Annotated in this window: 62 protein-coding genes and 1 other RNA gene (2 of these 63 cut by a window edge); 48 read left to right on the top strand and 15 right to left on the bottom strand. The window is 67.8% G+C overall.

Annotated elements, in window-relative coordinates:
• Both IBJ06_RS11515 and IBJ06_RS11510 read left to right on the top strand, forming a co-directional pair.
• Positions 1–396 carry the 3' portion of a YqgE/AlgH family protein gene (locus tag IBJ06_RS11515; RefSeq protein ID WP_292160447.1) on the top strand. It extends 174 nt beyond the left edge of the window, so 396 of the gene's 570 nt are visible here — the last part of the coding sequence; its start codon lies off the left edge, out of view; the stop codon is at positions 394–396.
• Positions 397–423: 27 nt separating this feature from the next.
• The gene (locus IBJ06_RS11510) at positions 424–1431 is read left to right on the top strand and encodes a D-cysteine desulfhydrase (RefSeq protein WP_292160444.1); all 1008 of its coding nucleotides are present in this window, start codon (positions 424–426) and stop codon (positions 1429–1431) included.
• 6 nt (positions 1432–1437) lie between these two features.
• On the opposite strand, the gene IBJ06_RS11505 is transcribed toward IBJ06_RS11510, so the two are convergent.
• Positions 1438–1812, bottom strand: a complete 375-nt coding sequence (locus tag IBJ06_RS11505; RefSeq protein ID WP_292160441.1) for a DUF2200 domain-containing protein — start codon at positions 1810–1812, stop codon at positions 1438–1440.
• 73 nt (positions 1813–1885) lie between these two features.
• Here IBJ06_RS11505 and IBJ06_RS11500 point away from each other — a divergent pair, with 73 nt between their 5' ends.
• The 6 genes from IBJ06_RS11500 to IBJ06_RS11475 are packed head-to-tail and all read left to right on the top strand — an operon-like array spanning position 1886 to position 6216.
• A complete protein-coding gene (locus IBJ06_RS11500) occupies positions 1886–2581 on the top strand; it encodes an amino acid racemase (protein WP_292160439.1) in 696 nt (231 codons plus the stop codon).
• 4 nt (positions 2582–2585) lie between these two features.
• A complete protein-coding gene (locus tag IBJ06_RS11495) occupies positions 2586–3518 on the top strand; it encodes a nucleoside hydrolase (RefSeq protein ID WP_292160438.1) in 933 nt (310 codons plus the stop codon).
• Positions 3515–4372: a ribokinase gene (locus IBJ06_RS11490; RefSeq protein WP_292160437.1), complete on the top strand. Its 858-nt coding sequence runs from the start codon at positions 3515–3517 to the stop codon at positions 4370–4372. Before IBJ06_RS11495 ends, IBJ06_RS11490 begins: the two co-directional genes overlap by 4 nt.
• Before the next feature lie 55 nt (positions 4373–4427).
• Positions 4428–4625 carry a hypothetical protein gene (locus tag IBJ06_RS11485; RefSeq protein ID WP_292160436.1) on the top strand — a complete coding sequence of 66 codons (198 nt, stop codon included), beginning with the start codon at positions 4428–4430 and terminating at the stop codon, positions 4623–4625.
• Between the two features lie 42 nt (positions 4626–4667).
• Positions 4668–4982, top strand: coding sequence for a hypothetical protein (locus IBJ06_RS11480; protein WP_292160435.1), 315 nt, complete (start codon positions 4668–4670; stop codon positions 4980–4982).
• A 58-nt stretch (positions 4983–5040) separates the two neighbouring features.
• Positions 5041–6216 (top strand): aspartyl/asparaginyl beta-hydroxylase domain-containing protein, encoded by a 1176-nt coding sequence (locus IBJ06_RS11475; RefSeq protein ID WP_292160434.1) that lies wholly within the window; start codon positions 5041–5043, stop codon positions 6214–6216.
• 3 nt (positions 6217–6219) lie between these two features.
• Here IBJ06_RS11475 and IBJ06_RS11470 read toward each other — a convergent pair whose 3' ends face one another.
• Positions 6220–7401, bottom strand: coding sequence for a zinc-dependent alcohol dehydrogenase family protein (locus tag IBJ06_RS11470; protein WP_292160432.1), 1182 nt, complete (start codon positions 7399–7401; stop codon positions 6220–6222).
• Positions 7402–7583: 182 nt separating this feature from the next.
• Here IBJ06_RS11470 and IBJ06_RS11465 point away from each other — a divergent pair, with 182 nt between their 5' ends.
• The 3 genes from IBJ06_RS11465 (at position 7584) to IBJ06_RS11455 (ending at position 9016) form a co-directional block, all read left to right on the top strand.
• The gene (locus tag IBJ06_RS11465) at positions 7584–8021 is read left to right on the top strand and encodes a thioesterase family protein (protein WP_292160429.1); all 438 of its coding nucleotides are present in this window, start codon (positions 7584–7586) and stop codon (positions 8019–8021) included.
• Positions 8022–8134: 113 nt separating this feature from the next.
• Entirely contained in the window at positions 8135–8569 is a 435-nt protein-coding gene (locus tag IBJ06_RS11460; protein ID WP_292160427.1) for a hypothetical protein, read from the top strand.
• Between the two features lie 27 nt (positions 8570–8596).
• The gene (locus IBJ06_RS11455; RefSeq protein WP_292160425.1) at positions 8597–9016 is read left to right on the top strand and encodes a hypothetical protein; all 420 of its coding nucleotides are present in this window, start codon (positions 8597–8599) and stop codon (positions 9014–9016) included.
• Positions 9017–9573: 557 nt separating this feature from the next.
• On the opposite strand, the gene IBJ06_RS11450 is transcribed toward IBJ06_RS11455, so the two are convergent.
• Complete coding sequence (locus IBJ06_RS11450) at positions 9574–10047, bottom strand: hypothetical protein (RefSeq protein ID WP_292160423.1); 474 nt, start codon at positions 10045–10047, stop codon at positions 9574–9576.
• 322 nt (positions 10048–10369) lie between these two features.
• Here IBJ06_RS11450 and IBJ06_RS11445 point away from each other — a divergent pair, with 322 nt between their 5' ends.
• The 19 genes from IBJ06_RS11445 to IBJ06_RS11355 all read left to right on the top strand — a co-directional run bounded on the left by IBJ06_RS11445 (position 10370) and on the right by IBJ06_RS11355 (position 25882).
• A complete protein-coding gene (locus tag IBJ06_RS11445) occupies positions 10370–11143 on the top strand; it encodes a YebC/PmpR family DNA-binding transcriptional regulator (RefSeq protein ID WP_292160421.1) in 774 nt (257 codons plus the stop codon).
• 38 nt (positions 11144–11181) lie between these two features.
• Positions 11182–11433, top strand: a complete 252-nt coding sequence (locus tag IBJ06_RS11440) for a hypothetical protein (protein ID WP_292160419.1) — start codon at positions 11182–11184, stop codon at positions 11431–11433.
• Entirely contained in the window at positions 11430–11726 is a 297-nt protein-coding gene (locus tag IBJ06_RS11435; RefSeq protein ID WP_292160417.1) for a type II toxin-antitoxin system RelE/ParE family toxin, read from the top strand. The genes IBJ06_RS11440 and IBJ06_RS11435 overlap by 4 nt, the downstream gene beginning before the upstream one ends.
• Positions 11727–11832: 106 nt before the next feature.
• Entirely contained in the window at positions 11833–12351 is a 519-nt protein-coding gene (locus IBJ06_RS11430; protein WP_292160414.1) for a hemerythrin domain-containing protein, read from the top strand.
• Positions 12352–12366: 15 nt separating this feature from the next.
• Positions 12367–13059: an MgtC/SapB family protein gene (locus IBJ06_RS11425; protein WP_292160412.1), complete on the top strand. Its 693-nt coding sequence runs from the start codon at positions 12367–12369 to the stop codon at positions 13057–13059.
• A gap of 42 nt (positions 13060–13101) precedes the next feature.
• Complete coding sequence (ruvC, locus tag IBJ06_RS11420) at positions 13102–13608, top strand: crossover junction endodeoxyribonuclease RuvC (RefSeq protein ID WP_292160410.1); 507 nt, start codon at positions 13102–13104, stop codon at positions 13606–13608.
• On the top strand, positions 13605–14222 hold the full coding sequence (gene ruvA / locus IBJ06_RS11415) for a Holliday junction branch migration protein RuvA (protein ID WP_292160408.1): 618 nt from the start codon (positions 13605–13607) through the stop codon (positions 14220–14222). The genes ruvC and ruvA overlap by 4 nt, the downstream gene beginning before the upstream one ends.
• The gene (locus tag IBJ06_RS11410; protein ID WP_292160406.1) at positions 14219–14764 is read left to right on the top strand and encodes a hypothetical protein; all 546 of its coding nucleotides are present in this window, start codon (positions 14219–14221) and stop codon (positions 14762–14764) included. The genes ruvA and IBJ06_RS11410 overlap by 4 nt, the downstream gene beginning before the upstream one ends.
• Entirely contained in the window at positions 14761–15798 is a 1038-nt protein-coding gene (gene ruvB, locus IBJ06_RS11405; protein ID WP_292160404.1) for a Holliday junction branch migration DNA helicase RuvB, read from the top strand. Before IBJ06_RS11410 ends, ruvB begins: the two co-directional genes overlap by 4 nt.
• On the top strand, positions 15795–16256 hold the full coding sequence (locus tag IBJ06_RS11400) for a YbgC/FadM family acyl-CoA thioesterase (protein WP_292160402.1): 462 nt from the start codon (positions 15795–15797) through the stop codon (positions 16254–16256). Before ruvB ends, IBJ06_RS11400 begins: the two co-directional genes overlap by 4 nt.
• Before the next feature lie 86 nt (positions 16257–16342).
• Positions 16343–17074, top strand: a complete 732-nt coding sequence (gene tolQ, locus IBJ06_RS11395) for a protein TolQ (protein WP_292160400.1) — start codon at positions 16343–16345, stop codon at positions 17072–17074.
• A 3-nt stretch (positions 17075–17077) separates the two neighbouring features.
• The gene (locus IBJ06_RS11390; protein ID WP_292160398.1) at positions 17078–17557 is read left to right on the top strand and encodes a biopolymer transporter ExbD; all 480 of its coding nucleotides are present in this window, start codon (positions 17078–17080) and stop codon (positions 17555–17557) included.
• Between the two features lie 3 nt (positions 17558–17560).
• Complete coding sequence (locus tag IBJ06_RS11385; RefSeq protein WP_292160396.1) at positions 17561–18343, top strand: hypothetical protein; 783 nt, start codon at positions 17561–17563, stop codon at positions 18341–18343.
• A 179-nt stretch (positions 18344–18522) separates the two neighbouring features.
• Positions 18523–19911 carry a Tol-Pal system beta propeller repeat protein TolB gene (tolB, locus tag IBJ06_RS11380; RefSeq protein ID WP_292160393.1) on the top strand — a complete coding sequence of 463 codons (1389 nt, stop codon included), beginning with the start codon at positions 18523–18525 and terminating at the stop codon, positions 19909–19911.
• A 145-nt stretch (positions 19912–20056) separates the two neighbouring features.
• On the top strand, positions 20057–20608 hold the full coding sequence (gene pal, locus IBJ06_RS11375) for a peptidoglycan-associated lipoprotein Pal (RefSeq protein WP_292160389.1): 552 nt from the start codon (positions 20057–20059) through the stop codon (positions 20606–20608).
• 146 nt (positions 20609–20754) lie between these two features.
• Positions 20755–21633: a tol-pal system protein gene (locus tag IBJ06_RS11370; RefSeq protein ID WP_292160387.1), complete on the top strand. Its 879-nt coding sequence runs from the start codon at positions 20755–20757 to the stop codon at positions 21631–21633.
• 23 nt (positions 21634–21656) lie between these two features.
• Positions 21657–22904: a tRNA lysidine(34) synthetase TilS gene (gene tilS / locus IBJ06_RS11365; protein ID WP_292160385.1), complete on the top strand. Its 1248-nt coding sequence runs from the start codon at positions 21657–21659 to the stop codon at positions 22902–22904.
• Between the two features lie 67 nt (positions 22905–22971).
• Complete coding sequence (gene ftsH / locus IBJ06_RS11360) at positions 22972–24918, top strand: ATP-dependent zinc metalloprotease FtsH (RefSeq protein WP_365812612.1); 1947 nt, start codon at positions 22972–22974, stop codon at positions 24916–24918.
• Positions 24919–24922: 4 nt separating this feature from the next.
• Positions 24923–25882, top strand: coding sequence for an alpha/beta hydrolase (locus IBJ06_RS11355; protein WP_292160382.1), 960 nt, complete (start codon positions 24923–24925; stop codon positions 25880–25882).
• On the opposite strand, the gene IBJ06_RS11350 is transcribed toward IBJ06_RS11355, so the two are convergent.
• Complete coding sequence (locus tag IBJ06_RS11350; protein ID WP_292160380.1) at positions 25879–26859, bottom strand: LLM class flavin-dependent oxidoreductase; 981 nt, start codon at positions 26857–26859, stop codon at positions 25879–25881. The two genes, IBJ06_RS11355 and IBJ06_RS11350, sit on opposite strands and share 4 nt — an antisense overlap.
• A gap of 168 nt (positions 26860–27027) precedes the next feature.
• On the opposite strand from IBJ06_RS11350, the gene IBJ06_RS11345 reads away from it, so the two are divergent.
• Entirely contained in the window at positions 27028–28230 is a 1203-nt protein-coding gene (locus IBJ06_RS11345) for a hypothetical protein (RefSeq protein ID WP_292160378.1), read from the top strand.
• Here the strand turns inward: IBJ06_RS11345 and IBJ06_RS11340 are convergent.
• From IBJ06_RS11340 to IBJ06_RS11330, 3 genes are read right to left on the bottom strand one after another with little or no spacing between them, the layout of a single operon-like run.
• The gene (locus IBJ06_RS11340) at positions 28202–29137 is read right to left on the bottom strand and encodes a pirin family protein (RefSeq protein ID WP_292160376.1); all 936 of its coding nucleotides are present in this window, start codon (positions 29135–29137) and stop codon (positions 28202–28204) included. The genes IBJ06_RS11345 and IBJ06_RS11340 overlap by 29 nt on opposite strands.
• A complete protein-coding gene (locus IBJ06_RS11335; RefSeq protein WP_292160375.1) occupies positions 29134–30426 on the bottom strand; it encodes a hypothetical protein in 1293 nt (430 codons plus the stop codon). The genes IBJ06_RS11340 and IBJ06_RS11335 overlap by 4 nt, the downstream gene beginning before the upstream one ends.
• 47 nt (positions 30427–30473) lie before the next feature.
• Positions 30474–30962 carry an Lrp/AsnC family transcriptional regulator gene (locus IBJ06_RS11330; RefSeq protein ID WP_292160373.1) on the bottom strand — a complete coding sequence of 163 codons (489 nt, stop codon included), beginning with the start codon at positions 30960–30962 and terminating at the stop codon, positions 30474–30476.
• Between the two features lie 140 nt (positions 30963–31102).
• Here IBJ06_RS11330 and IBJ06_RS11325 point away from each other — a divergent pair, with 140 nt between their 5' ends.
• The 6 genes from IBJ06_RS11325 (at position 31103) to IBJ06_RS11300 (ending at position 37544) form a co-directional block, all read left to right on the top strand.
• The gene (locus tag IBJ06_RS11325; RefSeq protein ID WP_292160371.1) at positions 31103–32338 is read left to right on the top strand and encodes a thiamine pyrophosphate-dependent enzyme; all 1236 of its coding nucleotides are present in this window, start codon (positions 31103–31105) and stop codon (positions 32336–32338) included.
• 113 nt (positions 32339–32451) lie between these two features.
• Positions 32452–33462, top strand: a complete 1011-nt coding sequence (locus tag IBJ06_RS11320; RefSeq protein WP_365812685.1) for an alpha-ketoacid dehydrogenase subunit beta — start codon at positions 32452–32454, stop codon at positions 33460–33462.
• A gap of 2 nt (positions 33463–33464) precedes the next feature.
• The gene (locus tag IBJ06_RS11315; RefSeq protein WP_292160366.1) at positions 33465–35138 is read left to right on the top strand and encodes a 2-oxo acid dehydrogenase subunit E2; all 1674 of its coding nucleotides are present in this window, start codon (positions 33465–33467) and stop codon (positions 35136–35138) included.
• Positions 35139–35141: 3 nt separating this feature from the next.
• Positions 35142–35609: a hypothetical protein gene (locus IBJ06_RS11310; RefSeq protein ID WP_292160364.1), complete on the top strand. Its 468-nt coding sequence runs from the start codon at positions 35142–35144 to the stop codon at positions 35607–35609.
• Positions 35606–37003, top strand: a complete 1398-nt coding sequence (gene lpdA, locus IBJ06_RS11305; RefSeq protein ID WP_292160362.1) for a dihydrolipoyl dehydrogenase — start codon at positions 35606–35608, stop codon at positions 37001–37003. Before IBJ06_RS11310 ends, lpdA begins: the two co-directional genes overlap by 4 nt.
• Positions 37004–37145: 142 nt before the next feature.
• Positions 37146–37544, top strand: coding sequence for a hypothetical protein (locus IBJ06_RS11300; RefSeq protein WP_292160359.1), 399 nt, complete (start codon positions 37146–37148; stop codon positions 37542–37544).
• 63 nt (positions 37545–37607) lie between these two features.
• Here IBJ06_RS11300 and IBJ06_RS11295 read toward each other — a convergent pair whose 3' ends face one another.
• Positions 37608–38108 (bottom strand): ferritin-like domain-containing protein, encoded by a 501-nt coding sequence (locus tag IBJ06_RS11295; RefSeq protein WP_292160357.1) that lies wholly within the window; start codon positions 38106–38108, stop codon positions 37608–37610.
• 71 nt (positions 38109–38179) lie between these two features.
• Complete coding sequence (locus IBJ06_RS11290) at positions 38180–38902, bottom strand: Crp/Fnr family transcriptional regulator (protein WP_292160355.1); 723 nt, start codon at positions 38900–38902, stop codon at positions 38180–38182.
• Between the two features lie 130 nt (positions 38903–39032).
• Here IBJ06_RS11290 and IBJ06_RS11285 point away from each other — a divergent pair, with 130 nt between their 5' ends.
• Complete coding sequence (locus IBJ06_RS11285) at positions 39033–39257, top strand: hypothetical protein (RefSeq protein ID WP_292160353.1); 225 nt, start codon at positions 39033–39035, stop codon at positions 39255–39257.
• On the opposite strand, the gene thrS is transcribed toward IBJ06_RS11285, so the two are convergent.
• The 4 genes from thrS to IBJ06_RS11265 all read right to left on the bottom strand — a co-directional run bounded on the left by thrS (position 39244) and on the right by IBJ06_RS11265 (position 42809).
• A complete protein-coding gene (thrS, locus tag IBJ06_RS11280) occupies positions 39244–41169 on the bottom strand; it encodes a threonine--tRNA ligase (protein WP_292160351.1) in 1926 nt (641 codons plus the stop codon). The genes IBJ06_RS11285 and thrS overlap by 14 nt on opposite strands.
• Complete coding sequence (gene yidD, locus IBJ06_RS11275) at positions 41166–41444, bottom strand: membrane protein insertion efficiency factor YidD (protein ID WP_292160349.1); 279 nt, start codon at positions 41442–41444, stop codon at positions 41166–41168. Before yidD ends, thrS begins: the two co-directional genes overlap by 4 nt.
• A gap of 72 nt (positions 41445–41516) precedes the next feature.
• Positions 41517–42005, bottom strand: coding sequence for an iron-sulfur cluster assembly scaffold protein (locus IBJ06_RS11270; RefSeq protein ID WP_292160347.1), 489 nt, complete (start codon positions 42003–42005; stop codon positions 41517–41519).
• A 39-nt stretch (positions 42006–42044) separates the two neighbouring features.
• Positions 42045–42809, bottom strand: coding sequence for a tetratricopeptide repeat protein (locus IBJ06_RS11265; RefSeq protein ID WP_292160345.1), 765 nt, complete (start codon positions 42807–42809; stop codon positions 42045–42047).
• Positions 42810–42900: 91 nt separating this feature from the next.
• On the opposite strand from IBJ06_RS11265, the gene IBJ06_RS11260 reads away from it, so the two are divergent.
• Positions 42901–44301 (top strand): leucyl aminopeptidase family protein, encoded by a 1401-nt coding sequence (locus tag IBJ06_RS11260; protein ID WP_292160343.1) that lies wholly within the window; start codon positions 42901–42903, stop codon positions 44299–44301.
• Positions 44302–44377: 76 nt separating this feature from the next.
• A complete protein-coding gene (locus tag IBJ06_RS11255) occupies positions 44378–45154 on the top strand; it encodes an NlpC/P60 family protein (RefSeq protein ID WP_292160342.1) in 777 nt (258 codons plus the stop codon).
• 10 nt (positions 45155–45164) lie between these two features.
• On the opposite strand, the gene IBJ06_RS11250 is transcribed toward IBJ06_RS11255, so the two are convergent.
• Positions 45165–45878 carry a cytochrome c family protein gene (locus IBJ06_RS11250; protein ID WP_292160340.1) on the bottom strand — a complete coding sequence of 238 codons (714 nt, stop codon included), beginning with the start codon at positions 45876–45878 and terminating at the stop codon, positions 45165–45167.
• Positions 45879–46041: 163 nt separating this feature from the next.
• On the opposite strand from IBJ06_RS11250, the gene IBJ06_RS11245 reads away from it, so the two are divergent.
• Positions 46042–46767 carry a 3-deoxy-manno-octulosonate cytidylyltransferase gene (locus IBJ06_RS11245; RefSeq protein WP_292160338.1) on the top strand — a complete coding sequence of 242 codons (726 nt, stop codon included), beginning with the start codon at positions 46042–46044 and terminating at the stop codon, positions 46765–46767.
• 91 nt (positions 46768–46858) lie between these two features.
• Positions 46859–47284 carry a hypothetical protein gene (locus tag IBJ06_RS11240; protein ID WP_292160336.1) on the top strand — a complete coding sequence of 142 codons (426 nt, stop codon included), beginning with the start codon at positions 46859–46861 and terminating at the stop codon, positions 47282–47284.
• On the opposite strand, the gene nudC is transcribed toward IBJ06_RS11240, so the two are convergent.
• Positions 47275–48225, bottom strand: a complete 951-nt coding sequence (gene nudC / locus IBJ06_RS11235; RefSeq protein ID WP_292160334.1) for an NAD(+) diphosphatase — start codon at positions 48223–48225, stop codon at positions 47275–47277. The genes IBJ06_RS11240 and nudC overlap by 10 nt on opposite strands.
• A gap of 72 nt (positions 48226–48297) precedes the next feature.
• Between nudC and ffs the strand changes: the two genes are divergently transcribed.
• The 6 genes from ffs to IBJ06_RS11205 form a co-directional block, all read left to right on the top strand.
• Positions 48298–48393, top strand: an RNA gene (gene ffs / locus IBJ06_RS11230) — signal recognition particle sRNA small type.
• 62 nt (positions 48394–48455) lie between these two features.
• On the top strand, positions 48456–50303 hold the full coding sequence (locus IBJ06_RS11225; RefSeq protein ID WP_292160331.1) for a DNA polymerase III subunit gamma/tau: 1848 nt from the start codon (positions 48456–48458) through the stop codon (positions 50301–50303).
• Between the two features lie 85 nt (positions 50304–50388).
• Positions 50389–51684 carry a hypothetical protein gene (locus tag IBJ06_RS11220; RefSeq protein ID WP_292160329.1) on the top strand — a complete coding sequence of 432 codons (1296 nt, stop codon included), beginning with the start codon at positions 50389–50391 and terminating at the stop codon, positions 51682–51684.
• 48 nt (positions 51685–51732) lie between these two features.
• On the top strand, positions 51733–52062 hold the full coding sequence (locus tag IBJ06_RS11215) for a YbaB/EbfC family nucleoid-associated protein (protein ID WP_292160327.1): 330 nt from the start codon (positions 51733–51735) through the stop codon (positions 52060–52062).
• A gap of 7 nt (positions 52063–52069) precedes the next feature.
• On the top strand, positions 52070–52672 hold the full coding sequence (gene recR / locus IBJ06_RS11210; protein WP_292160324.1) for a recombination mediator RecR: 603 nt from the start codon (positions 52070–52072) through the stop codon (positions 52670–52672).
• Positions 52673–53007: 335 nt separating this feature from the next.
• A protein-coding gene (locus IBJ06_RS11205) for a DNA recombination protein RmuC (protein WP_292160321.1) crosses the window boundary here: on the top strand, positions 53008–54079 show its 5' portion. Its footprint extends 191 nt past the window's final position; only the first 1072 of its 1263 coding nucleotides appear in the window; the start codon lies at positions 53008–53010; its stop codon lies beyond the right edge, outside the window.

Genomic DNA, 54079 nt, shown 5'->3' with positions numbered 1-54079 from the left:
CTGGACCTGCCGCCCCCGGCCGAAGGCTATGAAGCCCCCGTGCTGGCCGGCGGGCCGGTCGAGCGGGAGCGCGGCTTCGTGCTTCATACGGATGACTGGATTTCGGACGGCACCAGTCTGGCATTCGGCGACGGCCTGGCCCTGACCGGGACGCGCGATGTGCTGCTGGCCATGTCGGACCCGGTCTCGGGCCCGCGTCGCTCGCGCCTGATGCTGGGCTACGCCGGCTGGGACGAGGGTCAGTTGGAGGCCGAGCTGACGGAAAACATCTGGCTGACCGCCGAGGCCGATACCGAAATGGTGTTCGACGACGACCACGAGACCAAATGGACGCGCGCCCTGGCCGGTCTGGGCGTCGATGCCGCCCGTCTGTCCGGCACGGGTGGTCGCGCCTGAGCCCTGACCCTCTGCGGAGTTTCCTGCATGCATCTGGCCCGCTTTCCCCGTGTGCGCCTGGCGCATCTGCCGACGCCACTGGAGCCTCTGCCACGCCTGTCAGAGGAACTGGGTATCGACCTGTGGATCAAGCGGGATGACTGCACCGGGCTGGCGGGCGGCGGCAACAAGACCCGCAAGCTGGAGTTCCTGCTGGGCGACGCCATGGCGCAGGGGGCCGACACCCTGGTGACCCAGGGCGCGGTCCAGTCGAACCATGTGCGCCAGACGGCCGCCGCCGCTGCTGCCCACGGCATGGGATGTCGCATCATCCTTGAAGAGCGCACCGGCTCGAAGGCCCACGACTATCTGGCCAACGGCAATGTGCTGCTGGACCGTCTGCTGGGCGCCGAGGTGCGTTTCGTGCCGGGCGGCACCCTCATGCCGGCCGAGCTGGAGATCGAGGCCCAGCGGGCCAGGGCCGCCGGCGGTCGCCCCTATGTGATCCCGGGTGGGGGCTCCAATCCGATCGGCGCGCTCGGCTATGTCGACTGCGCCCGCGAGATCGTCGTCCAGGCCGATGAGCTGGATCTCAAGCTCGATGCCATCGTCACTGCCACCGGCAGTGCCGGGACCCAGGCGGGTCTGGCGGCGGGCCTCGCCCTCATGAACCTGCACTGGGAGGTCCGCCTGTTCGGTATCGGCGTGCGCGCCCCACGGGACCGTCAGGAAGAAATGGTCTTCAACCTGGCCTGCGCCACCGCCCGGCAGTTCGACCGCGACGGCATCGTCCACCGCGAATGCATCCACGCCAACTGCGATTACGTCGGCGAGGGCTATGGTCTGGTCGATCAGGGGGTGATCGACGCGCTCAAGCTGGCGGCCCGGACCGAAGGTCTGCTGCTGGACCCGGTCTATTCGGGCAAGGCGATGAAGGGGCTGATTGATCTGTGCCGCAAGGGCGTGTTCGAGACCGGCGACACCGTGGTCTTTCTGCACACCGGCGGGGCCCAGGGCCTGTTCGGCTACGAGAGCGTGGTGGGCGCGGGGCTGTAGGCGCGGCTAGACCGATCCCCGCAGGATCTTTTCCATCGCCTTGCCCCGGGCCAGTTCGTCGATGAGTTTGTCGAGGTAGCGGATCTCGCGCATCAGGGGCTCGGCGACCTCTTCCACGCGGATGCCGCAGATCACGCCGGTGATGCTCTCGCGGGCCGGGTTCAGGGCGGGGGCCAGGGCGACGAAGGTCTCGAAGTCGGTCTTCGCCGCGATCTCAGCCTCCAGACCCGCCTGGTCATAGCCGGTCAGCCAGCGGATGATCTGGTCGACCTCGGCCTTGCTGCGTCCCTTCTTTTCCGCCTTGGCGACGTAATGCGGATAGACGCTGGCGAAGCTCATCCGATAGACCCGGTGGCCGGGGGTCGCGTCCTTGTTCGTCATGGTCATCTCCCTCCTTCCCAAGGCATAAGGGGGAGGCTGGCGCGATTTGGCAAGCGACGGGCGGGAGCGGCGGATGAAGGTGCTGGGCGTTCTGGGCGGGATGGGACCGGCGGCGACGCTCGCCTTCCTGGCGCGGCTGCAGGCCCTGACGCCCGCAACCTGCGACGAGGATCACATCCGCGTGCTGATGGACATGAACCCGCAGGTGCCCAACCGCCACCGCCATGAGCCGGACGCGAAACGGGTGCTGGGCGAGATGGCCGTCCGCCTGCGCGACATGGGAGCGGACGTCCTGGCCATGCCGTGCAACACCGCCCATGCTCACGCCGGAGCCATCCGGGCCAGCGGCCTGCCCTTCATCGACATGGTGGCCGAAACGGCCGCCGAGGCGGCGCGCGGCGGAGCAAGGCGGATCGGCGTGCTGGCCACCCCGGGTGGCGATGCCCTGTATGCGGCGGCGCTGCAGGCCCTGGGCGTGGAGCCCTTGCGGCTGGACGCTCGCCGGCAGCGGGCTTTTCTGAAGGCGGTGTTTCAGGTCAAGGCGGGCGATGTCGGCCCGGCTCCGCAAGCCCTGATGCGGGATCTGGCCGCCGGTCTGGTCGAGGCCGGCGCGGAGATCGTGATCGGCGGCTGCACCGAGGTTCCCCTGCTGATCGGGGCCGATGACGTGGCGGTGCCGCTGGTGGACTCGGCCGAGGTGCTGGCGGCGGCCTGTGTCCGGATCTGCCGGGAAGAGATTGCAACCGCGGGCGACGCGCGGCAGGGGTAGACGAATGACCCCGACCCCCCTGATCATCGATTGCGATCCCGGCGTGGACGATGCCGTGGCGCTGCTGACCGCGTTCGGAACGCCCACGCTCGACCTGCTGGCCATCACCACGGTTGGCGGCAATGTGCCTGTCGCAAAGACCGCGCGGAATGCCCGCATCCTGCGCCAGATCGCCGGTCGCGAGGATGTGCCGGTGTTCACGGGTGCCGAACGACCCCTGCGGCGCGACCCCATGGGGGCCGGCGAGTTTCACGGGGCCGAGGGGCTGGGCGACATGGCGCCGTTCGAGCCCGCAGTCGGCTGTGCGCCGGACGGAGCGGTCGAGGCCATCATCGAGACCGTCATGGCCCGGCCGGAGAAGACCGTGTCGCTGGCGGTGCTGGGTCCGCTGACCAATCTGGCCCAGGCGCTCCGGGCCGAGCCCGGACTGGCAGAACGGCTGGGACCGGTCGCGGTCATGGGCGGCGCGCGGTCCGAGGGCGGCAACATCACGGCCTCGGCCGAGTTCAACATCTGGGCCGATCCGGAAGCGGCGGCCGAGGTGCTGGCCAGCGCCTGCGACGTCGTCCTGTTCGGGCTGGATGTCACCCATCAGGTGCGGGCGACCGAGGGTCGGATCGTGGCGCTTGAGGCGCTGGGCACTGAGCCAGCCCGGGCAGCCGCCTCCATGATGCGGTTCTCGCAACGGGTCGAGCGCGAGACCGTCGGCTGGGAGGCGCCGCCGATCCATGACCTGTGCCCCGTGGCCTGGATGATCCGGCCGGAGCTGTTCACCCTCAGGCCCTGCCATATCGCGGTCGAGACGATGAGTGACCTGACCCGGGGCCATACGGCGGTCGAGTTCCGTGACGGCGTGGCCGGGCCGCTGCGGCACCGCTGGGCGGACAGGGTGGATGCGGACGGGGTGTTCGCCTTGCTGGCGGAGGCGGTGCGATGAGGATCGTCGTGGTCGGGTCGATCAATGTCGACATGGTGGCGACGGCGCCGTCCCTGCCGCGCGCGGGCGAGACGGTGACGGGGGCTGTGCTGGCGCGGCATCCCGGCGGCAAGGGGGCCAATCAGGCGCTGGCCGCGCGGCGTCTGGGCGCCGAAGTCGCCCTGATCGGGGCGGTAGGCGAAGGCCCCTTGTCGGATGAGGCCTTGGTCCTGCTGGAAGAGGCGAGGGTCGACCTGAAGGGCGTCGGCAGCGCAGAAGGGACGCCGACCGGGGTGGCGCTGATCGCGGTGGACCCCAGTGGCGAGAACCAGATCGTGGTGGCCTCGGGCGCCAATGATCAGGTGCGCCCCGAGCATCTGCCGGCCCGGATCGAGGACCCGCTGATCGTGCAGCTGGAACTGCCGGTCGAGACGGTCGAGGCGGCGGTCGGGCGGGCCACGGGGTTCGTCTGCGCCAATCTGGCCCCGGCGCGGCCGGTGTCCGAGGCCCTGCTGCGTCGCTGTGACCTGATCGTGGTCAATGAGACCGAGGCGGCCTTCTATGGCGACGCCCTTCACTCGGGTGGAGGGCAGGTGGTGATCACCCGGGGCGCGGAGGGGGCCAGCCTCTACCGGAGGGGCGCGGTGGTGGCCGAAGTCGGCGCGCCTGTGGTGGAGGCGATCGACGCCACGGGTGCGGGGGATGCCTTCGTCGGGGCGATCACCGTGGCGCTTCTTGAAGGTCAGGCGGTGGACGCGGCGCTGCGGTTCGCCTGTGCGGCCGGGGCCCTGGCGGCCACCGTGCCGGGGGCCCAGCCGTCGCTGCCGACGCGGGAAAAGGTCGAGGCGCTGCTGCATCTCCGCATGGTCTGGTGAACGGTCTGGCCGCTGGGGGGTTGTGCCTTCTGAAGGCTAACCAAGGAGACCCGCCATGACCGATGCCGCCCAGAAGGCCGAGGCCGAAAAGGCCATGAAGCTGAAGGCCGAAGCCGCACCGCCCGCCCATCCCGATCCGGGCCGGACCGCCGGCGAAGGGATGCACCCGGGTGAGGGCAGTGGAACCCCCATGGGCGCGCTGGACGCCGAGGGCCACCGGCCTGTGCTTGAACGCTCGCGCAAGGTACGCTGAGCCGCGCAGCCCTACAGACCCATCCATTATTCAGGGAATTCCATGCAGATTCAGATCAACACCACGAACGACGTCGACGGACGCGCCGCCCTGCTCAGCCATGCCGAGGACCAGGTGCGCCAGCGCCTGTCGCGCTTTGAATCGCGCCTGACCCGGATCGAGATGCACCTCGGCGACGAGAACGGGGCACGCAACACCGCCGGCGACAAGCGTTGCGTGCTCGAGGCCCGGCCCACCGGTCTGGCGCCCGTGACCGTCACCGATCACGGCAATACGCTTGAGGAAGCCATGAGTGGGGCGCTCAAGAAGATGGTCAACAGCCTTGAGACAACGTTCGGGAAGCTGGCCACGCATTGAGCGCAAGCGGTTGGCCGCAGCCTTGGAACGGGGCGCCGGGCGCTTTAGACACGGGGGCATGACCCAAGATGATATGACCGCCACCCTCGCCAGCGCGCGTGCCGCGCTGACAGAGGGCCGTTCGAAAGAGGCTCTTGATGCTGTCCGTGCCCTGATGGATCGGGGTGGAGAGGGACCGGCCCTATATGGCCTTGAAGCTCAGGCTCTGCTGAAGACCGGGGACGAATCTGGCGCGGAGGTCGCGGCCGACCGCGCCCTGTCGCTGGATGTGCGCGAGGCCAGGGCGCTCTGTGTCAAGGGAGATATCCTGAGTCGGCGTGGCGAGTTTCGCGACGCCAATGCCTATTACGGAGGCCTGATGCGGCTGCTGGAGGGCGCGGCGCCATCACTGGATGCCGACCTCAGAGAGGGGCTGGAAAGGGCGCGAGCGCTGCGACAGCGCCTGACCGGAGACATGCTGCAGACCCTGCAGGCTGAGTTACGCGGCGCGGGATTTAGCGAGGAACGATCGCATCCTCGGTTTCGGCACGCGCTGGATCTCGCCCTGGGTCGCAAGGCCCTCTACATGCCCCAGCCCAAGGCCTTTTATTACCCTGAGCTGCCCGCATCCCAGTTCTATCGGCGCGAGGACTTCCCCTGGATGGACAGGGTCGAGGCGGCGACCGAGGCCATGCTGGGCGAACTCAACGGCGTGCTGGGGCAGGAGAATGAGTCGTTTGCGCCTTATGCCCAGACCATGCCGAACATGCCCAAACCGCCTGGCGACCTGCTGATCGACAGCATGGACTGGAGCGCCTGCTTCCTGTGGCGGGACGGGCAGGAGACCGCCTATGCAACGCGCTGCCCGCAGACCATGGCGGCGCTGAAGGATGCCCCGCTCTGCCGGATCAGGGGACGGTCGCCGCAGGTGATGTTCTCACAGCTGAAGGCGGGGGCACGTATCCCGCCGCACCATGGCTATGTGAACACGCGGCTGGTCTGCCATGTGCCGCTGATCGTGCCGGACGGTTGCCGGTTCCGGGTCGGCAATGAGACCCGGCACTGGAAACGGGGCGAGGCCTGGGTGTTTGACGACACCATCGAGCATGAGGCGATGAACGACAGCGCCTCGGACCGGGTCATCCTGATCTTCGACATCTGGCATCCGGCCTTGTCGGAAGAGGAGCGCCATCTGGTCGGGACCCTGCTGGAGGCCATGGACGCCTATTCGCCCAACCCGGCGACCTGGGAGTAGGCGTCAGAGGGTCACCACCAGCCGGGCGACGGAGCCTTCGGCCAGGCGGTCGAAGCCCTCGTTGATGCGGTCCAGCGGCAGGCTGCCGCTCATCAGCCGGTCGACCGGCAGGCGGCCCTCACGGAACAGGGCGACATAGCGGGGCAGGTCGCGCGAGGGCACGCAGGTGCCGATGTAGCTGCCCTTCAGGGTGCGTTCCTCGGCCACCAGTCCGACGATATTGACCGGGAGTGTGGCATCGGGCGGGGGCAGGCCCGCAGTGACCGTCGTGCCGCCGCGGCGGGTCATCTTCCAGGAGGCCTCAAGCGCGCGGGCCGAGCCGGCCATCTCGACCACAACCTCGGCTCCGCCGCCGGTCAGGGCGCGAACCTGCTCCACCGCGTCGGCATCGCCAGCATTGACGGTGTGCACCGGGCCGAGGGTGCGGGCCAACGCCAGCTTGTCCTCGCTGAGATCGACGGCCACCACGGGCGAGGCGCCGCAGGCCAGCGCCCCCAGCACCGAGGCCAGACCCACGCCGCCCAGCCCGACCACGGCCACCGACTGGCCGGGCCGGACGCCTGCCGTGTTCACCACCGCCCCTACGCCGGTCAGCACGGCACAGCCGAACAGGGCCGCCTGATCGAAGGGCAGGGCCGGGTCGATGCGGATCAGCGACCGGCGCGAGACCACGGCCCGCTCGGCAAAGGCGGAACAGCCCAGATGGTGGTGCAGGACCTCGCCCCCGACATGCAGCCTTTGGCCGCCCGTCAGCAGTTCGCCCCGGCCGTTGGCGGCGGCGCCCGGCTCGCACAGAGCGGGGCGGCCCTCGGCACAGGGCGAGCAGTGGCCGCACGAGGGCATGAAGACCATGACCACATGATCGCCGACCGACAGGTCATCGACGCCCTCGCCCAGGACCTCGACCTCGCCGGCCGCCTCATGGCCCAACGCCATCGGCAGGGGGCGGGGCCGGTCGCCGTTGATGACGCTGAGGTCGGAGTGACAGAGCCCCGCGGCACGGATGCGGACCTGCACCTCGCCCGGTCCGGGCGGGTCGAGCGTCACGGTCTCGATCGAGAGTGGGCGGCTGTCGGCATAGGGGCGGGCGGCCCCCATGGCGCGGAGAATGGCGGCGCGGGTTTCCATGCCCGCATGCGGACCCGTTGACGCGGCGTCCGTCAAGCCCGGGTCGGCGACCGGCATGGAGTGGAGTCTCCGAAATCAGACTCCACTTTCTCCAACTGCAACACCTCCTGTGACGGCTTCCATCCCGCCGATACTGGCACGCCCGTCCGTCAGAAACGGTCGGAGCCGCACTGCCCACGCAAGGCTGGAGCAATCCCGCGTTATCGCCTACGACTTGAAAAAAAAGCGGGAGGTTACAGGTGACAGGCACGATCGAACGGACGCGGCGCGAGGACTACAAGCGGTTCCAGGCCATTTCCACGCGGTGGATGGACAATGACGTCTACGGCCACGTCAACAATGTCGTCTATTATTCGTGGTTCGACACGGCGGTGAACCGGCTGCTGGTGGTCAACGGCCTGCTGGACATCCATGAGGGGTCGGTGATCGGTCTGGTGGCCGAGACGGGCTGTCGCTACTTCGCCCCGACCGCCTTTCCGGACGAGATCCAGGCGGGGGTTCGCGTCGCCCATGTCGGGACCAGTTCGGTGCGCTATGAGATCGGTCTGTTCCGCAACAAGGAGGAGGAGGCCGCCGCCGTCGGCCACTTCGTCCACGTCTATGTCGACCGTGAAACCAAACGTCCGGTGCCGGTGGACGACAAGATGCGCGGGTTCCTTGAGAGCCTTCGCGCCTAGGGCGGGTTCGCATTGGTGGATCGCGGTGCCCTCCGAAAAGCGGCTCGCGGAATGTCCGCTAGGGGTGGAAAGCGGACGTTGGCTGACAGCCGCATGGGAGCTAGGCTAGCATAATGAAACAGCTATCTGCGCTTGAGATGGCCGCTGCTGTCGCTCTGGCAGAGCAGATCAGCCCGGATGAAAGCCGTGCTCTCATTGAGCAGTTGAGAACCGCTGAGGTTTCGGCCCGCGAGTTCACTGGGGTCGGTTTCTACACGGAGTTCACTGTGGACAAGTCGTTGCAACCCGCAGTCGTCACCGTCAGCCCGGGAGGATGGCTTCGCTCTGAAGTAGGGCCGGACGCCTACCCCTTGGAGTTCATGCTCTATGTCAAAGACGGCTACGCAGGAGTGATCGAGGCCTACAGCTATTTCGACGGCTACGGTGACATCGACCTTTTGACCGCATCATTTACCCCACCTAGGGCCATCGATCCGCCGAATGCCGGGGTCAGCTCAGGGTCGAGAGCCGACCGTGGCCTGGAGGTGGAAAGCGGACACTTGCCGTGACACGCTCAGCCGTGGGAGAACAATCAGATGATTGGCATCTTTTTGGCGGCGATCTCGTCCGACGCAGGGCTCTCGCAGCATATCAGCGATCCTCCATTCGAGATCACGATTAGTCAGCCCGAGACGTCATCGTCAGTATTGCAGGTGCGCTTTCTCAACACTGGATCACACCCCATCTGCTTTGCGCTCAACAACGGTGCGAGGTTGTTCGATATTCAACGCTCGGGAGTTTCACTGCCTCTCAAAGATGGCCTCCCGAGTGCTCCGCCGCCTTCGTGTTTTGTTGTCCAACCCGCCGAGATGCGGACGGCAGACTTTGACCTTGGAAGAGCATTCCCCGCGCTCAAGCGCGACGACCGCGCATGCTTCAACGCATGGTATCGGCGGCCTGAGGACCAAGTTCACGAGACCGATGTATGGGTTTGCAACCTGCTTGACCGGGGATGATTTCGGTCCGCTTTGGGTGGAAAGCAGCCAGTCGCATAAAGGTGGATAGCGGACGTGTTGCCGCTAAGGTCCGCGTCCGGGAGGTCAACGAGCTATGCAGGAAAGAATTAGCGTGCGCCGGGCCGCTTGGACGGGTGTCATGTGGGTCAACGGGTCGGTGCTTGCGGCTTACGGCTTGGGCTTCGCAATCTTGGCCTGGGTTATCTTGGCTAACCCAGGGGTTCTGGACCGACTAGGTCCATGGTCACTGCTCCTATTCCTCTTGGCACTCGTATGGCCGTGGCTAGTCTGGTCTGTTCAGGTGACCCGCTGGAGGCTTTGGGCCTACCGGAGGGTCTCTGACTTAGACGCCCTAAAAGCACAGGCCGTTGCCCTAGGAGTGATATGGCCAAGCGGCCACTGGTTCGAAAAGACCGAATGGCGAACGCGCGACCAAGCACTGGAACTCGAACGTGTTGAGCAGATTAAAAGCTCGGCTCGGAACGAAACCTAGGTCCGCTATGGGTCGGAAGCCGACGGTCGCTTGGGGGTGGAAAGCGGACGTGCCGATCTGACCATCAGGGAAAGGCGCGCGCCAAGGATATGAGTGCTATCGCTCTAGGGGTTTCAACCAGTTCAGCATGGACGATCCCGAACTCACCGAAACGATTGCCCAAGACAAGGACCACGGTGTCACCGACGCTGTTTTGCGGGCCATACCAACCCTGATTTGGCATCCCGTCACAGCGAGACGAGATCACCAGTTCTCCTGTGCTCACTTGTTCGATCACATTTCCACTCAGCCCTTCGACCGCGCGGAAGGTGATGCGGGGCGGCCAATAGGTCTCAGCGTCAATCTCGACCACTTCGGCAATCTGGACCGTGGATGCTTCACTCAGGATCATTTCCCGGTAGCTGGCTTCCCGTTCTGCCTCGCTCGGCGGAGTCCAGTTTGCCGGTCGACGGCAGGCCTGCGCAGGGTCGGCAGTCATGAAAATCGCCGCCGCAACCGCGCCAAACATGATCGCTTTCGTGGTGAGGGTCCGGGTCATTGGATCGTCTCCGGCTCGCAAGCTGGAAGCGGACATCCGGAGGCCAAGAGACGAACACAGCCATGCCAACCGGTGCGCCCGTTAGGGGCGAGCTTCTCTAACCCCAACAAAGTCCGATACGAGGCCCAAAGATGCAAGGCCTGAGCTTAGGGCAGCTATGGGTCGGGAGCGGACATTGACTTGCCGCTAGCAAGCGGACCCTTGGCATCGGCGGTTTATGGGTACACACCCTGGCCCGTCGCGCGGCCATGGGTGACAAGCGTGCCGCGCCGGGCTATGCGGCGCGCCTCACATTTCCCTTGAGACTGCCGAGACGACGACCATGGCCGGCCACTCCAAATTCAAGAACATCATGCACCGCAAGGGCCGCGCCGATGCGCAGCGGTCCAAGCTGTTCTCCAAGCTGTCGCGCGACATTACGGTGGCGGCCAAGTCGGGCTTGCCGGACCCGGCCATGAACCCGCGCCTGCGCCTGGCGGTCAACAATGCCAAGGCCGAAAGCCTGCCTAAGGATGTGATCCAGAGGGCCATCAACAAGGCCTCGTCCGGCGACGTCGATACGATGGAAGAGGTCCGCTATGAGGGCCGTGGCCCGGGCGGCGTCGGCATCATCGTCGAGGCCCTGACCGACAACCGCAACCGCGCCGCCTCGAACATCGGCACGGCCTTCAAGAAGAACGGCGGGGCGCTGGGCGAAATGAATTCCGTCGCCTTCATGTGGGATCGGGTCGGCAAGATCACCTATCCGGCCGAGGCGGGCAGCGAGGATGCGGTCATGGAGGCCGCCATCGAGGCCGGCGCCCAGGACGTCGAGAGCGATCTGGAAAAGCCCGACATCTATGAGGAGGCTCCGGGCCACACCATCTGGACCGCCTTTGAGGACCTGAACGAGGTGGCCGAGGCCATGTCGAAGATCCTCGGCGATCCGAAGTCGACGGCCATCGTCTGGAAGCCCCAGTCGCTGGTGCCGGTCACCGGCGAGGCGGTCGGCACGCTGATGAAGCTGCTGGACGCGCTGGATGCCGAAGACGACGTCTCGAGCGTCTATTCCAACGAGGATATCTCGGACGAGGATGCGGCGAAGTTCGCGGGGTGATGCTGGCACAGCACCGGTTTTTGGCATAGGTTTGCCGCATGACCGTTCATGTGACCGTTCCCGTGGATGAAGCCGTCAAGGCGGACCTCGACGCATGGGCTGAGTCGCGGGGTGTCTCCGTGGGCACGGTCTTGTCGCAGATCGTCGAGGCGTTCGTGACGGAGCGGCGCGAGATAGAGGCCGCAGTGGCTGAGGCACGGGCGGACATCGCGGCGGGTCGCGTTCACAGCCACGAACACGTTGTCGCCCGCCTGAAAGCCCGCCGGAGTGACTGGCGCGCCGCTGAATGAGGTTGATCTGGACGAGGCGAGCGGAGTCTGATCTTCGCGACCACGTCGACTTCATCGCCCGCGACAGTGTCAAAGCCGCCATTGAGGTCGAGGACCGCGTTCTCGAAGCCGTCGCGGGATTGGTTGAGTTTCCCAATAAAGGCCGGGTCGGCGAGACGAAGGGGACGCGGGAACTGCCTGTCAGTCGAACATCCTTGCGCGTCATCTATTCGCTGGCGGACGGCACCGTCGAGATCCTGCACGTCCGGCATATGGCGCGGGGGCCGTTAGACGATTCGGGCGAGAGAGACTGACGGGAAACCGGCACGCGAATGCGTCTGTTTTCCCTCGGCAGCGGAACGTGTCGAGGCCTTCGAGGGTTGGTCAGGGCGAACCGCAACGCTTTGCCCCGGGGCCCCCATGGATATCTGCCAGCTGATTCTGGATGACCACGCTGAACAGCGGCGCCTGTTCGGGCTGATCGAACAGATCGACCCGGCGGACACCGGGGCCCTGTCGGCGATCTGGGGGCGGCTGGCCGCCTTTCTGGATGCCCATGCGGAGGCCGAGGAGCGCTTCTTCTATCCCGACCTCCTGAAAAAGGGCGAAGGCGCCAATGACGCCGACGACGGCACGGTCGAGGGCGAGACCGAGGACGCCATCACCGACCACAACAAGCTGCGCGATGCGGTCAAGGCCGTGGAACGCCACGCGGTCGGCAGCCGGGCCTGGATCGAGGCGGTGGGACGGGCCAATGTCGTCAATTCGAAGCACATGGGCGAAGAGGAACGTCAGGGCCTGACTGACTTTCGCCGGAATGCGTCCCTTGCCGAGCGCCATGACCTGGGTGTGAAATACGCGGCCTTTCAGGCGCGGCACATCACCGGCGTCAAACCGGTCAACAAGGACGTCGAGGCCTATATTGAGACGCACAGCTGACGCGAGGCCCTGCGCATGACCGATCTGCTGTCCACCTATGGCCTGCCGCTGGTGAGTGCGCTGATCGCGGGTGCGCTGATCGGGCTGGAGCGCGAATGGCGGGGCCGGGCGGCGGGGTTCCGGACCCATATTCTGGTGTGCCTGTCGTCGACCCTGCTGATGCTGGCCTCGACCTCTCAGGGGGCATGGGATTTCTCGGTCCTGCCGGGGCAGGCGGTGATCGCCGACCCCACGCGCATGGCGCACGGCATCCTGACCGGGATCGGCTTTCTGTGCGCCGGGGTGATCTTCCGGGCGGGGTTCTCGATCCACGGGCTGACCACGGCGGCCTCGCTGTGGACGGTGTCGGCGCTGGGCATCCTGTTCGGGGCGGGCCTGTTCTGGCTGGGGTGGACCGGAGCGCTGGCGACGCTGGCGGTGCTGACCGCGCTCAAACTGGTCAGCCGACGGGTGCCGGACCGGACCGTCGTCGATGTGGCGGTGAGCTGGGATGCGAAATCGGCAGGCACCGCGGGGGCGGTCGAGGCGGCCCTGTCACAGGCCGATCCGGAGCCGAGACGGCTGCGGCTGGAACTGATCGAGGACGGGCGACTGTCGCGCCAGAGCTGGCGGCTGACAGTGCGCTCGCGCGAGCTGGCGGCCCTGGCCGAGCGCATCCGGTCGGTGAAGGGGGTGGCGGGCTTTGACCTCGCCCCCCGGGACGACTGACAGTTCATTGCCCGCTAACCCTCTTTCGGGCACATAGAACGGATGGCGAACGAACCGACTCGCATACTGGGGCTGGACCCGGGCCTGAGACGCACCGGATGGGGTGTGGTGGTGGCCGAGGGGTCGCGGCTGCGCTGGGTCGCGCACGGGGTCGTCAGCCCGCCCGAACGGGCGCCGTTCAGCGAGCGGCTGCTGTTCCTGCTGGAGGCGGTTGGCGACATCTGTGCCGCCCATGCCTGTGACGAGGCGGCCATCGAGGAGGTGTTCGTCAATATGAACCCCGCCTCGACGCTGAAGCTGGGCCATGCCCGGGCGGCGGTCATGCTGGCCCCGGCGCGGTGTGGGCTGAGCGTCGCCGAATATGCGCCGAACCTGATCAAGAAGGCGGTGGTCGGGGCGGGCCACGCCGACAAGAGCCAGATCGCCTTCATGGTCAAACGCCTGTTGCCGGCGGCGGGCGATGTGACGGCCGATGCCGCCGATGCCCTGGCCGTCGCCATCACCCACGCCCAGCTGCGCAAGCGGGCCCTGCTGGCGGGGGCGGCATGATCGGCAGACTGCGCGGGGTGCTGGCCGAGGTCGAGGCGGACCATTGCCTGATCGACTGTATGGGCGTGGGCTATGTCGTGGCGTGCGGGGCGCGGACGCTGGGGCGAATGCCGGCGCCGGGCGATGAGGTGACCCTGCACATCGAGAGCAGTTGGTCCGCCGAGAACGGCCCGCGCCTGTACGGCTTTCTGGCCCGGGATGAGCGGGAGGCCTTCCGCACCCTGACGGGCATTCAGGGTGTGGGGCCCAAGGCGGCCCTGTCGGTGCTGGACGTGTTGCCGCCCGGTGATCTGGCGGCGGCGGTCGCGCGCGAGGACAAGGCCGCCGTGGCGCGCGCCAATGGCGTGGGGCCGAAACTGGCCCTGCGGATCGTGACCGAGCTGAAGGGCAAGCCTCTGGGCGGCGGCGGTCTGGCGATCGGTGCGGGCGCCGGACCCGTTGCCGCGACGCCGACGGCGCCCTCCCTGACGGGTGAGGCCGTGGCGGCCCTGCTGGGACTGGGCGTGGTCGAGGTCAATGCCCGCCGCGCTGTGGATCAGGCCTTGATCCGACTGGGTGAGGACGCTGACCTGTCCGCCGTCATCCGCGCGGCGCTGCAGGAGCTGGGGCGATGAGTGCTGTGGGGCCGAAGATCCAGATGAAATCAGCGATGTTGATGATCGCCATCCTGACCGTTCCATCGGCGTCCTGCGCCCAGGATCCTGCGCCTGTGTCCTCTGCCCAAGCTGTGGGCATCGGGCGTATGCTCGAAGGGACTTCGGTTCCAGCAGCAGAACTGCTGCAGTCCAGGCGGTTCGATGGAGACTGGCTCGAAACTGAAATCCTGATCGATGATTCGGCAGCTGCGCGCGCCTATCCCTCCGCGGTTGCGGTCTCTACGGTGTTCAAGGTGGACTGCGAGCGCGATCGATACGGTTACGTCAGCCGCAGGTTCTATGGCGCCGACGGTGCACTGCTGCACGAAGCAGACCTCCGTTCGGATGCGATCATGCAGGGAGGTCCCCAGTGGGGAATGGTCGGCCAGGTTTGTGCGTTCGACGGACAGGCGTCGGCGGACGCGGCGGACTTCGACGGGGTTGCCGGGTTCCTCCACCTTGCAGGAAACCGTCCTGAACGGACGAGATCGCCCCCTCCGACCGTGGTGCCCATTCGATGACCGACGCGCGCATCATTTCTGCGGATGCCACCCCCGGCGAGTCCTATGACCGCGCGCTGCGACCGCAGACGCTGGACGAGTTCGTCGGGCAGCCGCAGGCCAAGGGCAATTTGAAGGTCTTTATCGACGCGGCGCGGGGGCGGGGCGAGTCGTTGGACCATGTGCTGCTGTTCGGACCACCGGGCCTGGGCAAGACGACGCTGGCGCAGATCGTGGCGCGGGAGCTGGGCGTCGGCTTTCGCGCCACATCCGGGCCGATCCTCGCCAAGGCCGGGGATCTGGCGGCCATCCTGACCAATCTGGAACCGCGCGACGTCCTGTTCATCGACGAGATCCACCGGCTGAACCCGGCGGTCGAGGAAATCCTGTATCCGGCCATGGAGGACCATGTACTGGACCTGATCATCGGCGAAGGCCCGTCGGCGCGCTCGGTGCGGATCGATCTGGCGCCCTTCACCCTGGTGGGGGCGACGACGCGGGCGGGCCTGCTGGCCACGCCGCTGCGCGACCGGTTCGGCATTCCGCTCCGACTGGAATTCTACAGTCCGGATGAACTGGTGAAGGTCATTCTGGGCGCTGCGCGCAAGATGGGCGCCGCCATGGCCGAGGACGGTGCGCGCGAGATCGCCACCCGGTCGCGGGGCACACCGCGTGTGGCCGGGCGTCTGCTGCGCCGCGTGCGGGACTTTGCCGATGCCGAGGGTGCGCCGGCCATTAACCGGCTGGTGGCGGCCCGGGCCCTGTCGCGGCTGGAGGTGGACGAGGCCGGGCTGGACAGCCTCGACCGGCGCTTCCTGAAGGCCCTGATCGAAAACTATGGCGGCGGGCCGGTCGGCATGGACACCCTGGCCGCCGCCATCGCCGAGGCGCGCGATGCGGTCGAGGATGTGATCGAGCCCTATCTGCTGCAGCAGGGCTTCATCCAGCGCACGCCGCGCGGCCGCATGGCCTGTGCGAAGGCCTACAGCCATCTGGGTCTGGCCGAACCGCCCCGACCGCCGGAGCAGGGCGGCCTGTTCGGAGGCGCGAAATGAGCGACCATCCGACCGCGGGCCGTTTTGACGGGCGCGCGCACATTCTTCCGGTGCGGGTCTATTATGAGGACACGGATTTTACCGGGCTGGTCTACCACGGCAGCTATGTCCGGTTCTTCGAACGCGGGCGGTCAGACTTTCTGAGGGCCGCCGGGATCGGGCATGCCGAGCTACTGGACGGGGACCGGCCGCTGGCCTTTGTCTTGTCGAAGATGTCGCTGGAGTTCCTGCGGCCCGCGCGGATCGATGACGCGCTTCAGGTGATCACCACCTATGACGCCATGAAGGGGCCGCGCATGCAGATCGACCAGCGAATCGAGCGGGCCGGTGAGGTGCTGTGCCGGGCCGGGGTCGAGGCGGTCTGCATCCGCCCGGACGGTCGGCCCACCCGGCCCACGCCGGCCCTGATCGCCGCCGTCACGCCCTGGCTTTCGCCCTTGCCGGTTGCAGGGGGATGACGGCGGGCGCGGAGCCCGCTAATCCGCCATCAAATGGTCACGCCTTGACGCTGCAAAGGGCGTGACGCTGTTCCCAGGATCGATCCATGACCGTGCCCGCCGAAGCCTCCCTGCTCAATCCCGTCGATCTGTTCATGCACGCCGACTGGGTGGTCAAGGCCGTGATGATCGGCCTGGCCGTGGCCTCGATCTGGTCGTGGGCGGTCATCATCGACAAGCTGTTCCGGTTCGCCGCCCTGAAGCGGCAGGCGGACCAGTTTGAACAGGCCATCTCGTCCGGCCGGTCGCTTGAGGAAATCGCGCATCAGGCGGGGCCGAACCCCGATCCCATCCTGCCGCGCATGCTGGTGGTGGCCGTCACCGACTGGCGCGAGGCCCGCGCCCGCCAGACGATGACCGAGGCCCAGAGCCACCTGCTGATCTCGCGCATAGACCGGGCGCTGGACAGTCTGATCGCGCGCGAAAGTCAGCGGATCGAGGCGGGTCTGGGCGTGCTGTCGGTGGTGGCGACGTCCAGCCCCTTCATAGGCCTGTTCGGCACGGTCTGGGGCATCATGAACGCCTTTGACGCCATCGCCTCGGCGGGCAACACCAATCTGACGACCGTGGCGCCGGCGATCGCCGAGGCCCTGTTCGCCACGGCCATCGGTCTGGCGGCGGCCATTCCCGCCTACATGGCCTACAACGCCTTTTCGATCGAGGCGGGCAAGTTCACCGCCCGGCTGGAGAGCTTCGCCGACGACCTGCAGGCCGCCATCGCCCGGCGACTGGGCACCAGCCCGGCGGCCCCGCCGGCCTCCACGCCGCGGGAGCTCTGAGCCATGGCCATGGGAGGACCCGGCGGAGGCGGCCACGTCCGGGGCCGCAGACGCGCCCGCAAACGCCCGCTGAGCGAGATCAATGTCACGCCGCTGGTCGATGTGATGCTGGTGCTGCTGATCATCTTCATGATCTCGGCGCCGCTGCTGACGGTAGCGGTTCCCGTCGACCTGCCGAAGACCGAGGCCAGCGCCATGGAGTCGACGCAGGAGCCGGTGACCGTGTCGATCAACTCGGCGGGCACAATCTTTGTCGGCGAGCGCGAGGTGGCGTTCGACAGTCTGATCCAGGCGGTTCTGGATGACGGCGGAGCCGATGCGCGGGACCGGCCCCTGTTTCTGCGGGCCGATGCCCAGGTGCCCTATCAGGCGGTTGCGCGGGTGATGGCGCGTCTGTCGACCAACGGCTTCGTCAAACTGAACCTGATCACCGATACGGCCGGCAATACGGCAGAGGCCGAGCCGTTTGAGGGTGACCTCTGAGCCATGGCGAACGGTGGCCCCTCCTTCCTCGGATCGGTCCTGCTGCACGCAGGGGTGATCGGCCTGGCCCTGATCGCCTGGCCGAAGGAAGGGCGTGAGCCGCGCGAGATGATGGGCGCGGTGCCGGTGTCGATCGTCTCGGATGTGACCGTGCTGGCGGCCGCGCCCGACAATCCGGCCGATGAGCTGATCGAGGAGGACGGCTCCAGCGCGCCCGAGCCGCCCGCCGAAGTCATACCGGAGCCCGAGCCGACGCCCACCCCGCCCCTGCCGCGGCCGGAGCCGGCACCCAAGACCACGCCCCGGCCCGAGCCGGAACAGCCCCGCACCCCGCCCCGCCAGCAGCCGTCTCCGCCCCAGCGCCCGACGCCCCCGCGTGAGGATCCGGGCCTGAATCTGGACGACCTGTCCGAGCGGCCGCGAACCGGTACGACGACAGGCCGCGCCTCGACCGGCGACCGCGGCACGGGACAGGCGCCGCGCGCCCTGGGCCGGGCGGATCTGCAGTCCATCGCGGGCCAGATCACGCCGCACTGGAACCCGCCGTGTCACCTGCCGGGCATTGAGGAAGTGACCCTGAGCGTCGAGGTGCGCATGTCCGAGGATGGACGGCTGGTCGGCTCGCCGCGTCTGCGCAATACGCGCGGTGACGCGACCTGGCGTGCGGCCTCGGACAGTATTCTGAGGGCGATCACCATCCCCCCGCGTTACCGGATGCCGGCAGGGTATGAGGAGCAGAGCTTCATCATCACCTTCCCGCTGGAACAGGCCTGTCGCAACCGGTGAACCGGCGGGCCGTTGATCCCGCGACGTTCAGGCTTCGTCAGCATGTCATGATCAAAGATGACAATCACGTGCGCGGTGGATTTCCGGCCTGAAAGTCGCCTCAATCGCGCACATGGTGGCGATAACGGATACTGTGGCGCCAGGGTCGCGCCATGCAGGTCTTGAGTTCGGAGGAACGCATGGATTTGAAGCGGCGGATGCAATCGGCAACGGGAATCGGGGCGACCTTCGCCCTTGGACTGGCGCTCTCGCTGGGCGCGCCCCAGGCCGCGCTGGCCCAGGAACCCGCTCCGCTTCAGGAAGTGATCGTCAGCGAGGGCGTGCTGCGCCCCCTGCCGATCGCCGTGGTCGGCTTTTCCGGTCAGTACGGGAGCGACATTTCCGGGGTCATTCGCGGCAACCTGCGCCGCTCGGGCTTCTTCGACCCGCTGAACCCGGCCAGCTTCATCGAGACCGGCCTGACACTGGCCAACCAGCCGACCTTTCCCCAGTGGACCTCGATCGGGGCCGAAGTGGTGCTGTATGGCGCGGTGACGCCGCGCCCGGATGGCCGCAATGACGTGGGCTTTCGCCTGTATGACACCTATCGGCAATGTCAGCTGGTCAGCTATCAGTTCACGGCCACGCCCGAGCAGTGGCGCCGCATCGCCCACAAGATTTCCGACGTCGTCTATCAACGCATGACCGGCGAAAGCGGCTTCTTCGACACCCGCGTCATCTATGTGGCCGAGAGCGGGACCCAGTTGAACCGCCTCAGCCGCCTCGCGATCGTCGATCAGGACGGCTACAACCCCGTCTTCCTGACCCAGGGCGACGAGGTGATCATGTCGCCCCGCTTTTCGACCTCGAACCCCGATGAGGTCACCTATGTGGCGCTGGGCCAGGACTACAGCCGCATCTATCTGAAGAATCTGTCGACCGGCCGGACGGAGTCGCTGGGCCAGTTCGACGGTCAGGTGCTGGCGCCGCGCTATTCCAATGACGGGTCAAAGATCGCATTTTCGATCATTCGCGGCGGCAATACCGACGTCTATACGATGGACCTGCGCTCTCGCGAGCTGCGCCGCCTGACCACCGATCCGGGCATCGACACCTCGCCCAGCTTCTCGCCCGACAACCGGCGGCTGGTTTTCACTTCGGACCGGTCGGGGTCGGCGCGCCTGTATGTAATGAACGCGGACGGGTCGGGCCAGCGCCCGATCTCGCGCGGCGGCGGCTCCTATACCGCTCCGTCGTGGAGTCCGCGCGGCGATCTGATCGCCTTCACCAAGCAGCAGGGCGGCCAGTTCCACATCGGCGTCATGAACACGGACGGCACGGGTGAACGCATCCTGTCGTCCAGCTATTTCGAGGAAGGCCCGTCGTGGGCGCCGAACGGCCGTTACATCATGTTCGCGCGCCAGACGCGCGGGGGCGATACCCGGCTGTGGACCGTGGATCTGTCGGGACGGGTGATCGCCCAGGCGGGCTACGACGGTCGTGGCTCCAGCCCGGCTTGGTCGCCCCTGCTCGACGCGCCGCCGGCCAATCTGGGCTATGGCCAGGCCCCGGACAGCTGCCCGAGCTAGGCCCGAAATACGCCTGCTGCGCGAATTCGCGAACCTATCGGATCAACAGTGCGTTATCGCCGCTATGACGCCGTTATCCGTTCGGCTAGCGCTGAAAACCGTCACGCTTGGCCGTCATCCCGACGGAGCAATTGAGGAGAGTCCCATGATCAAGTCCCGTATTCTTCGCTTGGCCCTGGTGGGCGTGGCCATGACCGCCATGGCCGCCTGCGCCCGCCCCGCCCCGACAGGCCCGGTCACCGACCCGGGTGGCACCCAGCAGGGCGGCACCAACACCACCTATCCGGACCGTCCGGTCACGGGGGGCGACATGGGCGCCGCGCGTCCCGGTTCGGTCGAGGATTTCGCCAATAACGTGGGCGACCGCGTCTATTTCGACCTCGACAGCTACACCATCCGCCCCGAAGCCTATCCGCGCCTGAACCAGCAGGCCGCCTGGCTGCGTCAGTATTCGGGCGTGACCGTCCGCATCGAAGGCAATGCCGACGAACGCGGCACCGCCGAATACAACCTGGCCCTGGGCGCCCGTCGCGCCGAGGCCGTGCGTACCTATCTGATCCAGCAGGGTGTGCCGGCCTCGCGGATCACGACGATCAGCTTCGGCAAGGAGCGTCCGATCGCCCAGGGCTCGAACGAGGAAGCCTGGGCCCGCAACCGCAATGCCCACACGGCCATCGTCTCCGGCGCCGTCCGCTGATGCGGGCGGATTGACGGCAGGGTAAGGGGAGGGGGCGTGTCCGGTGGGCACGCCCCCTTTCATTGGGAATATTCGCCTGCAGATGTCAGGCTGTGTCAGGATCGCGTGCCTTGTCGAGGCCGCAAATCCGTGGAACGAGATCCGTCATGTCCAAGTTTTTCTCTCGTCTGAAGCGCCTTCGGCCGGCCCCGGGGAAATCGGCGGCAGGCCTTGCCGTGCTGGCCTTCGTCGGCGCGACGATGCTGGCCAGCCCGACCGTCGCCCAGTCGAACGAGGGTGAGCCGATCATCTGGGACGCGCGCCGCCTGAGCACGCTGGAGCGCAATGTTCGCCGGATCGAGCGGGCCCTGTTCCAGCGCAATTCCTCGGGGCAGCCCTTCATCATGGAGCCCGATCCGGAGGTGGTAACCCTGCAGGGGCAGATGGGCAGCGTCGATACGCGCCTGGCCGATGTGGAGCGCACCCTGCAGCGCATGAACGGCGACATCGAGCGGCTGACCTTTGCCCTGGACGAGACCGAGCGCGAGAACACCCAGCTGCGCCGGCAGCTGACGGATGCCGAGGCGCGCATCGCTGAGCTGGAGACGGCCGCCCGCCTGGAAGCCGAACTGAACGCCCCGATCACGCCCAATTCGCCGAGCGGCACGGCCGCCGGGGACCTGCGCGCCGCCGACCGTCTGGTCACCCAGGACAGCCGCCGGGGCGTGCGGGCCTATGAAGTCCTGCTGGTGACGTGGCCGGAGGCGCCGGAAGCGCGTCTGGCCGCCGTGCGTCTGGCGGACCTCTATCTGGCCGATGACGCCGCCGCGGCGGTTCCCCTCTATGCCCAGGCGCTGCGCGGCTGGCCGACCGAGCCCTGGGCCGCCAAGGCGACCGTGGATCTGGCCCAGGCGCTGGTGGCGACCGATCGCAACACCCAGGCCTGCGCTGCCCTGACGGACTTCAATCGCCGCTATGCCGAGACGGCCCCGGCGGCGCTTAAGACGCGTGCGGCTTCGGTCCGGACGTCGGCCGGCTGCCGCTGAACGAGTCCCGGACCGCGCTGTCGGTGCGCGTGAAGGCGGCGCTGACGGCCCGTCTTGTCCGCGATGATCCGGCTCCGGTTGCGGTGGCCGTCTCGGGAGGGGGCGACTCGGTCGCCCTGCTGCATCTGGCGCATGAGTGGGCGGCCGAGAACGGGCGGTCACTGGCCGTTCTGCATGTCGATCACGGGCTGAACCCCGACAGTCGCCTGTGGCACGACCGGGTGCGGGACATGGCCGGGCGACTTGGCGCGGCGTTTCACAGCGCGCGCTGGGAAGGCCCTTACCCCGCAACAGGTCTGCCCGCCGCCGCCCGCGCGGCCCGTCATGCGCGGCTGGCGGACATGGCCCGGACGGTCGGGGCGCGGGTGATCCTGACCGGTCATACGGCCGATGATGTCGCCGAGGGGCGGTGGATGCAGGCGGAAGGCTCCACGCTCGGAACGCTGCGAGACTGGAGCCCGTCGCCGGCCTGGCCGGAGGGGCGGGGCCTGATGCTGCTGCGGCCCCTGCTGGGCGAACGCCGGGCCGATCTGCGGCACGGGTTGAAGGCGCACGGGATCGACTGGATCGAAGACCCCGCCAACACCGACCTGCGCTATGGCCGCAGCCGGGCGCGACAGGCTGTCGTCGACGGGGACGACGCCGACATCCCGCGACAGGACAGGCCGCCGAGGGCAGCCGGCATTGCGGCGGACAAATGGGGCGTCATCCGCGCGCCCCGCAATACGGATGCGAGAGCGTTGGCCTTCGGGCTGGTTGTGGCCGGCGGTGGCGTCCGTCTCCCGCGCGGGGATCGGCTGGTGCGGCTGACCGAGCGAGTTGCGGCGGGTGAGAATTTCACGGCGGGCCTTGTCGGGGCGCGGCTCATCGCCGGGGCCGAGGGCCTGACCCTTGTGCGGGAAGCCGGCGACTATCGCCGCAGGGTCGAGCCGGTCTTGCATCCTGCCCCCGGTGTCGAGGCTGTCTGGGACGGGCGGTTTGCCGTGACAGTGGATGCGCCCGGCTGGCGGGTGGCGTCCCTGGCGGGGCGGGCGGCGCGACTGGGGCGCGAGGATCGTGCGATCGTGGCCGGCCTGCCGGCGGCGTCGCGGCCCGGCCTGCCTGTGCTCATTCGGGACGGTGAAACGGGACCGGTTCTTGCACAGTCGAGGGCTCGGGTTGAGGCTCTGGCCGCCGGTCGGCTGGCGCTGAGCCTGGGCCGGGTTGAGCATGAGGCCGATTTGAAGTGTCGCAGGGAATGGCGCACGGATGGACGAGCCCCTATTTTGTGACGATACACGGTTCCGGGCGACCGGGCCGGCGGCTCCAGACGGGGTCGCGCCATAGACTGAGGACCACATGAACCTTCGCAGATTCGCCGTCGCCGGTATGCTCATCCTGGGGATGCTGGCCATCTATGCCGCCATGAGTCAGGGCGGGGGTGCCCTGGCCGGCAAGGAAGGCGCGACCGGCAGCAATGCTCGCCCCGAGGAGATCACCTATTCGCAGCTGCTGACGGCGATCGAGGAAAATCGCATCAAGGGCGTCGAGGTTCACGGCGAGACCCTGACCGGCGAATACCGTGACGACAGCAAATTCACCACCGTCACGCCCATGCCCAACGCCGAACTGGTGGCCCAGATTCAGGCCACCGGCGCGGATGTGCGGGTCAAGCCCATGCGCCAGCCGCTGTGGATGAGCATACTGCTGGGCCTGCTGCCGATCTTCGTGTTGGTGGGTCTGTTCCTGCTGATCACCCGTCAGATGCAGGGCGGGGCGCGTGGGGCCATGGGCTTTGGCAAGTCCAAGGCCAAGCTGCTGACCGAGCACAAGGGCCGCAAGACGTTCGAGGATGTGGCCGGTGTCGACGAGGCCAAGGACGAGCTGCAGGAGGTTGTCGACTTCCTGAAGGACCCGGGCAAGTTCCAGCGCCTCGGCGGCAAGATCCCGAAGGGGGCGCTGCTGGTCGGCCCTCCGGGCACCGGCAAGACCCTGCTGGCGCGCGCGGTCGCGGGCGAGGCGGGCGTGCCCTTCTTCTCCATTTCCGGCTCGGACTTTGTCGAAATGTTCGTCGGCGTCGGTGCCAGCCGCGTCCGCGACATGTTCGAACAGGCCAAGAAGAACGCGCCCTGCATTATCTTCATCGACGAGATCGATGCCGTCGGTCGTCACCGGGGCGCAGGGCTCGGCGGCGGCAATGACGAGCGCGAGCAGACGCTGAACCAGCTGCTGGTCGAGATGGACGGCTTTGAATCGAACGAAGGCATCATCCTGATCGCGGCGACCAACCGTCCCGACGTGCTGGACCCGGCCCTGCTGCGTCCGGGCCGCTTCGACCGGCAGGTCGTGGTTCCGAACCCCGACGTGTCGGGTCGTGAGAAGATCCTGCGCGTCCATATGAAGGATGTGCCGCTGGCCGCTGACGTCAACGTCAAAACGCTGGCGCGCGGCACGCCCGGCTTTTCGGGCGCGGACCTGGCCAATCTGGTCAATGAGGCGGCCCTGCTGGCGGCCCGCAAGGACCGCAAGATGGTCACCCATCGCGATTTCGAGGACGCCAAGGATAAGGTCATGATGGGCGCCGAGCGCAAATCCATGGCCATGAACGAGGAGGAAAAGCGCCTGACCGCCTATCATGAGGCCGGTCACGCCATCGTCGCCATCAACGTCAAGATGGCCGATCCGGTGCACAAGGCCACCATCGTGCCGCGCGGCCGGGCTCTGGGCATGGTGATGCAGCTGCCGGAAGGCGACCGCTATTCGATGAAGCATCAACAGATGATCGACCGCATCGCCATCATGGCCGGTGGGCGGGTCGCCGAGGAACTGATCTTCGGCAAGGAGAACATCACCTCGGGTGCGTCGTCCGACATCGAGCAGGCGACCAAGCTGGCCCGCGCCATGGTCACGCGCTGGGGCTTCTCGGACAAGCTGGGGACGGTGGCCTACGGCGAGAACCAGGAAGAGGTGTTCCTCGGACATTCGGTGGCGCGCAGCCAGAATGTCTCGGAAGAGACGGCCCGTATCATCGATGAGGAGGTCAAGCGGATCGTCACGGAAGGCTGGAATGCCGCCCGCAAAATCCTGAAGGCCAAGGCCAGGGACCACGAACTCCTGTCCCAGGCCTTGCTGGAATACGAAACCCTGTCGGGCGACGAAATCCTGGCTCTTCTGAACGAGGGCAAGCGTCCGGATCGGGACGGCGCGAATGACCCCTCGCCCGGGCCCTCGGTCTCGGTGCCAGTGACGCCCGTCACCGAGGCGTCGGTGCCCGAGACCCGCCCCGAACAGCCGACGGTCCACTAGGGCCGTGCGGAGCCGCCGGATCGCCACCGACGGCCTGACCCAGTCCGTGCTGGAGGCCGGCGAGGGGCCGCTGGTGTTGCTGATCCACGGCTTTCCCGAGCTGGGCATCAGCTGGCGCGCGCAGGTTGAGGCGCTGGCGGAAGCGGGCTGGCATGCGGTGGCCCCCGACATGCGCGGCTATGGCGGCACGGACAGGCCCGAGGGGGTGGACCAGTATACGATCCTGCACCTGGTCGGCGACATGGTCGATCTGGTGCGGGCGCTCGGCCGTCAGACCTGCGTCGTGGTCGGGCACGACTGGGGCGCACCGGTGGCCTGGCACTGCGCCCTGATGCGGCCTGATGTGTTTCGGGCGGTGGCGGGTCTGAGTGTGCCGTTCCAGCCGAGGCGGCCAGGCGGTCCGCCGATCCCGGCGATGAAGGCGATCACGAAGAGGGCGGGTCTGGGCAACCTCTATATCGTCCGATTCCAGGACGCGGACGCCCATGCGCCGCTGGACGCCGATCCGGAAACCGCGCTTCGCAAGATGTTCTGGGCCTATGACGGCGCGACCCGGGCCGAAGATCGTCACACCGGGTTCTTGCAGCCCGGCGTGGGCATGATCGAGAGCATCGCGGACCACGCCGTCCTGCCACCGTGGATGTCCGAGGCGCATTTCGCCGAATATGTCGCGGCCTTTGCGGCCGGGGGATTCGAAGGGCCCCTCAACTGGTACCGGGCGCTCGACCTGAACTGGTCGCTGACGGCCTGGCTGCAGGACCGCCGCATCACCGTGCCGTCCCTGTTCATCGTCGGCCAGAACGATCCCGTCAGGCACTATGCCGGCCCGGCCGAAGCGGGTCTCAAGGACTGGCTGACCGACCTGCGCGGCCAGCACGAGATCGAAGGCGCCGGCCACTGGATCCAGCAGGAGCGACCCGAGGCCGTGAACCGCCTGCTTCTGGACTTCCTCGGCGCGCTCTAGGCTGCGGCCTCGGCCGTGATCTCCAGGCTGCGCAGCCTGGCGTCCAGATCGTGGATCATGCCGGTGACCATGATTTCATCCACATTCGTCAGGGCCCGGAAGTCCGACAGGGATTTGCGCACCGTCTCCCCGTCGCCGATGGCGGCATAGGTCAGGCGGCTGTCCACCGCAGCGCGCTCCTGTTCGGTCAAAACAGTCGTGACGTCGTCGACCGGAGGCTTGAGACGCCCGGGCGTGCCGCGCACCACATTGGCGAAGGCCATCTGCATGGAGGTCGCCAGTCGCCGGGCCTCGGCCGTCGTGTCGGCGGCAAAGACATTGATGACAGCCATGGCATGGGGGCGGGCCAGAGCCGCCGACGGGCGGAATCCCTCACGATAGGTTCGCAGGGCGGGCAGCAGCAGTTCCGGGGCGAAATGGCTGGCAAAGGCGAACGGCAGGCCCAGCTGCGCCGCCAGCTCGGCGCTGAACAGGCTGGAGCCCAGCAACCACAGCGGCACGTTCGAGCCCTGACCCGGCCAGGCCGCCACGCGCTGGCCCTCGACCGCCGGGGCCAGGTAGGATTGCAGCTCCAGCACATCCTGCGGAAACCGGTCGGCCCCGTCGAAATAGTGGCGGAGCGCCCGCGCGGTCGGACCGTCCGTCCCCGGAGCACGTCCGAGGCCCAGATCGATCCGGCCCGGATAAAGGGCCTCCAGCGTGCCGAAGGCCTCGGCCACCATCAGCGGTGCATGGTTGGGCAGCATGATGCCGCCGGCACCCACACGGATGCTCTTCGTCTGGCTCGCGACATGTCCGATGGCCACCGCCGTGGCCGCCGAGGCGATGCCGGGCATGTTGTGATGCTCCGCCAGCCAGAAGCGGCGATAGCCCAGCCGCTCGGCCGTCCGGGCCAGAAGGGCGGATTCGGCAAGGGCGCGGGCAGCGTCCCCGCCTTCGACGACGGGCGACAGATCTAGAACGGAGAGGGCTGACATGCCCTTCAGATCGTCATCCCGGCGCGGGGTTCAAGATCGCCCCCGATATTCCCGGAGAAGCGCCGCCCAAAGGTCTGGTAACCCTGAATATTCAGGGTGATCGTAAAGCGATGGGCAAGACGGCGCTGCGAGACTGGAGGCCCATTTCTGGAGGTGTGCAAAGCCGCCGTGCCCAGTACCGTGCCCCTGACCCACCTGGGGTCCTCACGTCGGGACCAACTGGACCGTGTGATCGAGGCGGGTCTGGCGACGCAGGGGCGTGTCTTCGCCCTGTCTCTGGAACCGGTACGACAGTCGCTGGGCGAGCGCTGGGACGCCCGGCGGGATTACATCTGGGACGCGGCCGAGCGGACGCTGGAACGACGCCTGCCGCCGCCCGACGTCTTCATGCGGGTCGATGAGGTGACCTTCATCGCGGCCGTCGCCTCGCGGGATTCCTATGAGGGCCAGGTGCTGTGCGCCGATATCCTGCGCGGCCTGCTGTCCTTCTTTCTCGGGCGGAATGCCGACGATGACATGGTGCTGAAGCGGGTGGCATCGCTGGACGGCGGGGCCCTCCAGTGCGTACGCATCGACCCCTTCGCGCCCCGACCCCTGACCCCGGCCCGGGACGCACCCGTGCCGTCGCGCAGTCCGGACGACTGGTCGCCCCCGCTGGCCGGACGGCGGCACAGCGCGTCGATCCTGACCGCGACGGATGAACCTCTGGAGGTCCGGTTCGAGGTCGTGCCCGTATGGCGGCTGGACACCGGGGCCGTCGGCGCCTTTCGCATCGCGCGGGACGTGGCGGCCGCGTCTCCTCTGTCCCCGGCCCAGCTCGAGGCCATCGACCGCGCCACGATCGACGTCCTGACCCCCCTTCTGGAGGAATACCGGCGCGAGGGCGGCATGTTCGCCGTGATCGCCCCCCTGTCCTTCTCGACCCTGGCGGTGGGACGGTCCCGCCTCGCCCTCATATCCCAGTGGGCTTCCGTCGCCGATCTGATGCGACAGGTCGTGATCCTGGAACTCCAGGACGTCGATGCCGGCGTGCCGACCGGCCGCACGGGCGAGACGGCGGCAATGATGGCGCCTTTCTTCCGGGGGCTGATGATCGGGATAGAGGATGTCGCGGGGGCGGTGAAGGCGCTGTCCGAGCACCCCTTCAACGGTGTGGTGGTCGACGGCGAGCGGGCGCGGACCCTGCTGGGACGCCTGATCCGGACCGCCCGGAAGACGACCCGGAATGTGCTGCTGGTCAATGCGCCGACAGGCCCCGACGAGGATGGCCTGAGGCAGGCCGGGGTCACCCACATCGCCAGCCCGCAGGTCGCCGGTTCCCCCGCGCCGGAACCGGACCCTGTCAGACCGGGTGCGTCGGTGCCGGCCTGACGCCCGAGTCCGTCTCGGAGATGGACGGCGTGTCGGGCAGGGGGATGAACTCGTGGTCGTCGTCCTTGGGCAGTTTCATGCGACCCGCCTTCCAGTCGGCCTTGGCCTGGTCCAGCCGCGCCTGGCTTGAGGCCACGAAATTCCACCAGATCAGGCGCTGTCCGACCGGTTCGCCGCCCAGCACCATGACGGTCGAGGGGCGGAGGGCCTTGATGGTCGGCTCGGCCGTGGGGTCCAGCACCACCAGCTGGCCTTCGCCAAAGGTGCGGTCGCCGACCTCGATCTCGCCCCGCACGATATAGAGGGCCCGCTCGCTCATGCCGCCCGCGCCCTTGCCGGGGGGCGGGGCCGTGCGCACGCCCTCGGCCAGCTCCCAATGCACATAGAACAGCGGCGAGGACACCGGCACGGCGGCCTTTGCGCCATAGGCCTCGCCCGCGACCAGCCTGGCATAGAGGCCGGCGTTGTCGTAGGTCGGCTGGTCGTCCTCGCCGTGGTGATGGAAGGCGGGGTCGGTCTCTTCCAGCTCGTCAGGCAGGGCGATCCAGGCCTGCATGCCGTGCATGGGACCGCCGGTCGAACGCTTCAGCGGGTCGGTGCGCTCGGAATGGACGATGCCCTTGCCGGCCGTCATCCAGTTGACCTCGCCCGGGCGAATGGGCTGGCTGTAGCCCAGATTGTCCCGGTGATGGATCTCGCCCTCGAACAGATAGGTCAGGGTCGACAGGCCGATATGGGGGTGGGGGCGCACATTGACGCCCTCGGCCCCCGGCGCGAACTCGGCCGGGCCCATGTGGTCCAGAAAGATGAAGGGGCCCACCATGCGCCGCGCATGGAAGGGCAGGACGCGCCCGACCTCAAACCCGCCGAGGTCCTTCTTGCGGGCCTCAATCACCATTTCGATCATCGGTCGTGCTCCGGGGTCAGGGGCAGTCGGGAAATCTGGGCAGGCGGCAGGTCCGTCTGGCGCGGTGCGCCGTCCTGATCAAACCCATTCCACTGCGAACGGGAGATGAAGACAAGCTGTCCGTCGATCACGATACCCGTGGTCGGCTCCTCGAGAGCCGGCAGATTGGCGGCCAGAACCTCGAGGCGGGCAATCCCGCCGTGGTCCGGGGTCAGCGCCAGCGCCAGGACCCGTTGGGGGGCCACGCCGTTCTGGATGGCGAACAGGCGACGGCCGTCGGTCGCGAGGCCGTCGATGCCGATCAGTGAGGCCTCGGGCGGGGCAGCGAGACGGACGGGCGTCCCGCCGGACAGGGGCACGCGCCACACACCCGAACTGTAGTCCGCCAGGAACAGATGATCCCCCAGCACCACCATGCCCTGGGGTGAACCGAACACGCCGGTGACGAACGGCTGGAGCCGACCGTCGGGAGCGTCGAGCCGGTAGAGGTCGCCGCCCGTGCCGTCCGCGACATAGACCTCTCCCGCCGGGCCGACGGTCAGGTCTCCCAAGCCATGATCGCGACCGTCCGACGGCACCTCATGGACCTGCACCACACGCCCGGTGGCCAGATCGATCTGCAACAGGGCGGTGGCGGGCGCCTTGTGCGACCGTCCGTGGACGGCAGGGGGGAGGGGGGCAGTCGTGGCCCACAGGATGCCGCGCGCCTCGTCCAGCGCCAGACCGACGACGCCGGAGACGGCCGGGTGGGGCTGCAGCCAGGGGCTGACGGTGCCGTCATCGGCGACCGAGACAATCGTCCGGCCCGCGATCTGGGAGACCAGCCAGCGGTGGCCTGCAGCATCCCGCACGAGGCTTTCGGCGAGCACCGGACCGTGCAGGTCGAACAGGGGGACCAGCGCGCCCTCGCCGACGGGCTGGCGGTTTTCGTCGATCAGACCGGCGATGACAGCGGCCCCGGCGGCATGGTCGGGCCGGGCGCCGAGATCGGCAAAGGCGGTGTCGGCCTCGACGTTGAACACCAGCCCCGCGGCCCCGTAGCGGCCATAGTGGATCAGGGCCCCCGCTGGATCATCCATGGCCATGGCCAGACGCGCGCGCAGGATCATCAGGCCGGGATGATTGGGAATACGTTCGTCGGCTTCGGCCAGTCGGGCGGACGCCGTGACCAGATCCTCGGCGCGGGCGGCCTCCAGCCCCTCGGCGCGCAGGCGGCGAAAGGCCGCGACGTCGCCCTCGGGGTCCTGGGCCATCGCCATGAACGACCCGAACAGGACAAGGGCCGACACCAGCCCCCCGACCCCCCTTCGTATCAAGTCGCCCCCCATGGCACCGCCTAACTCACGTGCGGGCTGACGATGCCGAGCGGCAGGGCGGTGACGTTCTTGACCCCGCGCGTGACGATGTGGCTTTCGCAATCCGAGACGATGCCCAGCGCCAGCAGTTTCTCACGCAAGAATTTATCGAAGGCATGCATGTCGGAGGTCACGATCCGCAGCACATAGTCCTCACGTCCCGTGATGGTCGCGCACTGAACGACTTCGGGCCAGTCGCTGACCGCGGCCTCGAAGATTTCCAGATTCTGGGTCGACGGCAGGTTCAGCTTGACGATGGCATAGACTTCAAAGTCGAGGCCCAGCTTTTCGGCATCCAGCAGGGTGACCCGCTTGCGGATATAGCCGGTATCCTCCAGTCTCTTGATGCGCCGCCAGCAAGGTGAGGCCGACAGGCCCACCTTTTCGGCCACGTCGGCAACCGAAAGCCCAGCATCGTGTTGCAGGATGTCGAGGATGCGGGCGTCGATCGCGTCCAGTTCTTCTGCCAATGCATTCCTCCTGATGTATTTTCGGCGCAATAAAATACCTTGATTAGGGGGAATGCAAGGTCGGATTTGAGCGAGCATTGGACGGTTGACCGTGCTAGATCGCGGGTGAGGAAACGCTGACGGATCAACGGACGGCAAACATGACGAAAAAGAACACCCGGCCCCTGTCGCTGCGGGTGCCCGAGCCCTCGGGCCGACCGGGGGATGCCCCCGATTTCAGCCATCTGAAACTGGACGCGCCGGGTGCGGTGGCGCGTCCGGACGCGCTCGCCGATCCCCACGAGATGCGCGACATCGCCTTTCGGCTGGTCCGGGTGCTGGACGATGAAGGCAGGGCTGTCGGTCCGTGGGATCCGAAGCTGGATCCCGAGACCCTGCGCAACGGCCTGAAGGCCATGATCCTGACCCGCGCGTTCGACGACCGGATGCACCGCGCCCACCGCCAGGGCAAGACCAGCTTCTACATGAAGTGCACGGGCGAAGAGGCCATAGCCGTGGCCCAGGGCATGATCCTGCCGCGCGAGGACATGGGCTTTCCCACCTATCGCCAGCAGGGTCTGTTGATCGCGCGGGGCTATCCGCTGGTCGACATGATGAACCAGATCTATTCGAACGCGTCGGACCCCATCAAGGGCCGCCAGCTGCCGATCATGTACTCCAGCCGCGACTATGGCTTCTTCACCATCAGCGGCAATCTGGGCACCCAGGTGCCGCAGGCCGTCGGCTGGGCCATGGCCTCGGCCTACAAGGGTGACGACAAGATCGCCATCAGCTGGATCGGTGACGGCGCGACGGCCGAGGGTGACTTCCACAACGCCCTGACCTTTGCCGCCGTCTATCGCGCGCCGGTGATCCTCAACATCGTCAACAACCAGTGGGCCATCAGCTCCTTCCAGGGCATAGCCGGGGGGCTGGAGACCACCTTTGCCTCCAAGGCGATCGGCTATGGCCTGCCGGCGCTGCGCGTCGACGGCAATGACTTCCTGGCGGTCTGGGCCGCGACCCAGTGGGCCGAGGAGCGGGCGCGCGCCAACAGGGGTGCGACGGTGATCGAACTGTTCACCTATCGCGGGGCGCCGCACTCGACCTCGGACGACCCCAGCCGCTATCGCCCCGGCGACGAGCATGAGAAATGGCCGCTGGGCGATCCGATCGCCCGCCTGAAACAGCACCTGATCGCGCTCGGCGAATGGTCGGACGAACAGCAGGAAGCCGCCGAGAAGGACGCGGTCGAACAGGTCCGCGCGGCGGGCAAGGAGTCCGAGGCCATCGGCACGCTCGGCCAGTCGCGGCCCAGCGTGAAGACCATGTTCGAGGATGTGTTCGCGACCGAGGACTGGCGTCTGGTCGAACAGCGCCGCGAAGTGGGGGTCTGATCATGAGCCAGCAAACCTTCACCGAAGCCGACCGCACCGACGGCCTTGAGCCCGACGGCGACACCGTGGGCGCGCCCGCGCCCACGACCGACGCGCGCGCGGCCATCCAGCCGATGAACATGATCCAGGCGCTGAATTCGGCGCTGGATGCCAAGATGGCCGAGGACCCGAATGTGCTCTCGTTCGGCGAGGACGCGGGCTATTTCGGCGGCGTCTTCCGCGTCACCGACAAGCTGCAGGAAAAGCACGGCCTGACGCGCAGCTTCGATGCCCCCATCAGCGAATGCGGCATCGTCGCCACCGCCATCGGCATGGGGGCCTATGGCCTGCGCCCGGTCGTCGAGATCCAGTTCGCCGACTACATCTATCCGGCCTACGACCAGATCGTCTCGGAGGCGGCCAAGCTGCGCTATCGCTCGGCCGGCATGTTCACCAGCCCGATCACGGTGCGCTCGCCCTATGGCGGGGGCATCTTCGGCGGCCAGACCCACAGCCAGAGCCCCGAGAGCCTGTTCACCCACATCGCCGGCCTCAAGGTCGTGGTGCCCAGCAACCCCTATGACGCCAAGGGCCTGCTGACCGCCTGTATCGAGGATGACGATCCGACCATCTTCTTCGAGCCCAAACGCCTCTACAACGGCCCGTTCGACGGCTGGCACGAAAAGCCGGTTTCGCCCTGGAAGGCCCAGGAGCTGGCCCAGGTGCCGACCGGGAAATACACGGTGCCGCTGGGCAAGGCGCGCATCATGAAGGAAGGCGCCGACGTCACCATCCTGGCCTGGGGCACCATGGTCTGGGTGTCGCTGGCCGGAGCCGAGCACGCGGGTGTCGACGCCGAGGTGATCGACCTGCGCTCGCTGGTGCCGCTCGACATCGAGGCCATTGAGGCCTCGGTCAAAAAGATCGGCCGCTGCGTGATTGTGCATGAGGCGCCCAAAACCTCCGGGTACGGAGCAGAGCTGTCGGCCCTGGTTCAGGAGCGCTGCTTCTATCACCTCGAGGCGCCGATCGCGCGGGTCTGCGGCTGGGATACCCCCTATCCGCACGCCTTTGAGTGGGAATATTTCCCCGGCCCCGAACGGGTAGCCGAGGCCCTGAAATCGACCATGAACGGAGGGCGCTGAGCATGGGACGCTATGTGTTCAAACTGCCCGACGTGGGCGAAGGCACTGCCGAGGCGGAACTGGTCGGCTGGCACGTCAAGGTCGGCGACCGCGTCGAGGAGGACCAGATCCTCGCCGACATCATGACCGACAAGGCGACGGTCGAGCTGACCAGCCCCGTTGCCGGTACGGTGACCGCCGCCCACGGCGAACCGGGCCAGCAGCTGGCGGTCGGCTCGCCGCTGGTGGAGTTCGAGGTCGAGGGTGCGGGGAATGCGGCGGCGACAGTGGCTGCTCCGGCGCCGGCCAAGGCCCCGACGGCCCCCGAGCCCAAGGCCGAAGCGCCAAAGGACGAGGCCGCGCCCGCCGCTGCGGCGGTGAGCGGCGCCAACTATGTCTTCAAACTGCCGGACGTGGGCGAGGGCACGGCAGAGGCCGAGCTGGCCGGCTGGCACATCAAGGTCGGCGACGCGGTTGAGGAAGACCAGATCATCGCCGACATCATGACCGACAAGGCGACCGTCGAGCTGACCAGCCCGGTCGCCGGCACAGTGGTCGCCCTGCACGGCGAACCGGGCCAGCAGCTGGCGGTCGGTGGGCCGCTGGTGTCGTTCAGTGTTGAGGGCAAGGGGAATGTGGCGGCGGCGGTGCCTGCTTCCGCCCCCTCCACCGCGCAAGCGCGGTCCCCCTCCCCCGTAGAGAACGGGGGAGGATACAAACCTGCCGCCTCAGCTCCTCCCCCGCGCGCGGGGGAGGGGGACCCCGCGAAGCGGGGGGGAGGGGGCGAAGTTCCCCGCACCCTGTCCGCCCGCAACGAACGCCCCCTGGCCTCCCCTGCCGTGCGCCAGCGGGCGCGTGATCTCGGCGTCGAACTGCAGTTCGTGCCCGGCTCCGGCCCGGCCGGACGCATCGAGCATGGCGATCTGGACACCTATGTCGCCTCGGGCAGCCACGGATCGTCCGTCTCCGGATCATCGGCCTCGACCTATGCGCGGGCCGAGGGCACGACCGAGACCCGCATCATCGGCCTGCGCCGCAAGATCGCGGAGAAGATGGCCGAGAGCGTGCGCCGCATCCCGCACATCACCTATGTCGAGGAAATCGACATGACGGCGGTCGAGGAGCTGCGCGCCCATCTGAACGCCACCCGGGCCAAGGACCAGCCCAAGCTGAACGTCCTGCCCTTCATCGCCCGCGCGATCGTGGTGGCCCTGCGCGACCAGCCGACCATCAACAGCTGGTATGACGACGAGGGCGGGGTGCTGACGACGCACAACGCCGTCCATCTGGGCATCGCCGCCCAGACGCCGAACGGCCTGATGGTGCCGGTGGTCCGTCACGCCGAGGCGCGCGATCCCTATGACACGGCCGAGGAAATCGCCCGCGTCTCGGGCGCGGCCAAGGACGGCAAGGCGACGCGCGACGAACTGTCGGGCTCGACCATCACCATCACCTCGCTGGGCACGCTGGGCGGGGTGGTTCACACCCCGATCATCAACCACCCCGAGGTCGCCATCGTCGGCCCCAACAAGATCGCCGAGCGCGTCGTGGTCCGGGACGGCCAGATGGTCGTGCGCAAGATGATGAACCTGTCCTCCAGCTTCGATCACCGCATCGTCGACGGCCACGACGCGGCCGTCTTCGTGCAGCGTATCAAGGGCCTGCTGGAACACCCGGCGACGCTGTGGATGGGGTGAGGCATGGCGCGTTGGATCACCCCTCTGGCCATGGCGCTCAGCCTGTCCTTGACGGCGGGCTTCAACGCTTTCGCCTGTAGTCCACCGCCGCCTGCCGATTGGGAAGGCTGGATTGCAGACGGCACAACAGACATCTTCGTCGGCCGCGTGACGTCCCTGACGCCGCTTCCCGATGCCGAGGTCCACGGCATACCCCTCAGACAGGCCCGTCTGCGCATCACCCGTCTGTCCTCGTACGAGGACCGCACGGGCCCGGCGGTGATAGACGCGACGATCGTTCTCGAGGTGCCGGACCCAGCCCGCGAGGCGGATGCCCATGCGCTCTGTCTCTATCCCGCGCCGTACCGCGCAGGGGACGTTCTGCTGGTCATTCAGCAGCCCGGAGACATCCCTCGCCTGTTCAGTCGGGCGTGGGTCGGTGAGTCGCGTTTCACGCCGTTGTTCCAGGCCAGTCAGGACATCGATCAATGACCCAGACCCTCAAAACCAAAGTCCTGATCATCGGTGCCGGCACCGGCGGCTATGTGGCCGGGATCCGCTGTGGCCAGCTGGGTCTCGACACCATTCTGGTGGATGGCGGCGATGGCCTCGGCGGCACCTGCCTGAACGTCGGCTGTATTCCGTCCAAGGCGATCATCCATGCGGCCTCGAAATTCGAGACGGTGGCCAGGGCGGCGGACGGTGGCACGCTGGGCATTACGGCGTCGAAGCCGGCCATCGATCTTGCGGCCACCGTCGCCTGGAAGGACGGCATTGTCCGTAAGCTGAACGGCGGGGTCGCGGCCCTGCTGAAGAAGGCGAAGGTCAAGGTCATCAACGGCTGGGCCGAGTTCTCGGATGCCAAGACCTGCACCGTCAAAACCGATGACGGCGACATCGCCATCACCGCCGAACATGTCATCCTGGCCACCGGGTCCGAGCCGGTCGAACTGCCCTTCCTGCCGTTTGGCGGCGATGTGATTTCCTCGACCGAGGCGCTGGCGCTGGACAAGGTGCCGAACAGGCTGGTCGTGGTCGGCGGCGGCTATATCGGGCTGGAGCTGGGCATTGCCTATCGCAAGCTGGGGGCTGAGGTGGCCATCGTCGAAATGGCCGACCGCCTGCTGCCGCTCTATGACAAGGCCCTGACCGATCCGGTCGCCAAATGGCTGGAGAAGCACGGCGTCGAACTGCATCTGGGCGCGAAGGCCGGGTCGTTCGAGAAGGGCGCCCTGAACGTCACCGACAAGGACGGTAAGGCGCTGACGCTCAAGGCCGACAAGGTGCTGGTCACCGTCGGTCGCCGCCCGCGCACGAAGGGCTGGGGTCTGGAAAACATGGGCGTGGCCATGGCCGGTCCGTTCGTGAAGATCGACGACCGCTGCGCCACCTCGATGCGCAATGTCTGGGCCGTCGGCGACCTGACCGGCGAGCCCATGCTGGCGCACAAGGGCTCGGCCCAGGGCGAGGTCGTGGCCGAAATCATTGCGGGTCATGACAAGCGTTTCGACCCTGTGACCATTGCGGCGGTGTGCTTTACCGAGCCGGAGATTGTCTCGGCCGGGCTGGGTCCGCAGGAGGTCGAGGGCCGCGATGACGTCATCACCTCGGTCTTCCCCTTCATGGCCATCGGTCGGGCGCTGGCCATCGAGGCGGGCGACGACGGCGGCTTTGTCCGCGTGATCGCGTCAAAGACAGACCACCGGATTCTGGGCATCCAGGCCGTCGGCCAGCATGTGTCGGAGCTGTCGAACAGCTTTGCCCAGATGATGGAAATGGGCGCGGTACTGGAAGACGTCGCCGGAACCATCCACGTCCACCCGACGCTGGGCGAGGCCTTCCACGAGGCGTCCCTGCGCGCGCTGGGGCATGCGATACATATTTAAGTAGAGGCGCTACCGCTCGCCGCGCGGCGGCTCGCTGCTTGAGCTCATAGTCTGCGATTTGAGGGTGGGCATTACCGCGCTTTCACTTGAGTGGGGCGTGAGGCTGCCGCATCGTGGGGGTCACCCCATATGGAGGATACCCATGCGACTTTCCCTGATGATGGCGACGCTGGTCGCCGGTGTGGCCCTTGCCGGCGCCGCGAATGCCCAGGACGCCCACGCCGGGCATGAAGCCCATGCGCCGCAGGGCCAGTACAGCGCCTCGCTGACACGGCTGATCACCTCGGCCGCAGACGGGGAATGCCCGGCGGACCTGATGGCCGCCGACCTGCAGGCAGCCTGCAACGAGCAGATCGCCGCGATCGGGCCGGCCCTGCAATCGCTGGGTCCGATCCGCGACATGGCTTTTGTCAGCGCCGAGGGCGAGGGCGAGGCCCGCGTCGAGACCTATGAAGTCTTCTTCGAGAGCGGCCAGATGCTGACCTGGGGCATCGGCGGCTATGCCGACGGCAAGTTCAACGTGGCCTTCGTCAGCGGCTGAGGCCGGAGATGGAAACGGAGCCGGTCCTGACGACCGGCCCCGATCCTTACTTCAAGCGGGACGTTACGCCGCGTCCTTCAGCGCCGCATCATTGATGCTGGCATCGGCGATGGTCGTGAGGTCCTCGTCGGTCTGCGATTCTTCCTGCAGGGTTTCGTCCAGCAGCTTGACCGCCTCATCGAGGCCCAGCACCTGGGCCCAGCGCTTCAGCGTGCCGTAGCGCGTGATCTCATAGTGTTCGACGGCCTGGGCGGCGGCCAGCAGGCCGGCATCCAGTGCGGGATTGTCCTTGTACTCCTCGGCGATCTCGTCGCCCTCGGCCAGGATGCCGTTGATGGCGTCGCAGGTCTTGCCGCGCGGGGTCTTGTCGATGATCTCGAACACGCGCTCCAGACGCTCGATCTGGCCCTCGGTCTGGGTTTCGTGCTTTTCGAAGGCTGCCTTCAGCTCTTCGGACTGGGCCGCCCGCTTCATCTTCGGCAGGGATTTCAGGATCTTGCGCTCGGCATAATAGATGTCGCGCAGGGTGTCGTGGAACAGGGTGTTCAGGGTCTTCTCGGCCATGATGTCCTCCTTGGGGTGAGACTATGAAGAACAGGGACCGGAGGCCATGGTTCCTGTGTCGGCTGGGCGACTCACGGAGCGTCTGTGCTGCCCAGAAATTCGTCGAAGCGGGGTCGCAGCATCCGGTAACAGTCGCACGCCTCGGCCTCGAGCCCCTCGCGATCCGTGATGCGGATGATGCCACGCCCATAGGCGATCCGCTTGCGTCGCCTGAGGCGCGAGGCGACCTCGCTGACCGTGGTGCGCCGGGCTCCGATCAGCAGGCCCAACTCCTCCTGACGGAAGATCAGGGCGTCATGGGGGGACAGGTCGCTGGCCGTCAGAATCCACCGCGCCATGCGCGCCTCGACCGTATGGAGCGCGATACAGGCCGCCGTCAGCGCCGCCTGGGCCTGATAGAGGTCGGTGAGCAGCAGCAGGCGCTGCATCAGGCGCGGGCGCTCCAGCGACAAGGCGCGCAGGGCCGGGGCGCTGGCCACCCAGGCAGACCCGGTAGCCCGGCAGACGATTTCCCACGCACACGGACGATCGGCCATGAAGGGTGCCAGACCGGTCAGGCCCTCATGGCCCACGACCGCCGTCTCAAGGGTCCGACCGTCCGGATAGCGGATCAGATTGGCGAACTGGGCGTCGATCGGAAAGTGAACCTTGGTCACCGGTGCGCCCTGTTCCACGACGGTGTGGTCGGCGGTCACCGTCGTCCGCCGCAGCAGGGGTCGGAGCGCGCGGGCGTCGTCCGGCTCCAGGCTGGAGATGAAGCGGTTGTCGGGCACAGGAGGGGCAGACTGTGGCATGACACGGCAACGCTCAGACCGGCGGCGGGATGCCTGTGGTGGGAGGCTGCGTCGCGTGAGCCTGTGTCGGGTGGCAGGCGTAGCGGTACCACCTGGCGTGGTAGGACCCTTCCCCTGACAGGGGAAAACCGTGAAGACCTATTTCTGCTTCATCGAAAGCGATGTCATGGGCACGCCCCATGTCGAGCCGCTGATGGCCCAGACGGACGCCGAGGCGCTGGCCGAAGCCGCCGCCCTGCTGCGCACGCACGCCAGCGGCATCGCCGCCCATGTGCTGTGCGGCGAGGACCGGATCGGCACCGTGCGGCCGCCGACCCGACCGGACGCCGAGCCCGACGAGACTATCCCCGTTTGAGGTCCGGCGGGGTGGCTTCTTCGGAAAGGATGCGGATCGCCTCCTCGACCGTGACGATCTCCTGGGCCTGGGAGCCGAGGCGGCGGAGGGCGACCTTGCCCTCCTCGGCCTCCTTCTTGCCGACCACGGCGATGACCGGAACCTTGGCGACGGAGTGTTCGCGCACCTTGTATCCGACCTTCTCGTTGCGCAGGTCGGTCTCGACGCGCAAGCCGGCGGCCTTGAACCTGGCGGCCACCTGTTTCGCATAGTCGTCGGCGTCCGAGACGATGGTCGCGACCACGGCCTGGACCGGTGCCAGCCACAGGGGGAAGGCCCCGGCATAGTTCTCGATCATGATGCCGATGAATCGCTCGAACGAGCCCAGGATGGCCCGGTGCAGCATGACCGGGCGGTGCTTGGCCCCATCCTCACCGACATACTCCGCGCCCAGACGCTCCGGCAGCACATAGTCCAGCTGGATGGTGCCGCAGGTCCACTCGCGGCCGATGGCATCCTTGACGACAAAGTCCAGCTTCGGCGCATAGAAGGCGCCGTCGCCCTCGGTCACGATCGGCTCGGTGCCCGCCGCGCGCGCGGCCTCCGCCATCTGCGCCTCGGCCTTGTCCCAGAACTCGTCCGTACCCGCACGAATCTCGGGCCGGGTGCCCAGGCTGATATAGGCGGTCTCCATGCCGAGGTCGGCGTGGACGCTGCGCGCCAGGTCGATGAAACGGGCCGTCTCCTCGACGATCTGGTCCTCGCGGCAGAAGATGTGGGCATCGTCCTGGACGAAGCCCCGTACCCGCATCAACCCATGCAGGGCGCCCGACGGCTCATAGCGGTGGCAGGCCCCGAACTCGGCCATGCGCAGCGGCAGCTCGCGGTAGGACCGGAGGCCCTGATCAAAGATCTGCACGTGGCCGGGACAGTTCATGGGTTTGAGGCTGAGCTCCTCGCCCTCGACCGTCTCGCAGACGAACATATTGGGCCGGTATTTGTCCCAGTGCCCCGAAGCCTCCCAGAATTTGCGGTCCAGCACCTGGGGCGTCTTGACCTCGACATAGCCGGCGGCGCTCAGCCTCCGGCGCATATAGGCCTCGATCACCTGCCACAGCACCCAGCCCTTGGGATGCCAGAAGACCATGCCCCGGCCCTCTTCCTGCATGTGGAAGAGCTCCATGGCGCGGCCCAGCTTGCGGTGATCGCGCTTTTCGGCCTCTTCCAGACGCTTCAGATGGGCGTCCAGATCTTCCCTGGTGGCCCAGGCGGTCGCGTAGATGCGCTGCAGCTGCGGATTGCGGTGGTCGCCCCGCCAGTAGGCCCCGGCCAGCTTGGTCAGCTTGAAGGCCTTGCCGACGAACTTCGTCGAGGGGAAGTGGGGGCCGCGGCACAGGTCCAGCCACTTGCCCGTGCGATAGACGGTAATGACCTCATTCTCGGGCAGGTCGCGGATCAGCTCGGCCTTGAAGCGCTCGCCGATGCTGTCGAAATAGATGATGGCCTCGTCGCGGTCCCAGACCTCGCGGACCAGTTTCTCGTCGCGGTCGACGATCTCGGCCATGCGTTTTTCGATGGCGGCGAAGTCGTCGGTCGAGAAGGGCTCTTCACGATGAAAATCGTAATAGAATCCGTCGTCAATGGCCGGACCTATGGTCACCTGAGTGCCGGGGAACAGCTCCTGCACGGCCTGGGCCAGCACATGGGCGGCATCGTGCCGGATGGTTTCCAGCGCCGCCGGGTCCTCGCGCATGATCAGGCGGAAGTCGCCACCGGTCTCGAGCGGTCGGTCGAGGTCGCGCTGCTCACCGTTGATCTCGACCAGGGCGGCCTTTTTGGCGAGCGACGGCGAGATGGAGGCCGCCACCTGCCGGCCCGTCGTCGAGGACGGAAACTGGCGGACGGCACCGTCGGGGAATTTCAGGTCGATCATCTGTCTGTCTTCGTTGTCTGGGTCGCGGGAGGGGAGGGCTCCCGCGCCGGAACCGGGTCATAGCCCGAGCTTCCGAAAGGATGGCATTTGCACAGGCGTCGCACGGTCAGCCAGCCGCCCCGCACCGGCCCGTGGGAGATCAGGGCGTCGCGGGCATAGTCCGAACAGGTCGGCAGGAACCGGCAGGACTGGCCGATCAGGGGCGACAGGGTCAGCTTGTAGCCACGATGGGCCGCGCGGACGCCGCGTTCATAGAGGGTTTCGCCGGATGCCATGTCGCCGCGCTTATCCCCCGCATCGCCCGCCCGGGCAAGCACCGCGGGCAAGGTCGGGGATGGCCGGGCGGATCAGGCCGCTCCGGCGCGGCGAGTTCGCTCGGCTTCGGAAATATCGCGTCGGGCCGAAGCCGTGGCCAGCGCCCTGTCGACGGCATCGACCAGCGCCCCCATGGCCACCTGGGTCGAGGCGTGACGCTGGGGATAGTCGGCGACAGCCTTCAGCACACGCAGGCCCTCGAACCGGCCCGCCGGACCTTCGCCACCGGACGTCAGCATGTCGGCAAGGGCGGCCGCAGCACGGGTGATCTCCTCGGGGGTGGCCCCGATCACCGCCTCGCCGATAACGCCGGCGGCGGCCTGGCCGAGGGCGCAGGCCTTGATGTCCTGGGCGAAGTCGGTCACCCGATCCTGCTCGTCCAGCCTTACATCGACGACGGCCCGTGATCCGCACAGACGGGCTACGCGCTCACCGCTGCCGTCCGGCGATGCCAGCCGGCCGGCGTGCGGCAGATTGGCCGCCAGACCCAGAATCCGGGCGCTGTAGAGATCGTCGATCATGCCGGAAACATAGGCGGGACGAGGGGTCCACAAAAGGGCCTATTGCAGGGACTGCCAGGTGCGGCCGCTCCCGGCCGTGACCGGACCGGCCGCGCGCGCGCGGATCCAGGCCAGGTTCTGATCCGCGACCTCGGGAGGCAGTTCCCGGCGCAATATGGACTCCGCCTCGCCCAGATTGCCGGACAGGCCGAGCACCAGGGCCAGATTCTGCTTCACCTGAAGACCGGCCTGGGGCTGGGCTGCGGCGCGACGCAGCAGGGTCTCGGCCCCCGGAAGGTCGCCGGCCGTCAGGCGCACCATCGCCATGTTCGACAGGATGGCGGGGTTGTCGGGCGACAGCCGCAAGCCCTGGGCCCAGGCCGTCTGGGCATCGGCCTCACGCCGGACCTGCTGATAGGCCACGCCCAGCAGCGACCATGGGCGCCAGTCCCCCGGCGAGAGGTCGCGGGCCTTCTCGAGCGCGGCGATGCCGTAGAAGGCCTGACCCCGGGCGATATGGGCGCGGCCCAGCTCGATCATGGCCTCGGTGTTGTCGGGCTGGACGACCAGCACCTTGTCCGCGGCCTGAACCGCCTGATCGAACTGGCCCAGTTCGCGCAGGGCCTGGGCCAGCCGCACGCCCGCGACGGGATCGGCGGGGTTGATCTCGAACTCTTGCTGCCAGAACAGCGAGCGGCTGAGCGGGTCCATCCGTTCATAGGTGGCGCGTGTTTCGGCCGAGGCCGGCTGGCGCTCCTGCGAAAGCGCGGTGGAGGGCAGCGCCAGGGCGGCGAGCGTGGCGATCAGCAGAAGTGGACGCGACATGGGGCAGTCCCGGAGATAGAGTTTCGGTCACCGTCAGGGTGGGCCGCTTCGGTCAATCCTTCGTTAACCCCACAGAGACCGTGGAGAGACCATGTCCCGTCGCCCGCCCGTCCTCGTCCCTGCCGATTCCGAAGAGGCGTCTGCGGCCCGGCCCGTCCGTCTGATCCCTGCGGACACGGCGCTCGACGGGCGGACCGCGGCCTGGGCGTCGGCCAACGGCTTCAAGGGGCAGAAGGGCCGGTTGCTGCTGTGTCCGGACGAAGAGGGCGGCATTGCCGAGGCCCTGTTCGGCGTGGGCAAGAGCTTCGAGCCCATGATGCTGCGGGCCCTGGCCGACCGCCTGCCGGGCGGGGTCTGGCGGCTGGAGGGCGTGGCGGACGATCAGGCGGAGCTGGCCGCGCTGGCCTTCTCGCTCGGCAGCTATGCGTTCGACCGGTACACGACCGGGGATACCGCGCCCGAGCCCGCGCCCCGGCTGCTCGTGCCCGACGGTGTGGATGTCGGGCGCGTGCTGGATCTGGCGCGCAGCTGCGACCTGGTGCGGGAGATGGTCGACACGCCCGCGGCCGACATGGGGCCCCTGCAGATCGAGACCATCGCGCGCGAGATCGCCGAGGAATCGGGCGCCACGATCAGTGTGATCACCGGCGAGGCCTTGCTGGAGGCCAATTATCCGGCGGTGCATGCCGTGGGCCGTGCGGCGGTACCGGACCGCGCGCCCCGCATGATCGAGATGCACTGGAATGCCGACCGGGCGGACCTGCCCCTGCTGGCGCTGGTGGGGAAGGGCGTCGTGTTCGACACCGGTGGGCTGAACCTCAAGACCGGGGCCGGTATGCGCAATATGAAGAAGGACATGGGCGGGGCCGCCCATGCGCTGGGCCTGGCGCGATCGGTGATGCGGGCGGGCCTTCCGGTGCGGCTGGTGGTGCTGGTGCCGGCGGTCGAGAATGCCGTCTCGGGCGACGCCTTCCGCCCGGGCGACATCCTGTCCAGCCGCAAGGGGCTGAGCATCGAAATCGGCAATACGGATGCCGAGGGCCGGCTGATCCTGGCCGATGCCCTGGCGCGGGCCGGCGAACTGGACCCCGATCTGACCCTGGACTTCGCCACCCTGACAGGCGCGGCCCGGGTGGCGCTGGGGCCGGACCTGCCGCCGCTCTATACGGATGACGAGGCGCTGGCCGCCGAGCTGCTGGCTGCTTCGGCCCGGGTGCACGACCCGTTGTGGCGGATGCCGCTGTGGGCGCCCTATGCCGACGCCCTGGACAGCGACATCGCCGACCTCCGGAACGACTCCGCCGCCTGGGCCCAGGCCGGATCGGTGACGGCGGCCCTGTTCCTCAAGAATTTCGCGCCGCGAACCGGGGCCTGGGCGCATCTGGACATCTTTGCCTGGAATCCGCGCGGCCGGTCCGGCTGGCCACAGGGGGGCGAGGTCCAGGCCCTGCGTGCCGCGTTCGAGATGCTGAAAACGCGTTATCCCGGCTGAATCACCGCCGTTAACGCGACCTTCGGCCTTGCCGTGCAGGGTGGCGGGGAATTCGGACCCACCGCCGCCGCCCGTGATGATCGACGTCGATACCCGCGCCCTGCTGATACGATCCGACCTGGCCGAAGCGGCGCTGGAAGGAATCGTGCCCGCGCGCGCCTATCGCCCGACGGAGGCCTTCCAGGCTGCGGTGCCGGTGGCCGATGTGCACGACGATGACGGCAACCGGGTCTCCCAACTGCTGTTCGGAGAGGCCTTCGACGGGCTGGTCCGTGAGGGGGGGCGCCTCTGGGGCCGCTGCCGCCGGGACGGAGTGGTCGGCTGGGTCGCGGAAACCGCCCTCAGGTCAGACGTCACCGTGCCGACGCACAGGGTTGCGGGGCGCGGCGGCGTTCTGCCGTTCAACGCCCTGGTCGATCCGGCCCGGGATGCCGTCGGGGATGTGGCCCTGATGCCGCTTGGCGAGTTTCCGCCGGACCTTGCCGCCGTGGCCGAAAGCCTGATCGGCCTTCCGCACGCGGTGGGCGGACGCTCTGACCAGGGCATGGATTGCGCGGCCATGGTTCAGGCCTGCCTGATAGCTGGAGGACGGGCCGCGCCCCGCTATGCCGACGGCCAGGCCGAACTGGGACAGGCGGTGGGACGGGGCGACCTGCGCCGGGGCGATCTGGCTCTGTGGCTCCATCCGACGGGGGGGACCGGCTGGACCGGTCATTCGGCCATCGTTGTGGATGCCGACACCCTGATCCATGCCTCGGGCCGGACAGGCGAAGTGTGTCGCCAGTCCCTGGCTGAGGCCGATACGAATCAGCGCGCCGAGGGCTTCGACGCGCCGATCTTCCGACGGATTTAAGGGGCCTGTATCAGCCGCCGGTGGGCGCGCTGTCCGCTGCCGGGGGTGCCGCAGGTGTCGCCTCGACGGTCGACTGACCGGCCGCGCCCTCGATCGGAGCACCGGTGGTGTCGGCTCCGCCCACGATCACTTCACCCTCGACCGCAGCATCGGCGGCACCCGGCTGGCGCGCGGGATCCGGAGCTGGAACCGCATAGCCGCTGGAGCCCTGCGTCATCATCCAGGCGATCAGGTTCACGCGGGTCTCGGTGTCGCGCAGACCGGCGAACGACATCTTGGTGCCCGGGACATAGCGCGCCGGGGCGGTGATGAAGTGGTCCATGGCGTCGAGCGACCAGGTCGGGTCCTCGGACCTGTGGGCGACCATGGCGTCGGAATAGGCAAAGCCGGCGTGACCGGCGACGGCGCGACCGATGACTCCATACAGATTCGGGCCGATGCCGTTGGCACCCCCCGCATTGATCGTGTGACAGGCCTGGCAGCGGGCAAAGGCGGCCTCGCCGGCGGCCAGATCGGCCACGGGGATCAGCGTGCCCCAATCGGGCGGCAGGACGGCCTCGGCCCCGCCTCCGGCGCCCTCTTCCGGGATGTCGACGGCATAGCCCATCTTTTCAGGAGTCTTCGTCTGATAAACGAAGCCCGAGGCCTGCTGGACAACCAGAATGGTGAAGACCGTCGCCAGGCCCGCACCGAAAATCTTGTTCCACTCGAGGTTGCCGCTCATCGCGTCGTCAGTCCCGTATCTGAAGGGCCCGCGTCGTCAGCCGGTGGCAGGGGCGCGGGCATTGTTTCGCGTGGGCGTCTCTGACACGGTAAGGCCGCCTTCGCAACTGTCCGGTTGGGTTCGACGCCCGGCTGCGACCAAAGACCCCGCTGACCGAGCCCCGATGAACCCCCTGATCCTGATTCCGGCCCGTATGGCCGCGACCCGCCTGCCCGGAAAGCCGCTGGCCGACATCGGTGGCCTGCCCATGATCGTCCGGGCCAGCCGTCAGGCCCGCGCCTCGGGTCTGGCGGTGGCGGTGGCGGCGGGCGACCCCGAGATTGTCGAGGTGGTCGAGGCGGATGGCGGCCGCGCCGTGCTGACCGATCCGGACCTGCCGTCGGGCTCGGACCGCATCCGGGCGGCGCTCCACGCGCTGGATCCGGGGGGCCAGCATGATGTGATCGTTAATCTGCAGGGCGACATGCCGTTTGCCGACCCGGGGATTTCGGGCCTCTGTATCGATCTTCTCGCCCGCCATCCGGAGTGCGATATCGCGACACTGGTAGCCCCGGAATCAGGGCCGGGTGACCGGAGCAATCCGGATGTCGTCAAGGCGGTACTGGCCATGGCCCCGGAGGGGACCGAAGGCCGCGCCCTCTATTTCACGCGATCGACCCTGTATGGCGACGGGCCGGTCTGGCGGCATGTGGGCCTGTATGGCTATCGCCGAGCTGCGCTTGAGGCCTTCTGTGCCGCCCCGCCGTCGCCGCTGGAGCGCCGCGAGAAGCTGGAACAGCTGCGGGCGATGGAAATGGGCCTGCGGATTCATGCAGCGGTGATCGCCGACGCCCCTCTTTCGATCGACAACCCCGGCGACCTGGCCGAGGCCCGGGCGACCGTCGGCTGAGGATGCCGGCCGGACTATCGAAAGGGTTTCGTCATTTGTCGGGGACGCGGCGCGGTGGCATCGTGCCGCATCAACCCTTGGAGATGAGCCCATGCTGAAGTCCCTCACTGCCGCCGCAGCCCTGTCACTTGCCGTGATGGCACCGGGCTTTTCCGTCCAGGCTCAGGATCCGACCGGCGCGGCCATGGTCGACTTTCTTTTGAATGCGGTATCGAACGAATTCGACCTGACCCTTCAGAGCAAGACTACCGGATCCCTGCGACAAGGTGCCTCGGGCACCGGCACCCTTCAGGTTCGCGCGGGCAGTGTGGTCTTCATCGGCGTCTGTGACGAGAACTGCAGCGACGTGGACATGATCGTTCGCGACGCCTCGGGTCGAGAAGTCGGTCGCGATTTCGAAGACGACGACACGCCGCTGGTGATCCTGGATAGCGCCACGGCCGGGCGCTACACGGTGGAAGTCCAGATGCCGGGTTGCAGCGGCACCTGCAACTGGGGTGTCGCGGCCTACAACTGACCTGAGGAGGTGTCGTCGGCGTCATACGCCCACGCCTTGAGCAGGGTGTGGGCGATGGCAAAGGGAAAGGGCGCCAGAATGTCGGGGTGGCGTCCGTCCAGCACGGCCCGGGCCTCGGCGCGGGTCAGCCAGGCGACGGCCTCCAGCTCGGTCAGGTCCGGCTGAGCCCGGTCATCGGTCACCTCGGCGATCAGGCCGATCATCAGCTGATGCGGGAAGGGCCAGGGCTGGCTGGCCAGATAGCGGACTGAGGTGACCGTCAGCCCGGCCTCTTCCTTCACCTCGCGCGCGCAGGCTTCTTCAAGGCTTTCACCCGGTTCCATGAAGCCGGCCAAGGCCGACATGCGTCCGGCGGGCCAGGCGGCCTGGCGGCCCAGCAGGCAGATCGGCTCGGCCCCGCCCGACCAGACCGGCAGCATGATGCAGACCGGGTCGACGCGCGGGTAGTGCTCGACCCCGCAAGGGGCGCAGGTGCGCCGCCATCCACCCGAGGCGACCTGCGTCTCCTGTCCGCAGCCGGGGCAGAAGCCGTTGCGTCCGTGCCAGTCGAACACGCCCTTGGCGGCGCCCGCCATGGCCAGATCGCCCATCGGCAGACTCGCGGCGGCGGCGCGCATATCCGGGTGGTCGCCGCGCCCCATCAGGCTCTCCAGCTCGGCCGCCCGGCCCTCGGGCACGGAACAGGCAAAGACCGGCGCGTCCTTCCACAGCCCGAGAAATACGGGCTCCACGGTCGACAGCGGCAACAGGCGTGACAGGGGCGCCCAGGCCAGCCGGTCCTGACCTTCGACGCTCTCAAGGCGGGGCCGTCCGTCGATCATCGCCAGCGACAGGGCGGCGGGATCGGCCCTACGCGCGGCCATCCATGCGGGGTCATTGCGGGCATCCCCGCCCCGGTCGAGCGGCGAGGCGGAAAAGGCGGTAACGACGGGACCGGACATGAGGCTCTCATAGCGCTGGCCGCCGCGATCCGTAAGGCATCTTGATCTCGCGGGGCTGAACGCGCATATCGGGGGTGGAGATCGCGGGCGAAGGCTTCGCCAACCTGGTCAGGGCCGGAAGGCAGCAGCCACAACGAATTCCCCTTCGGGTCGCGGTCTCCACCTTCTCTCCCTCAGCAAAACCGTTATCCGGCCTCGCCCGGGATCGCGTCACGGGCTATGACTGGCCCATGAGTGAGATGGACCCGATTCCGCCGTGGGAAGACGACGACACGCAGGGCGCGGAGTCGGTCGAGCGCGACCCCGATACCGATGACATGTTCGGTGCGCCCCCCGCGCCGGAGCCTGCACCCGGGCCCGACCTCGCGCCCCTGCCCGAGCCGGCACCGCTCAAGGACGCGCCCTCGGCCGCCTATCAGGTGCTGGCCCGCAAATACCGGCCGACGACCTTCGAGGACCTGATCGGTCAGGAGGCCATGGTCCGCACCCTGACCCATGCGTTCGAGACCGGCCGGATCGCCCACGCCTTCATGCTGACCGGCGTGCGGGGGGTCGGAAAGACCACCACGGCCCGCCTGCTGGCCCGGGCGCTGAACAATGACGCCCCCGGCATCGACCGGCCCTCGCTGGCGCTGACGCCGACGGGGCGGCATGACGCGGCGATCATGGCGGGCCAGCACATGGACGTCATGGAGATGGACGCCGCCAGCCATACCGGCGTGGGCGACATCCGCGAAATCCTGGACAGCGTGCGCTACGCTCCGGTCGAGGCGCGCTACAAGGTCTATGTGCTGGACGAGGTGCACATGCTCTCGAACCAAGCCTTCAACGCCCTGCTGAAGACGCTGGAAGAACCGCCGCCCCACGCCAAATTCATCTTTGCCACGACCGAGATCCGCAAGGTCCCCGTGACGATCCTGAGCCGTTGCCAGCGGTTCGATCTGAGGCGCGTAGAGCCTGAAATCCTTATCGAACATCTGGGCCGGGTAGCGCAGCAGGAGGGCATGGCGATCGAGCGTGATGCCCTGGCGCTGATCTCGCGCGCAGCCGAGGGCTCGGTGCGCGACGGCCTGTCGCTGCTGGATCAGGCCCTCGTACAGGGTGGGGAGGGTGAGGCGGTCAAGGCCGATGTTGTCCGGGACATGCTGGGCCTTGCGGACCGCACGCGCACCATCGCCCTGTTCGAGACCGTCATGGGTGGCCGCACCCCCGAGGCGCTGGAGATGTTCCGCGACCTGTACGGCTATGGCGCCGATCCGGTGCAGATCATGGGCGATCTGCTGGAGCACTGTCACGCGGCCTCGGTCGCCAAGATGCTGGGGCCGGACGCGACCCGCCTGCCGGGGGATCAGGCGCGTATTCTGGCGGCCCTGGGGGCCGGCATTTCGGCCGGAACGCTCGCCCGGGTCTGGCAGATGCTGCTGCGCGCGCTGGAGGAGACGCGCCGCGCTCCCAACCCCGCCGATGCGGTCGAGATGGCCCTCATCCGGCTGGCCTATGCCGCCGACCTGCCGGGGCCGGAAGAGGCGCTGAAGGCCCTGAACTCGGGCGAAGGCGGGAGCAGCGGAGGTCCCGCGCCCCGCGGCGGCGGGTCTTCTGGCGGCGGCGCGCAGGCAAGCCTGGCCCCGCCTCGGACCATGGCCCAGCCCCCCCTGCCGGACCCCCAGACGTTCGAGGCCATGGTCGCCTTGATCGACGACAAGCGCGAGATCGCCCTGAAGCTGGACGTGGAACGCTACGTCCGGCCGGTCGCCTTTCGCCCCGGTGCCCTGACGTTCGAGCCCGCGCCCGGCACGCCGCCCGATCTGGCGCGCAAGCTGGCCAGCCGGCTGAAGGACTGGACTGGGCGCACCTGGCTGGTGGCCGCCAATGGTCAGGGCGGGGGCGAGACCCTGATCGAACAGGAACGCCGCGCCCGCGAACAGACCCGGGCCGAGGTCGAGGCGGATCCGTTTATCCGCTCGGTGCTGGAGGCCTTTCCCGGTGCGACGGTCGGCGAGATCCGCGACATGGCCCCGGCGGTCTCCCTGCCCGCCATCCCGGACGACCCGGATGAGGATGGCGACGCCGATACCTGACGGAACCTGTCAGCACGGGCCCCGGCCATGGGCGAACGGTGATCGCTGATCTAGTCTCGCCGGACATTCACTTCGGGAGGCGGGCATGCGGGGCTGGCTGTTGGGAGGGCTTTCGGCCCTCGTGCTGATGGGCGCGGCAGGCGGGGCGCGCGCGCAGGAAGCGCCAGAGATTTCAGCCGAGGACGCCGCCATGCTCGAGGCGCTGGCAGAGGTGGACGCCGCATTCGGTCGCGCGGCGACCTCCATGGGCGTTCCGGCTCCGCAGCTCGGGCCTGTCATGAAGGCATTGGTCACAACCCTGGTCGCCCATCCGGACGACGCCAGTGACTATTCCCTCGTTTGGGGCTTCGACATCTTCAGCGAACGCACCGACGAAGGTCCGAGCATGCCGATCCTGACGCACGCCGGCCAATGCACCCCGCCTCTTGCAGGAATGTCGGTCGTGGGCTTTCGCCGGCTGAGCCAGAACGGGGCCGTCGGCCATCGCTGCGTGTTCATCGGCGCGGACCCCGAGGAGTCGGACGCCCATGGCATGGTGGCGGAAACTGTCCTGCAGAACAGCGAGCGGCAATTGAGGTCCCGCATCGGGCTGGGGGCCGCGTCAGATGCGGACGGACGCGCCGCCGAGGTTCTCGATGCCCGGATCTCGACGCTGGAAGCCGCCGCTGACGAGGTTGATCGGTTGCTGGTGGAGATGCTGCTGGGGCGTGCGGGCACGGTCCCTGTGCATGAGAGCGACCCGGTCGAGGCCCCGGCAACGCGCGATGGTTTGACCGGCGATGACCTCGCCGTGATCGATGATCTGGCGCGCCAGCTGGATGACTCGCTTGCCGCCCTGGCCGACCGGCTCGGCGTCGAGAGCGTGTCCGTGCGCCCCATGATGACAGTCATGCTGGCCGATGTGTTCAAGGATCTTCCGGACGAGGGTGATTATGGCTTCACCGTCGATTTCGAGATATACGCCGTGACCGATACCGGCGGCCTGGACGCCGGAACGGCCGATGAAGACGAGCGGCAACGTCGTCCGGTCTATGCGGATGCCCCGGCTTGCTCGGCGGCGAACAAGAACCTGCCGGTGATCCGGTTTGAGCGGGTCCGGATGGACGGGCTTTCCGGGCATCGCTGCATCCTGTCCGGACAGAGTCCGGACGTGGCGGACGCGTGGGTCTATATGGCGTGGTTCGTGCTCGAGGGGCCCAATGCCTATCTCGAAGTCTCGACGGGGGCGGCGGCGGCCAGTGAGACCGACGGCTATGCCCTGACCAGCCGGATCGGCCTTGAGCGGCTGGACGCGCTGAACACCATGGCGGGCCAGATCGAGGCCCTTGCGCTGGAGACCGTTCTGGACGCCGGGGAACAGGCCGGGCCCGACGCTGAATAGTCGGTGTCACCCCTGTCGAAACCGTCCGCTTCGTCCTAGATAGGGGTCATGAAAGACCTGACCCAACTGATGCAACAGGCCCAGGCGATGCAGCAAAAGCTGCAGGACGCCCAGGCGAAGATGGCCGAAACCACTGCCGAGGGTACCTCGGGCGGCGGACTGGTGACCGTCAGCCTGAAGGGCCCGGGCGAAGTCACCCGCGTCCAGATCGACGACAGCCTGATGGTGGCCGGTGAACAGGACATCCTGGCCGATCTGATCGTGGCCGCCCATGCGGATGCCAAGCGCAAGCTGGACGAGGCCAATGCCGCCCTGATGCGCGAGGCTGCGGGCCCCATGGCCGGGATGAACATCCCCGGCATGCCCAAACTGTTCTGATCCGCCGGTGGCCGCGTCTGCCGGACCCGAGATCGAGCGGCTGATCGGTCTGCTGTCGAAACTGCCCGGGCTGGGGCCGCGCTCGGCCCGGCGTGCGGCGCTGGCACTGCTCAAGCGGCGGGAACAACTGTTGCTGCCGCTGGCGGCCTCGCTGGCCGAGACGGCCGACCGGGTGAAATCCTGCTCCGTCTGCGGTGCGCCCGATACGCGCGACCCCTGCACCCTGTGTTCCGACCCTGCGCGCGACGCCGGCCTGATATGCGTGGTCGAGGAGGCCGGTGCCCTGTGGGCCATGGAGCGGTCGGGCGCCTTTCGCGGGCGCTATCATGTGCTGGGCGGTTTGCTTTCCGCGCTGGACGGGGTGGGGCCCGATGCGCTGCGGCTGGGCGAACTGGTGGCGCGCGTGGGTGAAGGCGGCGTGCGCGAGGTGGTGCTGGCCCTGCCGGCCACGGTCGATGGCCAGACGACCGCCCACTATATCGCCGAGCGACTGGCCGATGCCGGGGTCAGCGTGACCTCCCTGGCGCGCGGCGTGCCGGTCGGCGGCGACCTCGACTGGCTGGACGACGGCACCATCATCCAGGCCATGCGCGCAAGGCGGCCGACGTAGGGGTCGACCCTAGCCTCCACGCCTCTCCGCTTCCCCGGCGCAGGCCGGGGCCAAGGGCTACGGGCAGACGGTTCGGATGCCCTTCTGGCCCCCGACCTTCGTCGGGGAAACGGATGTCGGCACCGCTGCCCCCTCCGTCACGCCGCTTTGCGGCGCGCCACCTCCCCCATGAGGGGGAGGAGATGAGAGAGGCGCCGTCGTCGCTACCGGCACCCCCTCGCCGTGTTCTTTGTGGCTTTGCTTCGCTGTGCTCTCTGTGAAGAACCTTGGACCGTCAGCCCCCTCACACCCCCTCGTGCCTTTCCCCCCTTCCTGACTCAGGCTAGGAACGGAGCATGAACGCTTCTCTCATTGCCTTTGTCGCCGCTTCCGTGGTCGCCGTCATCGCCCTGGCCTGGGCCCTGATGGAGCGCCGTCGGGCCGCGGCTGCCGAAACCCGGAACTGGGAACTGCGCGAGCGTCACGCCGAGACCGAGGCGCGCATGCGGTTGTTCGAGGATCAGGCGGCGGCCAATGCCGAATATCTGCGCGCCCAGGCGGCGCAATCGGCAGGGGCGGTGGCCGAGGAGCTGCTGAAGCGTGCCGATGAGACCTTCCGCAACCGCGAGCTGATGGCCCGCGACCGGATGGAGGCCCAGCTGAAGCCCGTGGCCGACACCCTGGCCAAATTTCAGGAACATGTGACGGCGCTGGAGAAGACGCGCTCCGAAGAGACGGGCGGGCTGAAGGAACAGCTGGCGGCGCTGATGTCGGCCTCCTCGGCCACGCGGGATGAGGCGCGCAAGCTCACCGAGGCCCTGCGCGGCAATACCGGACGGCGGGGGCGCTGGGGCGAGCAGACCTGCCGCAATGTGCTGGAAGCGGCCGGCATGGCGGGCCGGTTCGACTTTGAGGAACAGACCTCGAACGCCGATGAGGCGGGCCGTCAGCAACGCCCGGACTTTGTCGTGCGCCTGCCCGGCGGCGGGATGTTCGTGATCGACGCCAAGGTGCCGCTGGCCTTTGCCGACCAGGGCGAGGGCGATGAGGAACAGCGTCAGCAGGCGGCGTCCTTGCGCACGGCCGCCAGCATGAAGACCCATATGCGCCAGCTGGCGTCCAAGGCCTATCAGGACCAGTTCCAGCCCAGCCCCGACTTTGTCGCCATGTTCGTGCCGGGCGATGCCTTTCTGGCGGCGGCGCTGGACCATGAGCCCGAGCTGATGACCCAGGCCATGGCCTCGCGCGTGGTGATCGTCACGCCGACCACCCTGTTCGCCCTGTGCAAGGCGGTGGCCTATGGCTGGCGCGCCGAGGAGCAGACGAAGAATGCCGAGCACGTCGCGAAACTGGGCAAGGAGCTTTACAAGCGGCTGTCGGTCATGGGCGGGCACGCGGCCTCGGTCGGCAAGGCGCTGGACGCCGCCG

Origin of the sequence: Brevundimonas sp., from assembly GCF_016742135.1 — a bacterium.
Classification (GTDB): Bacteria; Pseudomonadota; Alphaproteobacteria; order Caulobacterales; family Caulobacteraceae; genus Brevundimonas.
The sequence above is the reverse complement of the archived record's forward strand: the minus strand, read 5'-3'. Positions and strand labels throughout refer to the sequence as shown.

Excerpts from the sequence above, each read along its gene's own strand:
- IBJ06_RS11510 (WP_292160444.1), top strand. The coding sequence starts at position 424 with ATGCATCTGGCCCGCTTTCCCCGTGTGCGCCTGGCGCATCTGCCGACG.
- IBJ06_RS11470 (WP_292160432.1), bottom strand. The coding sequence starts at position 7,401 with ATGCCGGTCGCCGACCCGGGCTTGACGGACGCCGCGTCAACGGGTCCG.
- lpdA (WP_292160362.1), top strand. The coding sequence starts at position 35,606 with ATGACCCAGACCCTCAAAACCAAAGTCCTGATCATCGGTGCCGGCACC.
- IBJ06_RS11320 (WP_365812685.1), top strand. The coding sequence starts at position 32,452 with ATGAACATGATCCAGGCGCTGAATTCGGCGCTGGATGCCAAGATGGCC.
- IBJ06_RS11440 (WP_292160419.1), top strand. The coding sequence starts at position 11,182 with ATGACCGTTCATGTGACCGTTCCCGTGGATGAAGCCGTCAAGGCGGAC.
- IBJ06_RS11400 (WP_292160402.1), top strand. The coding sequence starts at position 15,795 with ATGAGCGACCATCCGACCGCGGGCCGTTTTGACGGGCGCGCGCACATT.
- IBJ06_RS11485 (WP_292160436.1), top strand. The coding sequence starts at position 4,428 with ATGACCGATGCCGCCCAGAAGGCCGAGGCCGAAAAGGCCATGAAGCTG.
- nudC (WP_292160334.1), bottom strand. The coding sequence starts at position 48,225 with ATGTCCGGTCCCGTCGTTACCGCCTTTTCCGCCTCGCCGCTCGACCGG.
- ftsH (WP_365812612.1), top strand. The coding sequence starts at position 22,972 with ATGAACCTTCGCAGATTCGCCGTCGCCGGTATGCTCATCCTGGGGATG.
- ruvA (WP_292160408.1), top strand. The coding sequence starts at position 13,605 with ATGATCGGCAGACTGCGCGGGGTGCTGGCCGAGGTCGAGGCGGACCAT.
- IBJ06_RS11385 (WP_292160396.1), top strand. The coding sequence starts at position 17,561 with ATGGCGAACGGTGGCCCCTCCTTCCTCGGATCGGTCCTGCTGCACGCA.
- IBJ06_RS11425 (WP_292160412.1), top strand. The coding sequence starts at position 12,367 with ATGACCGATCTGCTGTCCACCTATGGCCTGCCGCTGGTGAGTGCGCTG.
- IBJ06_RS11495 (WP_292160438.1), top strand. The coding sequence starts at position 2,586 with ATGACCCCGACCCCCCTGATCATCGATTGCGATCCCGGCGTGGACGAT.
- IBJ06_RS11445 (WP_292160421.1), top strand. The coding sequence starts at position 10,370 with ATGGCCGGCCACTCCAAATTCAAGAACATCATGCACCGCAAGGGCCGC.
- tolQ (WP_292160400.1), top strand. The coding sequence starts at position 16,343 with ATGACCGTGCCCGCCGAAGCCTCCCTGCTCAATCCCGTCGATCTGTTC.
- tolB (WP_292160393.1), top strand. The coding sequence starts at position 18,523 with ATGGATTTGAAGCGGCGGATGCAATCGGCAACGGGAATCGGGGCGACC.
- IBJ06_RS11350 (WP_292160380.1), bottom strand. The coding sequence starts at position 26,859 with ATGTCAGCCCTCTCCGTTCTAGATCTGTCGCCCGTCGTCGAAGGCGGG.
- thrS (WP_292160351.1), bottom strand. The coding sequence starts at position 41,169 with ATGATCGACCTGAAATTCCCCGACGGTGCCGTCCGCCAGTTTCCGTCC.
- IBJ06_RS11290 (WP_292160355.1), bottom strand. The coding sequence starts at position 38,902 with ATGCCACAGTCTGCCCCTCCTGTGCCCGACAACCGCTTCATCTCCAGC.
- yidD (WP_292160349.1), bottom strand. The coding sequence starts at position 41,444 with ATGGCATCCGGCGAAACCCTCTATGAACGCGGCGTCCGCGCGGCCCAT.
- IBJ06_RS11480 (WP_292160435.1), top strand. The coding sequence starts at position 4,668 with ATGCAGATTCAGATCAACACCACGAACGACGTCGACGGACGCGCCGCC.
- IBJ06_RS11500 (WP_292160439.1), top strand. The coding sequence starts at position 1,886 with ATGAAGGTGCTGGGCGTTCTGGGCGGGATGGGACCGGCGGCGACGCTC.
- IBJ06_RS11460 (WP_292160427.1), top strand. The coding sequence starts at position 8,135 with ATGAAACAGCTATCTGCGCTTGAGATGGCCGCTGCTGTCGCTCTGGCA.
- IBJ06_RS11430 (WP_292160414.1), top strand. The coding sequence starts at position 11,833 with ATGGATATCTGCCAGCTGATTCTGGATGACCACGCTGAACAGCGGCGC.
- IBJ06_RS11475 (WP_292160434.1), top strand. The coding sequence starts at position 5,041 with ATGACCCAAGATGATATGACCGCCACCCTCGCCAGCGCGCGTGCCGCG.
- IBJ06_RS11265 (WP_292160345.1), bottom strand. The coding sequence starts at position 42,809 with ATGTCGCGTCCACTTCTGCTGATCGCCACGCTCGCCGCCCTGGCGCTG.
- IBJ06_RS11410 (WP_292160406.1), top strand. The coding sequence starts at position 14,219 with ATGAGTGCTGTGGGGCCGAAGATCCAGATGAAATCAGCGATGTTGATG.
- IBJ06_RS11450 (WP_292160423.1), bottom strand. The coding sequence starts at position 10,047 with ATGACCCGGACCCTCACCACGAAAGCGATCATGTTTGGCGCGGTTGCG.
- IBJ06_RS11505 (WP_292160441.1), bottom strand. The coding sequence starts at position 1,812 with ATGACGAACAAGGACGCGACCCCCGGCCACCGGGTCTATCGGATGAGC.
- IBJ06_RS11215 (WP_292160327.1), top strand. The coding sequence starts at position 51,733 with ATGAAAGACCTGACCCAACTGATGCAACAGGCCCAGGCGATGCAGCAA.
- IBJ06_RS11370 (WP_292160387.1), top strand. The coding sequence starts at position 20,755 with ATGTCCAAGTTTTTCTCTCGTCTGAAGCGCCTTCGGCCGGCCCCGGGG.
- ruvB (WP_292160404.1), top strand. The coding sequence starts at position 14,761 with ATGACCGACGCGCGCATCATTTCTGCGGATGCCACCCCCGGCGAGTCC.
- IBJ06_RS11270 (WP_292160347.1), bottom strand. The coding sequence starts at position 42,005 with ATGATCGACGATCTCTACAGCGCCCGGATTCTGGGTCTGGCGGCCAAT.
- IBJ06_RS11240 (WP_292160336.1), top strand. The coding sequence starts at position 46,859 with ATGCTGAAGTCCCTCACTGCCGCCGCAGCCCTGTCACTTGCCGTGATG.
- IBJ06_RS11435 (WP_292160417.1), top strand. The coding sequence starts at position 11,430 with ATGAGGTTGATCTGGACGAGGCGAGCGGAGTCTGATCTTCGCGACCAC.
- ruvC (WP_292160410.1), top strand. The coding sequence starts at position 13,102 with ATGGCGAACGAACCGACTCGCATACTGGGGCTGGACCCGGGCCTGAGA.
- IBJ06_RS11390 (WP_292160398.1), top strand. The coding sequence starts at position 17,078 with ATGGCCATGGGAGGACCCGGCGGAGGCGGCCACGTCCGGGGCCGCAGA.
- IBJ06_RS11255 (WP_292160342.1), top strand. The coding sequence starts at position 44,378 with ATGATCGACGTCGATACCCGCGCCCTGCTGATACGATCCGACCTGGCC.
- IBJ06_RS11250 (WP_292160340.1), bottom strand. The coding sequence starts at position 45,878 with ATGAGCGGCAACCTCGAGTGGAACAAGATTTTCGGTGCGGGCCTGGCG.
- IBJ06_RS11340 (WP_292160376.1), bottom strand. The coding sequence starts at position 29,137 with ATGATCGAAATGGTGATTGAGGCCCGCAAGAAGGACCTCGGCGGGTTT.
- IBJ06_RS11300 (WP_292160359.1), top strand. The coding sequence starts at position 37,146 with ATGCGACTTTCCCTGATGATGGCGACGCTGGTCGCCGGTGTGGCCCTT.
- IBJ06_RS11310 (WP_292160364.1), top strand. The coding sequence starts at position 35,142 with ATGGCGCGTTGGATCACCCCTCTGGCCATGGCGCTCAGCCTGTCCTTG.
- IBJ06_RS11260 (WP_292160343.1), top strand. The coding sequence starts at position 42,901 with ATGTCCCGTCGCCCGCCCGTCCTCGTCCCTGCCGATTCCGAAGAGGCG.
- IBJ06_RS11220 (WP_292160329.1), top strand. The coding sequence starts at position 50,389 with ATGCGGGGCTGGCTGTTGGGAGGGCTTTCGGCCCTCGTGCTGATGGGC.
- IBJ06_RS11295 (WP_292160357.1), bottom strand. The coding sequence starts at position 38,108 with ATGGCCGAGAAGACCCTGAACACCCTGTTCCACGACACCCTGCGCGAC.
- IBJ06_RS11315 (WP_292160366.1), top strand. The coding sequence starts at position 33,465 with ATGGGACGCTATGTGTTCAAACTGCCCGACGTGGGCGAAGGCACTGCC.
- pal (WP_292160389.1), top strand. The coding sequence starts at position 20,057 with ATGATCAAGTCCCGTATTCTTCGCTTGGCCCTGGTGGGCGTGGCCATG.
- IBJ06_RS11245 (WP_292160338.1), top strand. The coding sequence starts at position 46,042 with ATGAACCCCCTGATCCTGATTCCGGCCCGTATGGCCGCGACCCGCCTG.
- IBJ06_RS11225 (WP_292160331.1), top strand. The coding sequence starts at position 48,456 with ATGAGTGAGATGGACCCGATTCCGCCGTGGGAAGACGACGACACGCAG.
- IBJ06_RS11325 (WP_292160371.1), top strand. The coding sequence starts at position 31,103 with ATGACGAAAAAGAACACCCGGCCCCTGTCGCTGCGGGTGCCCGAGCCC.
- IBJ06_RS11490 (WP_292160437.1), top strand. The coding sequence starts at position 3,515 with ATGAGGATCGTCGTGGTCGGGTCGATCAATGTCGACATGGTGGCGACG.
- IBJ06_RS11455 (WP_292160425.1), top strand. The coding sequence starts at position 8,597 with ATGATTGGCATCTTTTTGGCGGCGATCTCGTCCGACGCAGGGCTCTCG.